The sequence below is a fragment of the Acinetobacter sp. TAC-1 genome, assembly GCF_029025845.1.
GTDB lineage: Bacteria > Pseudomonadota > Gammaproteobacteria > Pseudomonadales > Moraxellaceae > Acinetobacter > Acinetobacter guillouiae.
Genome location: NZ_CP118892.1, coordinates 1,095,756 through 1,153,426 on the forward strand (window position 1 = coordinate 1,095,756; position 57,671 = coordinate 1,153,426).

Below are 57,671 nucleotides of genomic sequence, written 5' to 3' on the forward strand. Positions count from 1 at the left end.
TCGGGTGTTAAATACCCAGCTATTTGATTTTAACGAAGCGGCACAAGCTCCGGGTTGGTTAAAGGAATTAAGAGGTGAGCATACGTCTGAAACAGAGCAATATGGAATCAATAATTTTGTTTATCGAGCGCGCAGACCTTTTCACCCAAAACGGTTTTTTGATTTTATCAACTCCGAATGGAAAGGCGTAATCCGTTCCAAAGGCTTTTTTTGGTTAGCCTCAAATCCCGAGTTTGCTGGATCTTGGTCTCAAGCAGGGGCGATGGCACGCCATGGTGTTGCTGGATATTGGTGGGCAGCAGTGCCAGACGAACATTGGCCTACGGATCAACAAAGTCGAGATGCAATTCAACAAAGCTGGGATGCTCAAACAGGTGATGCACAACAAGAAATCGTGTTGATTGGGATGCAGATGGATCAATCTGAACTTATTCGTCAATTTGATGATTGTTTATTAAACGATGATGAAATGGCGTTAGGCGCAGAAAAATGGCAAGAGTTTGAAAATCCTTTTAGTGGGTGGACTGATTCTATCATTAGCCATTAATTCATTATGATCCATTCAATTCAGCCAAAGCATTGCCGAGAATACTTGCAAGCATGAGCGTTTTTAATTATACGCTCATGCTTGGCTTTATATTTTATTAAAATTTCGCTCTTAAGGTGAAAGTCACATTACGTGGTTCCCCCCAATAAACACCATTATAGAAACCTACATTTAAATAGTATTTTTCATCAAATAAGTTATTGATATTCACACTTGCAGTCAGTTCATCACTTAACTTATAACTGGCAAAAGCATTGGCCAATACATAGGCCTTTTGTGTGACTACACCATCGTTATAGGCATTTGCAGGAGCTCGCCCCCATTTTTGTGAGATTTCACTTTGCCAATTCAATCCACCACCGAAAGTTAGTTTTTCTGAACCTGTCCAGAGGTTCGCTGGAAGGGTATAACTACTAAATAACTTTAACTGATTTTGTGGAGTAATTGTTAAAGCATTAGAAATTGCAGAACTCACGCTATTTACATAGGTATAGCCGAAGCTAAGATTCCAATTTTCCTGTAACTTTCCAATGGCTTCTAACTCAATACCATTGACTTTAAGTCCTTTGCCTGATGACATATAAGCGGTTTCCATACCATTGACTTTGGGAATAGTGCCGTTTTGTACGTCATCGGGATATTCTGCATCTACAACGGCAAGATCTTTGACACTTGACCAAAATAAAGCAGCACTGGTCAATAACTTACCATCTAATAGATCTGCTTTAATTCCTAGCTCAGTGGTGCTTCCCATTTCAGGATCTAAATAGTCACCGTAACGATCTTGTTTGGATGAAGGGTTAAACACATTGGTATAGCTGGTATAAGCGGTATAGGTATCATTGATGTCATACAAAATTCCTGCATAAGGAATCAGTTGGTCAAAACTACGTGGTTTTGTAGGGAGAGTATTGCGATTCCACTCATCGACTTTATAATCATATGAGCTATAACGTGCACCTAAAATAAGTTTAAGTGGATCTGCCAAATTTAACCGCAAAGTCGAATATAAACCATATAGTTCAGTTGTTGTTTTCTTTCCAGCCCCATTCTTTTCATAAGTGGGCTTTGGAATATTACCTGTCCAATTATGATAATCTGGTATGACTGCTGGATAATTAATACTTGGAGTCACATCTAATTCAGTACTTTCACCTTTAAAACCACTATAGCCAATAATTAAATCATGTTGGCGATTTAACAATTGAAATGGCCCTGTTGCATAAAGATCTAAATTGAGTTTTTTATTTTCAGCATAAGGGCTGACCATACTCCATAGACTTAAGCCTTTACCTGTGTTTGGGTCTGGAAAGCCACTACCACCATAAGCCACGATCCAACTATTATCCGAGGAACTGTGGGCAATCGCTGCTTTAACCAGCCAGTCATTGGTAAAAGTATGTTCAATATCGGCAAAAACGGTTTTATCGGTATTAGCAATTGAACTCCAGTCCGCAGATAAACTAAAGTTTCGCGAAAAATTTGCTTTGCTTCCATCAGCATTGAAATATGGCACTGTACCCCACGTTGAGCCTTTAGGATCGTTGTCTTGATATTGAAATCCGACTGAGGCTGTTGTTGTTGGGGTTAAATCTGCACTGATAATCCCCATTGCGGCTGTGGACTTGAGCTTATAACGATCCATATAGGATTCTTTATCGGTATACGCTGCCATGAATCGACTTCGAACACTGCCATCTTGAGTTAGTGGAATGGATACATCTGCTTCAACACGGGTATTGTCCCATGAGCCATAAGTTGAGCTGACATTGCCCTTAAACTCTTTTTCAGGACGCTTACGTACCATATTGATGGTTGCAGAAGGGCTGCCTGTTGAACCAGTTAAGCCAGAAGCACCTTTGATCACTTCAACTCGGTCAAAGAAAAAACTATCAAAGCGGGGAGCATTGTCTCCTACAGGCATACCATCAATTTGCCTATTGGTAATTTGAAAACCACGGGAATAGTAGTTAGAACGTTCACTGTCATTTTTAGTCGCGGTAACGCCTGGTGTTGCGGCAAGAACATCATCCAGAATGGTCAGCCCGCGTTGTTCAATTTGTTCACGGGTGACGACGCTTACAGATTGTGGTGTTTCTTTTAAAGATAATTTTAATTTTGATGAGCTTCTTGAAGATTTTGCTTTAAAACTTCCGCTTCCCTCAGTTTTTTCATCCTGAGCATCTGCTTTAACTGTAATGGTTGGGAGTACTGAAGTATTCGCTTCATTACTTTTTTGCTCTTGTGCAAAAGCACTATGGGAAATAGCACTGCAAATAAGAATTGATTTTATTGCAATGTTTAATGCCGTTTGTTTACGTAGATTGTCCATAAGAATAGGAATTAGTAAATAAGAATCGTTATTATTATCAATAAGAATACAAAAAGATACAAATAGAACATAATTTTTAAACTTTTTATTGGTGATATAAATACAAGATATAGTTGGTTTTTTAATTTAAATATGTGATTTTTAAGTGTAAGTTATGAAGTGGTGGGTGTCATTTTTGAGTGTAGATTTACACTAATAAATTGCGAAATAATAAGCTTATATCTTTTTCCATTGTCGGTTTTCTTCTGAAAAATTAACCAGAAAAGAAATACCTGATTCATCACCAACAAGATATGAGGATGGATTCACCATCAGTACCTTTAATAAAGTCCCAGTTTCAATAGTAATTGGTTCTAAATTATCTTTATTTAAGGTAACGGGTTGGAGTAATTCAATGATTTCCACTTTGATACTAACCTATTGTTTGAACATAAAATTCTATAAATAATTATTACATAGCGCGATGAGCTTTGCTGAGATACAGCGTTAAAAAACGCAACATTGATGGGGCTTTATGTAGCCTAAACATTTTTAAAGTTTCACTGTTGTATAAGGCTAAGTTTTCTCTCAGCGGAAAACTTAGCTTAGACAGTTTTAAATTTTATAAAGTAATCGTTGCACCAAGCGCTTTAACAAATTGGGCTAACCAAGCAGGATGTGCTGGCCATGCAGGTGCTGTTACCAGGTGTCCATCTGTGACTGCTTCAGTGACTGCAATATCTGCATATTGCCCACCTGCAAGTTTAACTTCTGCGGCACATGCAGGATAAGCGGAACATAAGCGTCCTTTTAATACATCGGCTGCGGCAAGCAGTTGCGCACCATGGCAAACAGCGGCAATTGGTTTTTTAATCGCATCAAATTCACGAACAATTTCAATTATTCGGTCATTCATACGTAAATATTCAGGTGCACGGCCACCCGGAATCACTAATCCAACGTAGTTTTCGCTGTTGACTTGGTTAAAGTCATAGTTAATTGCAAAGTTGTGACCACGCTTTTCGCTATAGGTTTGCTCACCTTCAAAATCATGAATCGCCGTTGCAATTGTATCGCCAGCTTTTTTATCAGGGCAGACTGCATGAACACTATAGCCCAATCCAGTGAGGAACTGAAAAGGAACCATGGTTTCATAATCTTCAACATAATCACCCACTAACATTAGAATTTGTTTAGACATTTTTACACCTTTTGTTTAAATTTTATGATTTATTTCATGTAAAATAGCATGCTCTAGTTGCAGTTTTAAGTTGAATTTATACGGCTTTAGTCTTAATTTAACAGACTTAACTGTAATAAAAATTGTATTCAGTGATGAATGAGAAAAATATGAAAAAGTATCTATTGGGTTTAGTGATTGCGGCGGCTACCATGAGCAGCCATGCTGCGGTAGAAGAAACAGTGTATAGAGGAATGGGCGAGGCATCTGCACAGTTTCCAAGCTTTAAAAAGATGCAAAAGCAGGGGCTCATCAATAAAAAACCGGATATTTCAAGAAATGACTATAATGATGTATATAAATTAAAAAAACCGCTTCAATTTATGGGGCAAACGGTTGCACTGCTATCAGACGAATATATGACACAGTATGCTGGATGTTGTGTCAGCGAGGGCTGGGGAGCGGTTTTAGCTAAAAAGAGTGATATGAAACTCTTGACTCAATTTGTCAAAACCAACCAGTGTTCATTAAGCAAAGTAGAAGCAGATGCCAGTAATTATTATGGTTTTAAACTAAAAGCATTACCAACAGCAGAATATTATGAGCTTTCTTGCCGTGAACGTGATTTAGAAAATCAGTAGTAAAATAGATAAATTAAGCTCTATAGAGCAGTCGCGATTTAAATCTCTTATGCATTATAAATTTTCTCCCTCTTTGCTTTGTGTGATACATGGCTTAGAGGGAGGGAGATGTCTTGACTGAATTTTTATGAATGAACCTGCGTAGGTGGTCTTGATCAATATCTACAGAATTAAAGCACCTGTACCAGCACCAATCACCATTAACCAAACTGGATGAACATTCTTAAACAGACTTAGACAAATGGTGATGGCGACGATTGCGATCAGTAAAATATTTTGAGCAGAGGCTTGGGCAATAATCCAAGCACTGACTAAAACCAAACCGACTGTAATAGGTTTTAACGCCTTTTCAAATTTCGCCCGAAGTGGATGACTTTTAAAATTATTCCAAAATTTAAGTGCATAAATGGTGATGATTGAAGACGGACCAAACTTTGCAAAAGACGTCACGATCAATCCCATAGGCCCTGCGACATGCCATCCCACCAAGGGAACAATCATCATGTTTGGACCTGGTGCAGCTTGTGCCATTGCAAACATAGAGCTGAATTGCTCAGCAGTCATCCATTGGTGAATCACAACCACCTGATGTTGCATTTCAGGTAAGATGGCATTCCCGCCACCAAAGGCCAATAAAGACAGTTGAGTAAACACTAAAGTCAGTGCGATGAGAACATACATCTTATTTTACTCCTGAGTCACTTTAGTTTGATTAAATGCTAAAACTGCCATATTCACGGTAATTAAAATCAACAGCGTCAGTGCCAAGGGCAATTTAATCAACAGCATAAAAATAATGGTCAAGATAATGGTGAAATAGGTCAGCTTACTTTTCATAATTGGTTTTAACATCTTAAAACCTGTCGAAAACAGTAGACCCGCAGCAGCGGCAGCTAAACCTTGAATCATGTGTTGCACCATTGGGATATCTTGAAAGCTGCTATATAGCTGGTACAACGAGATAACAATAATGGTCGGGGCCAGCATAAGACCAAATACCGCACTAATCGCACCTTTTACTCCAGCAAAGTCATAACCAATCGCCACTGCCATATTTACAATATTTCCACCGGGTAAGATTTGGCAGACACCCAACAAGTCGGTAAATTTTTCAGATGTTAACCATTTCTGATCTTCTACAATTAAACGATGTGCGAGAGGGAGTACCCCACCAAATCCCATGAGGCCAAGTTTCATAAAGCCTAAAAATAATGCTTTGCAATTCGGTGTGGTCATGGATTGTTCCATTGGGATTGCTTCAGTATTCATTTAGACCTCTTCAATTTGCTGTGATGTACTTGGCTTGAATGTGATTATCTGCTTGTTGAGTCATAAAGAAAAATGCTATTTTTGCTGTTATTCATACCTAAAAAGTATGCTTTAAACGTGAATTAGCACGATAAAAATGAAAAGATCGATATTGAGGCGAAAAGATGATTGATATTCATAAGCTTAATGCGTTTGTGGCTGTGGTTGAGGAAAGTAATATTTCTCGGGCAGCGGTACGTCTGAATATGCAGCAACCGCCTTTAACACGAATTATCAAAAACTTAGAAGATGAATTAGACACAGATTTATTGAAGCGTTTACCGCGTGGCGTAGAAGCAACTGAAGCGGGTAAGGCCTTATACCAAGAGGCACTTACCATACTTGCGCATGCACAAGCTATTCCCAAACGTGTGCAAAATATTTCTAAAGGTTTGGAAGGGCAAATCAATATTGGTTTTACCAACTCAGTCGGCTTACATTCCTTTTTGCCTGCTTTACTGCGTAATTTTCGTGAAGTATTTTCAGCGGTGTCTATTCATTTGGAAGAAGATGGCAGTAGCTCATTGATTGATTCGATTATCAATGAAAAGAACGATATCGTTTTTTTGCGTAAGCCTGCGCCGATTGGTTTGGGACTCACCAGTTTGCATGTACTTGATGAGCCTTTAATTGTGGCACTGCCCAATAATCACCCCTTAGCTGAACATCCAGATGCCATCCAATTACTTGATTTAGAGCCTTATGATTTTGTACTGTATCGCCGTTTAGCAGGACAAGACTTGTTTGATAATATTTTGGCCAGCTGTTATCAGGCTGGATTTAGTCCAAAGATTGTTCAAGAAGCCCCACGTTTAACGTCGAGTTTAAATTTGATTGCAGCAGGGATTGGTTTGTCGATTGTTCCAGAGGCCATTCGAGATTTTTGGAACAAGCAAATTATTTACAAAGCGCTTAAAGCGGATACGCCGTGTATTGCACCAATTTATGCAGTCTATAAGCAGGATGCAGAAAATATCCGTTTAAAACATATTTTAAATTTGCTCGTTTAATTTATAGGTTGACTTGCTAAAGCTCCAACTAAATAAGTGGATTTATATATTTTGAATGTTTGAGCTATTTTGGAATAATTTATGCTTTGAAACTCTATCTTTAAAACAAAATCAGTGAATCATTGCATTTTTGCTACACATAAAGTCTGAGCTCAAGATTACTATTATTGTTTTAAATTCAAACCTTAGAAATAGAATTGAGGATATCGCTTTGAAACTTGGATTTGTAAAAAGTGTTTTAGCATCTGCAATCATGTTGTCATCTGCACCAGTATGGGCTGAAACAACAGGGCAAATCACTCAAACCACTTCAGCTATTGTGAAAGATCAAAAAAAATCGGGGATTGATCATCAATATTTTGATCAAAATGTAAAAGGAAATGATGATTTTTATCAACATGTAAATGGAGGATGGCTGAAAAATACCGAAATTCCTGCGGATAAATCACGTTGGGGAACTTTTGATATTTTGCATGAAGAATCATTAAAACAATTGCATGATATTGTCGATGAGCTTTCAAAACAGCAATTGGTGGAAGGAAGTTCAGAGCAAAAAGTGGCAAGTCTATATGCCAATTTTATGGATGAAAAAAGTATTGAAGCATTGGGTATTCAGCCGATTCAAGCGGAAATTACCAATGTTGATGCATTGAAAAGTAAAAAAGATATTGCGCAATTGGCCGCACATTTTTCACGTATTGGTGTAACCAGCCCTTTTGATGTGGGTATTGACCAAGACATGAAAAACTCAACTGAAATGGTGGCAATGCTTGGGCAAAGTGGTTTAGGGTTACCTGATCGTGATTATTATTTAAAAAATGATGCCAAATTTAAGAAAATCCGTTCGCAATATTTAAAGTATATTGAAAAAACTTTAAGCCTAGCTGGAGACAAGCAAGCCGCCCAGCATGCGCAAGGGATTTTAAAATTAGAAACGCAAATCGCCAAGATACAATGGAGTAATGTTCAAAACCGTGATGTAACAAAACTCTATAATATTTATAAAACGCAAGACTTAGCCAAACTTAGTCCAAAAATTGATTGGCAAACTTATCTAGAAAAACAAGAATTGTCCGATAAGATTAAAACCATACAAGTCATTCAACCAAGTTACTTCAAAGGGTTAAGCCCAATTGTTGACAATACCTCACTAGAGGTTTGGAAAGCTTATTTTAAATTTCATTTAGTCAGTGATTTTTCATCATTGCTTAGTCAAGCTTTCGTAGACAATAGCTTTGATTTTTATAGCAAACAGCTCAGAGAAATTAAGGAGCAGAAACCACGTTGGAAGCGTGGTGTGCAATTGGTTGAGGGAACTTTAGGTGAAAGTTTGGGCCAGATTTATGTGAAAAAGTATTTTTCTGCTGAGAAAAAACAACGCATGGAAGTCTTGGTGCAAAACTTAATGAAAGCTTATTCTCAAAGCATAGACAAACTGGATTGGATGAGCCCAACCACGAAAGTTCAGGCGCAGAAAAAGTTAGCAAGTTTTGCGGTGAAAATTGGCTATCCAAACAAATGGCGTGATTATTCAGCTTTAGAAATCAAAAATAATGACTTGATTGGTAATGTGATCCGTTCACGTGAATTTGAACATCAATATGCCTTGAATAAATTGGGCAAGCCTGTTGATCGTGATGAATGGGGCATGACACCGCAAACCATCAATGCTTATTACAATGCTTCATTAAATGAAATTGTCTTTCCAGCAGCCATTTTACAACCTCCATTCTTTGATATGGATGCCGATGATGCAGTGAACTATGGTGCGATTGGGGCAATTATCGGACATGAGATCAGTCATGGCTTTGATGACCAAGGCAGTCAGTTTGATGAATTGGGCAATATGAAAAATTGGTGGACGGCAGAAGACCATCGAAAATTTAAAGAAAAAACCAATACATTGGTTGCTCAATATAACGCTTATGAGCCAATCAAAGGTTATCATGTCAATGGTGAGTTAACCTTAGGTGAAAATATTGCTGATAACTCTGGATTGGCGATTGCTTATAAAGCTTATCAACTGTCTTTAAATGGCAAGGCTGCGCCAGTGTTGGATAATTTAACAGGTGAACAACGCTTTTATATTGGTTGGGCACAAGCATGGCGTTCTAAAATTACTGATGCAATGCAAGTTGAATTCTTAAAAAGAGATCCGCATTCACCTGATAAGGTTCGTGGCAATGCCACCTTGCTAAATCAAGCGCCATTTTATGATGCTTTTCACATTCAGCAGGGCGATAAAATGTATTTACCTGCCAATAAACGCGTGACCATTTGGTAATAATCTGACCTAAAAGCCTGCCAAGCCGTATCAAGATTTGGCAGGCTTTTTTATATTTTTTTCACATGTTGTATAAAAAATGGCATTGGAATAGATGTCTAGATAGAGCTTTTTAAGTTTTAACTTAATTGATTATCTCTAATCATTTTTTATGTGATTTTCTTATCACTTTATTTCGATAAATAGTCAATAAATTCAATGTAATAAGTTTGTTGTTTTGGGCATTTTAAGATATTTTTATGCATAAATATAATTGAGAAATGTCCGGTGAATTTAAAAACATTCTTATTGTTGGGTGGGGTCGCTTTTGTATTGCAGGGTTGTACAACCATAAATACATCAACATCAGATGCTTTTAAACAATATGCTTCTGCTCAAGAGCTCATTGATAAGCACAATATTAATGAAAATAATAGTGCATCTAAAGAATATGTTTATGATTGGGGATCAAAACAAAGCGATCAGCAGGTGCAGTCTTTAACACCGAAAAGTTACTTAAGCCGTTATTGTAGCGCCAAAGGTGGTCATTTTTCTCAAGTGCAAAAAAGCACAATGAGTTCGGTTAAGGATATTTGGGCAAAAAAATTATTAAATACTTATAGCAGTGTTAAACAGGGGATCGGTGCATACCAATGTACTGAAAGTAATGGTCAGCAATGGTATGTATCCATCGAACCTTTATCTGAACGTAAACTCGACCAAACTGGAACCCGAGTTGTAAATTTGCAAACGAAAGTTTTATCTTTGGATGAGCTTAATAAATTCTATAACAACAAAAGCAATATGGCGGCAGTTGCCCAAGAAAAGAAATCTAAAAATAGTCATTCAAAAAGCAGTGATGTAAAAAGCACTGATATAAAAACAAACAATTCAAAAAATGCTGCTATCAACAGCGTAGCAAAAACTGCCCCTGTTAAAGTCATGGAAGAAAAAAAGCCAGTCGCCGCAGTTGCAGAGGAAGTGAAAGAAAAGCTTCAGCCTGAAAAAACAATAACGACACCGCAGTCACAACAGATGCAATTATATATTTCTGCGCGTAAAGAGTTAGGACGTGGACAAAATCAGATCAATGCCTGTAACAATGCTGAACGTGCTTATAATTATGGGCGCTTGCATGGAACAAGTGGAATTAATGTCTATGCTGAATCAGGTGTATTGGTAGCAAGATGTTTAACCAATGTGCCAAGTTATAGTCAGCGCTTTTCTAATCCGCAAGATCGAGCCAAACGAATTTTGCAGAATTTGGCGGGTAATCAAAATCATGCAGTTGCTAAACATATGCTAAAGCAGATTAAGTAATGGAATAAGGTGTTTCACCTCAACGAAGTGAAACACCCGAATAAATGAAAAGCGTTATTCATCATTCAACGAACATTCAAAACTACTCGGATTTTCTTTACAACGAACTTTTTTGAGGAAATTCATCATTTGTGGATCATAATTACCTGATTTAGTCAGTGCAATACGAGATTCACGCATCATTTTGATATAGTTCAGTTGTTCATTGGCAGGGATATTCATCCAATATTTTGCAGGAATTTCTTTTTCATATTTGGCTACGATGCTAAATGTTCTACCCAATTGGCTTGCGACCCAAGTTCGAGATTTTTGTCCAAAGCCTTGAGGGAATTTGTCTTTGCGAATAATAAAATTGGCCGAAATTTGAGTCAGTGGGAATTTTACGATGCCGCCTTTTTCTCCTAAGCCCTTATAGAGCTCAAAGGGTTTAAATGCAACAACCGGTGCAGGAAGGATATCAATTTCATGATTGTTAAATTTAGCGCCTGCACTGGTGACATCAACAGAAACAGCTTGTGCACCCACTTGTTGAACCAATTTTGGTTGCGCTTCGTCATAACGGAACACTCCAATTTTTTTACCAGCAGCTTTGGCTAATGTGTTGATATTTTTGTCATTTACAAATAGATATGCTGGTCCAATTGTACCTAATCCTGCAATTTCATAAGGGCCATTGATCATCTTTTCCGCTGCTCGGGGTAAAGATAATAATTTATAGGCTGAAATGGCTGTTTTCATATCCGTTAATGCACCGATCGCATCTAAGGAGCCAATATATTTATTAAATTGGCGACCACGTAAACCACTGATAATGGCACCATCACATTTACCCACTTTTAAGTCTTCTGCAGCGAGCCTTTCGTCAGTAACGGCTCTTAAATCTATATCAGCACCCCAATTTTTTGCTTCAAGTGCATAATCTTTAGCTAGGGCATATGCATCACCTGCTTTACCAACCGGATCAAAAACACATACAACTTGCTTTGCAAAAGCAGGCATCGAAAGTGCGAATAAAGTAGTTATTGTGAGAGTTTGAACCATTTTCATATATATTTCCCTATAAACAGTTATGGCATATCTTATTAAAACGTATGTGCTATTGATGAACTAATGACCATGAGGATTGTTTTTTATGTCAGAAAATCCAACAAATGTAGGTTTTTTGGGTGTGGATTATCTATTGAGATTTGAGATGCTTTCTATTTTTAAATACAACATAAATATTGAATCCAGTTTAGTACAGCAAATAAGCCACTATTTTATAGCAAATTTATCTAGTCAAAAATTCGAGCAATTAAGTGAAATATTGCTTTAACTATATTGAGAATAGATCGAATAATTAGTTGACCAATTATTTCTGCAATAAATTCTTTGAGAAAATTCCATATTTTTTTAAGAATATAGGCGACCCATTGAATTAAAGCTATGATCTTTCTACAAATGAAATTGAATATTGCCATGAAAGGATTGCGTTTATTCGACTGCCACCATTTTTGTAGTTTTGTCAGGTTAAGGCGAAGTACGTTTTCGTAGAAAATAAGCGCATAGAGCCAAATACAGAATAAAATACCTAAGCAGGAAAGCGTAATTTGTAGAATTGTCATTGAACGTTGTTTTTAATTTTGAATATAAAGTTTGGACCTATTCTAAACTGTATTTTTAATTATGTTAAGGCGCGATGATTTCACTCTTTTAGGTGAGGATTGTCATCTGCCTCTATCGGATGATTATGGAAAGTTCAGTTTTTCCATTTATCTAGTATTTGATTTTATCTTGTTGTAATGAGAAGTAATTCAAGTTACAGAGTCATAACAGGCGAATAGGTAGCGCTTGTGATACAAAGGATTTAATTTCGAATTGGACTTTGTTTATGTCACGCCAAATTTTCTCCTCAATGCATTCTAAATTTTCCCATATGGGTCGTTCTGTATTTATGGCGACGGCATTAATGGGAACAGCACAATTTGCTGTCGCAGGGCCAACTGTTGATCAACTTAGCGATTGTTTGGTAAAAGCAACTACAGCAACAGATAAAACTACAGTATTGCAGTGGACCTTTGCTGCACTATCTACGCACCCCGATCTAAAAGCATTGAGTAATGTCAGTGATGCGCAAAGAACACAACTCGATCAAAAGTTTGCTCAGGTTTTACAACGGGTGATTGTAGAGCAGTGTGCCGCACAGACCAAAGCAGTGATTGCAGCTGAAGGTGTGCAAGCAGTAGGTGACAGTTTCCAAGAGTTAGGTCGTACGACAGGTGAAGATATTATTAAAAACCCTGAAGTGAAAAAACAGTTACAGGGTGTATTGCGATATGTCGACTTAAATAAATTGGTGATGACTTTTTTAACCCCTGATATTTGGAATAAGTTGGGTGTGATTCGTCCATAAATCACTTTACCTTTACGGAGCAAGACTTCTTCTCTGTTTAAAGGAGTGGGAATCTTCATGATTCAATTGAAGTCATTATAGAAATCTCAAAGCAGCTCCTCCTCTTACTATTGAAAGGGTTTGGGGAGTGGAATGAATGCATCAAGAAAGCTTGTTTAAAGTGGCATTGTTAAAATTAGATTGAGTTTTGGTCTGTAAAAAATTGGTGATTGAGGGTATTTAAAAGATCGGGTTTTTTCAGTGATTGCATGTTATCTTGATGATTTGATTCAAAGAAAGCTTTAGGTCAATTTAATGAATTTTGAAAAACTCTTTTTATATAAACAATGGTCAGATCAGCGCTTATTTAAAGCCGTAGATCAAATTGATCAAGTGCAATATTTAGAAGATTATAATTTTGCCAAGCAACAATTCAATCATATGATCATTGTCGAAGAGTTATTTAGATCTCGGCTAGAAAACAAAAAAGCGTTGCACACCCAAACCAATACAGAATTTTTACCCTCCTTAGATGAACTCAAGGATCGAATTGATAAATCACATTTATGGTTTATTGAATTTGTACAAAATATTGAATCGAATCAACTTGCTGAAATTATTCATTTTCAATTTATAGATAAAAAAACGGGCAGTCTTTCAATAGAAGAGATCCTCTTTCATATCATCAATCATGGAACATACCATAGAGGCAATATCGCGCATGCTTTACATCATGCTCAGGTGGTTCATCCTGCTGATACATATACGGTCTTTATTCATCAGTATGAACCTGAGCGTAGAGTGGGATAAATCATTATCATGATATATGTAAGATGTTGAATTAAAAAATTTAAGTGAATAGATAAATAAACATGGACAAGAAAGCAGTCAAAATTTTACTTAAAACTATTAAAAGCTCGCAGGATCAAAATTTAGAGCGCTGGTTTTATTGGGATACATACATGCAATTCATTACTGAAGATGAGTTTGAATATGCAAAAAGCCATTCCGTTATGTTTGAACAAGAAAAAATAAGTCACAATGAAATCTGTCGAAGAATAAAAACAGCAGTTAATCAAATTGAAAAGCAATCTGTGGTGGATGCATTTATTTACAGTCTAAGTACAAGACGATTGGAGTATCGATCTTTTTTATCAAGTTACTGTATTGGTAAAAGTTTGATTGAACATGACTTTGTTTCCAGTCCAGAACCAAACTCAAATATATGTGCAGTTTGTGGGCTATATACGTATGAGTTTGAAAGACTCATTGAGTTTAATACACTCAATTTCTTTAAATACAAACATGGAAGCTGTACAGACAATTTGATTTCTGTTTTATTTGATTTGGAACAATTTCTTAAATTTCCTGTCGTTGAACCAAGCGATGAAGATTACAACATTCTCAATGAACTCAAAACGATAATAGAAACAGCTCAACCCAATGACAGAATAGTTCAACTTAAAAAAAGTATTTCTAAAGCACTCAAGTCCAATGACGATGAGCGTTTGGGGCTTTTAGAGATTTTTGGAGTGATTGGTATTTTGCATGATGATAAGCATTTTGGCTATGCAGATAAATATGTGACTTATCCAGAAAGGGTACATCGCCCAATTAGAAATGATGATGTGAACTATCCAACACGATGGTGGCAAGGCCAGTTTGGCGTTGATCGTGAGAAATGGGATTATTGGTTTAATAATAAATGATCAGTATCGCTCCTCATCTCGTAAACGGAGGGAGAACATTCATTGTTGGATGAATAGCATGATTAAGATCATATGAAGCTCCCTCTGGGAGAGGGTTGGGGTGAGAGAACCTTCTCACAAAAAATGACATCGAAAAGAAATAATCTATTTGGATATCTGGGAGAGATTTTAAAAACTCAGGGTATATATTTTATGAACTATAAGATTGCTATTGAATAGTATCATTCTGCCCATACATATACGGTCTTTATTCATCAGTATGAACCTGAGCGTAGAGCGCTTTGATAGTTTAAAAATAACAGATGATTTTTGTTTTCTGATATTAGAAATAAGTTAGGTATTGTGAAATCAATCGTTGTCTAATTTGGTTAAAATTTAATTGTTAAAAATTAACCAATACGTATAATTAATTAAATGATACGTATGAGGTGAAATCTTATGCAAGCGAAATTGACCTTGTCTATAAATAAAAAAGTGATTGAACGGGCGAAACTTTATGCTCAGGAACATGAGCAGAGTGTTTCGAGTTTGGTTGAAGCTTATTTAGATCGTATTTCAGCACACACTGAAATTTCGAGTGATGTTCAAGCGCCTATTACTGGAAGTTTGACGGGGATGTTTGCCATTCAAGACCAAGGGCAAGATTATAAGGCATTGCTTTCTGAAGCTCGTATGGAAAAACATAAATGACCGAGCGAATATTTATTGATTCTGATGTAATTTTGGATGTGGCTTTAGCCCGCCAGCCTTTTGTTGAGGCAAGTCAAACTGTTGTAGCACTGTGTGAGAAAGGGCATTTTACAGGGTGTATTTCTTCGAACAGTGTTGCCAATATTTATTATATTTTGCGTAAGTTGGGCTGTGATGAGAAAGCGCGTCTTTTTATTCAACAACTTTTAAAATTCTTGGTGATTATCCCTGTTGATCATGTTGGGATTTCTCAAGCGCTGGTGTCTAAGTTTTCTGATTTTGAAGATGCAATTCAATATTTTTCTGCGTTGAGTTTTGGTTGTAGCAAAATCGTGACGAGAAATATTCAGGATTATAAATTTGCTGAAATAAGTGTTGTTTTACCGAGTGCTTTTATCGGCTGAGGGTATTTTGCCAGATAAAAAAATGAGAAAAATAATAGATTTAAATGTATGCCAAATTTTAAAAACTCAACATATAAATCCTTTAAACAAAGAAAACCCGCTCTAAAACGGATTTTCTTTTAAAATAAAATCAGCTTAACCAATCAATATTTTTTTAATGCTTTGGCTTAAAGTAAGGTTGGCTTAATTTAATGAGCAGGCTTTACCCTGATACTCATAGCGATTTAGCTCATAACTTTTACCATCCCAACGATACACCGCAAAACATAAACCTGGACCTCCATTTTCAATATCAGGCCAACCATCTTTGCCTGTGCTTTTTAGAAAGGTCGGTATACCCGCGTTTTCAAAAATAGTTTTCCATTTCCCATTTTTTTGTTGTGCAATAAGGTGGTATCCCACACCTGTATTGCCATAACACATACTGCTGTAGTCTGAAATAACAGCATCATTTAGACCATCTTTATTTAAATCCCGATATACAGTAATTTCACCTGTTTCGCATTTTCCTTCCCAACCATGCTTTGTTTTTGCAAAACCTGCTGCTTTAAAAATCAAGCTGGCTTCTTTTGACGGAACATTAACTTTCGTTTCTGCAAAAGTTGTAGTTGTGAAAAGGACAAGTGTTGAGAGAGTTAGAATAGATATTTTCATTTTGACCTTGAATTTTGCGCGGTAGATTAATGTTTTTAAAGTAATAACAGCAAAGATTTCTTTTGAAAGTGTAACTGTTTCTGGAAAATAAAAAAGTAATAGTGAAGATAAAATGCCTCTTTGCCTCTTTGCCTCTTTGACTCGTTATGCTTCTTATCTCGTAAAAAGTATGAGATTAATAATATGATTAAAATCAGATGACGCTCCCTCTCCCTCCGGGAGAGGGCTGGGGTGAGGGCGCTTTCCCAGATAAAAAATTTTGAAAGAAAATAATAGATTTGAATATAACCAAATTTTTAAAAAGCTAAACATACCAACGCTTTAAACAAAGAAAACCCGCTCTAATGCGGGTTTTCTTTTAAAATTAAATCAGCTTAACCAATCAATTTCTTCATCAATTCATTGACTTGAGCAGGGTTGGCTTTACCACGAGAGGCCTTCATTACTTGACCAACTAGACCGTTGAATGCTTTCTCTTTACCAGATTTATACTCTTCAACCATCTTCTCATTGGCAGCAAGCACTTCTTTGATGATGGCTTCAATGGCACCTGTATCAGTTTCCTGTTTCAAGCCTTTTTCAGCAATGATGTCATCTGCAGTTTTGCCTTCTTCCCACATAAAGCCAAACACTTGCTTAGCAATCTTACCGCTAATCGTGTTGTCAACAATACGTGCGATCATCCCGCCCAGTTGTTCTGCTGAAACAGGAGAGTCTTGAAGTTCAAGGCTGGCTTTATTTAAAGCACCTGAGAATTCACCCATCACCCAGTTTGCAGCCACTTTACCTTGAGCCGTGCCGCCAGAAGCCGTAACAACCGCTTCATAGAAATCAGCCAATTCACGAGATAGAGTCAGTACATGTGCATCATATTCAGTTACAGCAAAGTCAGCGATAAAACGCGCACGACGTGCTTTAGGTAACTCTGGAAGTGCAGCACGAGCAGCTTCAATTTGCTCATTTGCAATGATCACTGGAAGCAAGTCAGGGTCAGGGAAGTAACGGTAATCGTTGGCCTCTTCCTTAGAACGCATTGAACGTGTTTCCATTTTGTTCGGATCGAACAAACGGGTTTCTTGATCAATACGACCGCCATCTTCCAAGATGTCCATTTGACGTTGAATTTCAACATTGATGGCTTGTTCGATAAAACGGAATGAGTTGAGGTTTTTTAACTCACAACGGGTACCAAATGGTTGCCCCGGACGACGTAACGATACGTTACAGTCAGCACGGAATGAACCTTCAGCCATGTTACCGTCAGAAATCCCTAACCAACGCACCAAAGTGTGAATCGATTTGATATAAGCAACAGCTTCTTCAACTGAACGCATATCAGGTTCAGACACGATTTCAAGTAAAGGGGTGCCAGCGCGGTTTAAGTCGATGCCAGACATGCCTTCGAATTGATCGTGAATCGATTTACCTGCATCTTCTTCCAAATGCGCACGAGTCACGCCTATACGCTTCACTGTGCCATCTTCAAGCTGGATATCGATATGACCTAGCCCAACGATAGGATTGTCCATCTGGCTGATCTGGTAGCCTTTTGGCGAGTCTGGGTAAAAGTAGTTCTTACGCGCAAATACAGAGGCTTGGTCGATATAGGCATCAATCCCCAAACCAAAACGAATTGCAAGATCAACCACTTCTTGGTTTAGCACAGGAAGTACACCCGGCATTGCTAAATCAACAAGGCTGGCTTGAGTATTCGGGTCTTGACCAAATTCAGTTGATGAACCTGAAAAGATTTTAGACTGAGTTGCAAGTTGAGTGTGAATCTCAATACCAATAACGACTTCCCAACCGTCAATTAGCTTTGACACGGATGGTGCTAACTTTTGAGCTTCAGTCATTATGCATTCTCCTCAGCAATAGCCGCACGTTTAGTATGCCAATCTGTATTTTGTTGATATTGATGCACAATTGAAAGCAATTGTGATTCTGACCAATAGTTACCAATTAACTGTAAACCTACTGGGAGATTATTCGTATCAAAACCAACAGGTGCGTTAATGGCTGGTAAGCCCGCCAAGTTCACCGCAAGTGTATAGATATCGCCTAAATACATTTCGGTTGGACTCAAGTTCGCACCGATTTTGTATGCTGTCGTAGGTGCAGATGGTGCTGCAATCACATCGACATTCTCAAAAGCTTTTAAGAAATCTTGTTGGATTAAACGACGAACTTTTTGTGCTTTCACGTAGTAAGCATCGTAATAACCAGCAGAAAGCGCATAAGTTCCAATCAAGATACGACGTTGTACTTCTGCACCAAACGCTTCTGAACGAGAGCGTTTATAGAGATCTAAAATATCCGTTGGGTTTTCACAACGGTAGCCATAGCGAACACCGTCATAACGTGACAAGTTAGAAGACGCTTCCGCAGGCGCGATCAAATAATAAGTTGGTACATAGGCTTCAGTCATGTTGAGGTCAATCTCAACCAATATCGCGCCCATGTCTTGTAATTTTTTCAAAGATTCTTCAACACGTGCCTTAACTTCTGCATCGAGACCTTGAACATTGAAGTATTGTTTTGGAATACCAATACGTAAACCTTTCACTGCTGTTGCATTTAAGTTTGCAACATAGTCATCTACTTCTTTGTTGATTGACGTTGAATCTTTGAGATCATGTCCAGCAATGGTGTTCATCAAAAAAGCACAGTCTTCAGCAGAACGTGCCATTGGTCCACCTTGATCCAGTGATGATGCAAATGCAATCATCCCGAAACGAGAGACACGGCCATAGGTCGGTTTAAGACCGGTTAAGCCACAGAAAGAAGCAGGCTGGCGAATTGAACCACCTGTGTCGGTACCTGTTGCAAGCGGGGCAAGATCAGCTGCAACAACAGCCGCAGAACCACCAGAAGAGCCACCAGGAACATGTTCTAAGTTCCATGGGTTTTTAGTCGCGCCGTAGAATGAGCTCTCAGAGGTTGAACCCATTGCGAATTCATCCATGTTCACTTTACCTAAAGTCACTAGGCCAGCTGCTTTGGCTTTCGCCACCACAGTTGCATCATAAGGTGAAATGAAGTTGTCCAGCATTTTTGAACCCGCAGTGGTTTTAATCCCTTGGGTACAGAAAATATCTTTATGCGCCAGTGGAACACCAGTCAATATGCCAGCAGTTCCAGATTTTAGTAAGTTGTCAGCAGCATCAGCTTGAGCCAATGCTTGTTCGGGAGTGACCGTTACATACGATTTGACACGATCATCAATTTTCGCAATACGGTCCAAATAATGCTGAGTCAATTCACGAGATGAAAATTGGGCAGATTTTAAGCCTTCTGTCATTTCACGAATCGATAAACGGTGTAAATCAGTCATGAGTACAATTCTTTACGATTAATTTTTTAAAATAAGTTCATTTGATCAAATATTATTCAATCACTCTCGGAACGAGGTACAAACCATCCTGAGTTGCAGGAGCAATGGCTTGATATTCTTCACGATGGTTCGCTTCAGTCACGACATCTGGACGAAGTGGTTGCGGATTATCAAATGGGCTCTTAAGTGGCTCAACACCATCGGTATTGATCGCTTTTAAGGTCTCCATCATCCCTAAGATTTTATTTAAACTTTGAGCATATTCAGCAGATTGCGTATCATTCAGCGACAATCGAGCAAGATTGGCGATTTGTGATACAGTTTGTGCATTTAATTCTGCAGAATGCTGAACATCTGAACTTGACATGATGTCTCACCTAATCAGTTTTAAAAAAATTCAAAATATCGTGCGTTATAATAAGCGATTGACTTGTTCAAATCATCACATTTAGTTAAAGTTGCCATCTTGCGTCCATATAAAGTTTAAACTGAGAACGACCCGTGATTCTAAAACGACTAATTGGCTTGTTTTCGCCAGATCTCGCCATTGATTTAGGTACTGCAAATACACTTATTTATGCACCAGGAAGGGGCATTATATTAAACGAACCGACAGTTGTGGCGATTCGTCACAGTGGTTCGCAGAAAATTGTTGCAGCTGTGGGTTTAGATGCTAAGCAAATGCTTGGTCGTACCCCAGCCAATATTTCTGCAATCCGTCCGATGAAAGATGGTGTTATTGCAGATTTCGAAGTTACTGAAACCATGTTAAATCAATTTATTGGTAAAGTGCATGAAAAACGTTTATTTCCACCTGCACCTCGTGTAGTGGTATGCGTACCATGTAAATCAACATTGGTAGAACGCCGTGCGATTCGTGAAGCTGTGTTTAACGCAGGTGCACGTGATGTACGTTTGATTGAAGAGCCTATGGCTGCTGCGATTGGGGCGGGTATGCCTGTTGAGCAAGCGTGTGGTTCTATGGTCGTAGATGTGGGTGGTGGTACAACTGAAATTGCCATCATTTCCTTACAAGGTTGTGTGTACGCAGATTCTTTACGTATTGGCGGTGATGTTTTTGATGAACAAATTATTAACTATGTACGTAAAGCACATGGTTGTGTAATTGGTGAAACAACAGCTGAAACTATCAAAAAAGAAGTGGGTATGGCTGTTGCTGACGGCACAACTTTAGAAATTGAAGTTCGTGGTCGTAACCTTGCTGAAGGTGTACCGCGTGCTATTACGGTAACTTCAGATGAAATTACCCAAGCGATTTCTGATCCATTACAAAGTATTGTTTCTGCTGTGAAATCAGCACTTGAGCAAACTCCACCTGAGTTATCTTCTGATATCGCAGAGCGTGGTATTGTGTTGACAGGTGGTGGTGCATTACTGCGTAACCTCGATAAGTTGCTTGCCCAAGAAACAGGTTTACCTGTTGTTGTAGCAGAAGATCCTTTAACTTGTGTAACGCGTGGTGGCGGTAAAGTCTTAGAATTCTTTGACAATCCAAACCATGATATGCTTTTTGTAGGCTAAACTATACTCGATTAAGTTTAAGGATGAGGCGGTGCAACCGAATCTCTTTTCAAGACAACCGCCATCTTTTCGCTCGTTCATCATTGCGGTCATCACTTGTTTGGTAGTGCTGTTTTTTAACTGGCGCATGCCACAAGTGATTCAACCTGCAAGAGATGTCTTGTATGCGGCATATAATCCAATTTATGCCTTAGCAAGCTATCCTGTATTGTCGAAAGAATGGCTAAATCAACAAACTAAATCTGAGGCTCAGTTACGTCGTGAAAATACTGCGATGCAAGCTGAATTGCTTCAGGCTCAAGTACGTCTGCAAAAACTCTCTGAACTTTCTGCTGAAAATACCCGTTTACGTGGTTTGCTCGATACACCATTGATTATCGATGGGCGTATGGAAATTGCAGAAGTGATTGGAACCGATGCTGACCCATTGCGCCATATCATTATCATTAACCGTGGTGAAGCTAATCATTTAAAAGTCGGGCAAACCGTTTTAGATGATAAAGGTATCATGGGGCAAATCATCAACGTCTATCCACATAGTAGCCGTGTCATGTTGCTTTCCGATAAAGAACATTCTTTATCTGTACGTTTAGAAAGCTCAGGTATGCGCGCCATCGTGACGGGAACTGGTGATTTAGGACATTTGAAAATGGAATATGTTCCAACAAGTGCCAATATCAAAGTGGGTGATAAAGTTTATAGTTCAGGTTTGGGGCAACATTTCCCAGCAGGCTATTTGGTCGGTTCTGTATCTAAAGTTATGCGTCATAACACGGGTGAGTTTGCGCAAATTGATGTGGTTCCCGCTGCACAATTAGCAGGTGGTCATCATGTTGTGGTACTTTTCTCTGATTCTTTAGCGATGGAGCAGCCAAATGTTGATCGCTAAGAAATTACCTTCTGAAAAGCAACGTAAAGATCCATTATGGATTATTGTTGTCTCAATTATTATTGGTTCAATTTTAGTGGTTTATCCGATGTCCTATGCATTAGCAGGATGGCGGCCACTGTATATGTTTTTAATCATGCTATTTTGGGTGCTGTGTCAGCCTACATGGTGTGGAATTTGGTTTGCATTTACCATGGGGCTATTTACTGACTTATTGTTAGATGCACCTTTGGGGATGAATGCATTGAGCTATGTGTTGATTGCATTTTTAACTCGCTATTTTATTCGAGAAAGACGTGTACTGACATTTAGTAATCTTTGGATTATTAGTATGTTTGCAATTCTTGCGCATTTGGTCTTTACCTTTATGGCACAAGTGATGGCAGGTACGCATTTTTCGATTACCCGTCATTGGCAAACATTGGTTTCGAGTATTTTTTGCTGGCCAGTTCTTTATTATTTATTAAGAAGATGGCGCATTTAATTCTGGCCTCAGGCTCACCAAGGCGTAAAGAGCTGCTTTTACAAGTGGGCTTGGATTTTAGCATCCACAGCCCAGATATTGATGAATCTGTCTTGGAACATGAACAGATTGAGCAGTATGTACAACGTTTGGCTGAAAGCAAAGCCAAAGTGGTATTGGCGTTGCATCCACAAAGCACTGTTATTGCAGCAGATACAAGCTTGGTTTTTGCCAATCAAATTATTGGGAAACCAACATCTAAGCAGCATGCTTTTGAAATATGGACATTATTGTCAGGTCAAAAACATGAAGTGTTGACAGGTGTTTGTGTTGCAAATGCACATCAATTATTGAGTGTCGTGGTTCGCACGGAAGTTGAGTTCCAACAATTCAGTCTGAATGATATGGAAGAATATTGGGCTACAGGTGAACCTTTGGGGAAAGCTGGCGCATATGCAATTCAAGGCATTGCGGCAAAGTATGTGACAGGTATAAAGGGTAGTTATAGCAATGTGGTTGGGCTACCGTTGCATGAAACCATACAGTTACTTGATCGTATAGATCAGCGCAGTTGAGGCACTAAATTAACTGCTGAAAAGAATTTTTATAATGTTTTGAGTTTAGTTATGTCTGACGAGTTATTGATTAACGTCACACCTATGGAATGTCGTGTGGCGCTAATTCAAAATGGTACGGTCAACGAACTGTTTGTTGAACGAACTGTTAAACGCGGGTTAGTCGGGAATATTTATAAAGGAAAAGTTGTCCGTGTACTTCCAGGGATGCAAGCAGCCTTTGTCGATATCGGGTTATCTCGTACTGCATTCTTACACATCAATGATATGATTTGGCCGCGTAATCAACCTACGCCAAATGTCTTTGAGTTATTACAACCTGGTCAAATTCTGACGGTTCAAGTGATGAAAGACATGTTGGGCACCAAAGGTGCGCGACTCAGTACCGATCTTTCTATCCCATCTCGTTATCTTGTCTTGATGCCATATGGCAGTCATATTGGTGTATCGCAACGGATTGAGTCTGAAGAAGAACGTGACCGTTTACGCTCGATGATTGAAAGAATTCAAAGCGAGCATAAGTTGCCGGGTTCAGTGATTGTACGTACAGCCGCTGAAGGAATTGAAGAGGCTTCAATTGCTCAAGATATGGCATATTTAGCCAAGCTTTGGGAATTTATTCAGAAAAAACAAAAAATTATTGCAGTTCCTTCGTTGATTTTTGAAGAGCTTCCTTTACCACAACGTGTTATTCGTGATTTAGCCAATGATGATACGGCAACGATTTATGTCGATTCACGAGAAATATATGCCAAGTTGCAAGAGTTCGTTTGTGAATTTGTACCGAGTATGGAAAGCCGCTTGCAGCATTATCCTGGTGAGCGTCCACTTTTTGATTTGTACAATGTCGAAGAAGATATCCAAAAAGCATTACAAACCCGTGTAGCTTTGAAGTCAGGTGGTTATCTGATGATCGACCAGACTGAAGCGATGACCACAATTGATATCAATACAGGTTCGTATGTCGGTGGCCGTACGCTAGAAGACACTGTGTTTAAAACCAATATGGAAGCGACACAGGTGATTGCGCGCCAATTACGCTTACGTAATTTGGGTGGCATTATCATTATTGACTTCATTGATATGCAGGAAGCTGTACATCGTGAAGAGGTCATGAACCAGTTTGATAAAATGCTGGAACGTGACCATGCAAAAACCAAGATTACCCAAGTCTCTGAACTTGGCTTAGTTGAAATGACACGTAAACGTACGCGTGAATCATTAGAGCATTTGTTGTGTGAATCATGTCCGACCTGTCAAGGGCGCGGATTTGTGAAAACAGCAGAGACAGTATGTTACGAAATTTTTCGAGAAATCTTAAGATATACCCGTGCTTATGAGTCTAAGAGTGGCTTTACTGTTATCGGTCATCCATCGGTGATTGATCGCCTATTAACTGCGGAAGCCCCAGCTGTCGCGGATTTAGAGCATTTTATTAATCGCGTGATTAAATTCCAAGTCGAAAATTTATACACGCAAGAGCAATACGATATCATTTTGAGTTGAAATTGTAACAGGATGTCGTTAAACAGTTGTTACATCTGAAATTTTACTTTTTCAACTGATTTCACAATACTAGATTACAAAGGTAGCCAAAGACTTTCTCCCTTTCACAGTCTTAGCAAGTGAGGTCATAAAATGAGTGTAAGTGAACAATTAATCAGTCGTAGTATCAAGCATGTGTTGGAAAGCCAGCCTAAAAATACATGTGTTATGTTAGATGACAATGGTCAAGAAGTGAAAATCACCAAAGACATGGTGGTTAATGTCTGTCATCAACTGTTAAATAAGTGTCGTAATGTTAAAGATTAAGGGGCATATATTAGCCCCTTAATTTTTGAATCAATTTATGTTTTTATCTCTCAAGCAACACTAAAATCAATTATAAAATCCTATACTAACTTTCGTGCTGCAACAGATTCCTTCGCTACATCTTGAGTATCCATTTTTGTCTTGGCTTGAGCGTTTGGCTTTTTATCGGCGAGTTCTAGTGCATTTTTCTCTGCAATAATTTGCTCAAACTTTTGGATTTCATTTTCCAAATGCGTGAGAAGATTCTGCAATTTAGGTAGAGATTTACGGCAACCCGTTAAACCGACTTCTAATTTATCTAAATAACTGGTCATGGTGATATTGAGTGCCTGACCATCCAAAACAATAGAAACAGGGTAGAGAGCATCTAATTTAGCGCCATTCCAATACAAAGGTTCACGTGGTCCAGGTACATTGGAAATGATTACGTTAAACGCCTGACGTTTTGGCATAAGTCCTGATGCAATATTCACACCTGCCGCACCAAAAACGAAAGCACTATAATTTAAGATTTGATCAGAGCTCATACGTTTAAAACGATTTTTTGCATTTTGTACACTGCGTTTAATGATGTCTAAACGCTCTAAAGGACTTTCTTTATGTGTACCTAAATTTGCCAAAATCATGGTGATACGATTACTCATATCTGAGTCATCATCACGTAATGAGGCAGGAACCATCGCAATCAGCGGTTTTTTCGGTAAAGCTTCTTGTGTGATTAAATAATCACGTAATGCACCTGCACACACCGCAAGTACCACATCATTAATCGTAACACCAAGGGCTTTGGAAATATCTCTAAAACGATCAAGTTCAAAAGACTGAGCAGCGAAACGACGTGATGAACTTACTCGTTGGTTAAATAAACTACTCGGGGCTTGAAAGCTTGAAACATAATCGGGGTTTTTCCCCATTTCTTTAAATACAGTTTGGAACAGCTCTTGAGTCACTTTAGGTGCTGCTTCAACTTGCCCTTTTAAGGCAGAGAATATTTTTTTAGCTTTATCCAGTTTGGTTTCTTTTAAACGTTTTGCTCGTTTACCTTCGACACACCAAGGCGGAATAATGGTTTTGGAGTCAGCATCTTTTGAAAATGATTTTTCCACCAGACGCATACCAGCCACACCATCAATCATGGCATGATGGATTTTAAAATACATAGCAAAGCGATTGCCTTCAATCCCTTCAATAATATGACAGGTCCAAAGCGGCTTTGCTCGGTCAATCAACGAACTGTGTTCTTGTGAAATATAAACCAATAATTCACGGATACGTCCCGGATGAGGTAATGCGATATGACGGAAATGATGGTCGATATCAAACTCTTCGTCTTCATCCCAAAACATGCCACTTAAGCGGTTGTTAAAGGGTGGAACAGGAATAGATTTTGAATTACGAATATCTGCAACAAGATCTTGAATGAAGGTAGAAGGCGCATGTTCTGGTATTTCAAATAAGAATAACCCACCAACATGCATGGGTTGTTGACGTTTTTCTAAATTTAAAAAAATAAAATCAATAGGGTGTAATGGGCGCATAGTCTTGGATTGCCTCACTGCAATTTCTACAACAACTCTTTTATGAGCTGGTGAATTGTTAGAATTATAGAACCGTGTAACTTGGGTCTGTTGATCATTCGTCCATGTTTACAACGATGTGATGTTGGAAAACATCAGGTACATCGTTACATTTTGTGTTGCCAACAATGCAGCGCTTTGTTGGCATTCTGGGTATAGCTAAAATTTCTCAGTTTGAGTGATGAAACCTGAAAATAGTCTCACTATTTTTTCATGCCTTTGCCTACTCAACTTTAGCCTATAACACAAGCTATAGATGAAATATCAACAAACCTTAGTATAAAACTTTTCTAAGCGTAAAATCCAAGCATTTCGATGAACGTTAAGTTAATAAAAATTCATGAGTTTTAATGAGTTTTCCTGATATTACTTTTTTAAATTGCCTGCGTGTAAGCCACATTCTTTATGTGTTGCTTCTTCCCACCACCATCGACCTTCGCGTTCATGTTGATTTGGCAATACTGGACGGGTACATGGTTCGCAGCCAATTGAGATAAAGCCTTTTTCATGTAATGGATTATAAGGAATCTCCATCATACGAATATAGTTCCATACATCCGCACTTGACCAATTGGCTAATGGGTTGTATTTAATCAGTTGTTTGCCTTCACCAGAAAAACCGCTATCCGCTTGAATGACGGGGATTTCCGTACGTGTGCCTGGACTTTGATCTTTGCGTTGTCCTGTAATCCAACCATCTAAAGTGGCTAATTTTTTACGTAGTGGCTGAACTTTTCGGATACCACAGCATTCTTTATGGTCATCTTGATAGAAGCTAAATAAACCTTTTTCATTGACCAACTGTTGAACGGCATCGGCTTCTGGAAAGCAAATCTCAATTTTAATCCCATAGTGCTTACGTACGGTTTCAAGAAATTGATAGGTTTCAGGGTGTAAACGCCCTGTATCTAAACTAAAAACACGAAATGGTTTACCTAAATTGTGTGCCATATCGATAAGAACAACATCTTCTGCGCCAGAAAATGAAATTGCAATTTCACCTTGCTGAGAAAGCGCAAGTTCTAAAATTTCAGAAGGTGATTTGTCGGCATACTCAGTCGCAAGTGCGTCCACAAGATCTATGGTTGGAATGGCGGTCATATCTGCTCCTGGCAGTTAGCTTGAAGCTACAATTTTCGTAAACATGTTCAAAAGATATTTGAATTTAAGCATTTTGGCAAAAATTAGCGCAATTCAACTTATGTGAATTGCTGCTTTTGACGATCCAGATATTTTAAAGTAAATGAAATATGCTACTTAGCAGATTAATTAAAATGCTTATGAATAAAACAGATTTGTAAATATTGACAAGTCTTATGTATAACCAAATGAAATGGGTTTGCTGTAAAAACTTTCAGCATTCTTTTTAAACTTTAGTGCTATGATAAGCCCAAAATTTTTAACTGACATTTGGGAGAACCCATGGAAATCGTATGTCTTGATCTTGAGGGTGTATTGGTACCAGAAATCTGGATCAATTTTGCTAAAAAAACAGGAATCAAAGAATTAGAAGCAACAACTCGTGATATCCCTGACTACGATGTGTTGATGACTCAACGCTTAAATATTCTTAAACAGCATGGTCTAGGCTTAAATGACATTCAAGCTGTGATTGCAGACATGGGGCCATTTCCGGGTGCAAAAGAGTTTGTAGAATGGTTACGTACCCATTTTCAGTTGATTATTCTTTCAGATACATTTTATGAGTTTGCACATCCGTTGATGCAACAGTTAGGTTGGCCAACAATTTTCTGTCATAAATTAGAAACTGATGAAAATGGTATGATCACTGCGTATAAATTGCGCCAACCTGATCAAAAACGTGAAGCTGTAAAAGCCTTACATGGTCTAAATTACCGTGTAATCGCAGCAGGCGATTCGTATAACGATACAACCATGTTGGGTGAAGCTGATCATGGTTTCTTATTTGACGCGCCTGAAAATGTGATTCGTGAATTTCCACAGTTCCCGCCAATTCATGGTTATGACGCACTGAAAGAAGCAATTCGTAAAGCATCTATTCGTGATATTCCAGCTTAATCTAAGATTTAAACCCAAAGGCGCTCAATGCGCCTTTTGTTTTGCTTTGATTTTTAACACGCTTTAATGAATGTTCTGTTTATTTTTAAACGCAAAAACAAACGCCAAGCTGGCTAATAAGATAATCATACAAATATAGACATCTGCAGTAAAAATTAAACCTACTTTATTGACAAAGTATCCAGCAATAATCGCAGGTATACTAAAGGCCAAATAGCTTTCAACAAAAAATGCGGCCATTAAACCTGCACGTTGTTCAGGTAAAGCTAAGGGCATAACAGCACGAATTGCACCCATAAAACCTGTACCAAAGCCAACCCCTGTTACTACAGCACCAATAAACAATAAGATTGGTTGCACCAGATGAATGCCAAGCAAAATAACACTTGAGCCCGAGACAATTGTAATCGCAGCAGTGATTAAAATTTTAAATGTGTGTGCATTGCGCAAAGTTAAAATCCCAACAGCCCCTGAAACTGATAGAGTAATAAACATCATGCCATTCAACCATGCCGATTGCACATGGAAAGCTTGAGCCAGCAATGAAGGCATTAACGAGAGGAAGAACCCACTAACCATCCATAACGAGATATTAATTGGACTTACAATTAAGAGTGCTTTTCGGGTTTGTACTGGAACAGTCAGTTGCGGTTTTAATGATGCCAAAGCACCCACACGTTTAGTTGCGGTTTCAGGGCTAAAAATGGCGATAAATGTGGTAGATACAAAAAGAAAGATGAGTATTTCAAAAATAAGTGTCAATGGAACAGTCGAAAACTCTAAAACAATACAGGTCATCAGCATACCCGCAGCCATACCAAGCATTGGAGAAATACTATTAATTAAAGAACCCTGTGTTTTACTCAGATCAAGCAAAGCTGCTCCAAACGTAGATGCGGCTAAAGCCGTGGCAATACCTTGCAAACCTCGTGCGATAAACAGCATTTCGATATTGGATGCAAACAAGAAAAAGCCCATGGACAGAATTTCTAAAATCAAAGCCACAAAAATAACCGGCTTACGTCCAATATAATCAGACAATGATCCTGCCACCAATAAGGTTAATAGCAATGCAAATGCATAGGTGGCAAAAATAAGCGTTAATAAAACAGGAGAAAAATGGAAGTGTTGTTGATACAAGCGATATAACGGTGTTGGTGCGCTTGAGGCTGCCAAAAAGGCCATTAGGGTAAAAGTATGTGTGTACAGTGCAGCATTATGGCTTAATTTATAGGAAGTCACTTGACGATTAAAATTAGGGTTGCGCATAATCAACATGTACATAAAAGCTATTAATTAGCTTTTATACCGTATTTTGGATTAAACACAAAGGTTTAGCTAAGATGATTTTTGATTAAAGCTGTTCTTCAAGCATTAACCCATTGATAGATTTTCATTTATAGATTTGTAGTGATTTACTGATGACGAAAGTGATTACAGGTTTGCGTCCCGGTGGGCGCAGTGCACGAATACAAGCTGCAGTTCATAATGCTGTGCAAACATTACAGCACAATGTTGCTGTGGCAGATTTGACGATTCCGATGATTGCTGAATATGCAGGAGTCACCCCCTCTACGATCTATCGACGTTGGGGAGATTTATCTCAACTGCTTGCGGATGTTGCCTTTAATATTTTACATCCAGACAATGTGCCTGCGGATCTTGGGAGTTTTAAACAAGACTTATATGCATGGATGGAGCAATATTTTGAGGAATATGCCTCACCCGTTGGGCGTACAATCTTAAGCGATATTGTGGCGGAAAATGATTCGCCGACCTCTGGTAAGTGTTATGACTTTTTGATTCAACAGTTAGACATTATTCAGCAACGTGCCCAGCAAAGAAATGAAACAAGCATCGACAATCAACTGATTATTGAAATTGTGATTGCACCCATGTTGCATCGGATTCTATTTACCGAACAAGAATCGAGTTTGGACTATATTCACCACTTATTAGCGCGTTTGTTTAATTTTGCGGATGTCTTAAAAAACACGACATCCGATTTTGAGTCGTAAACAGGTGCAATCATTTCGGCTTTGAGAAAAACTTAAAGCGCGCCTCGAATCAACGGATAGACATTATCGAGTAGAATTTTCTGTGCAGTTGCATTGGGATGGATCAAGTCTTTTTGCATCAAACTTTTATTGCCTGCAATTCCATTCATAAAAAACGGATGCATTTTTACTTTGTATTGTTGGCTTAGGGTTTGGTAATTTTTCTCAAAAGCTTGGCTATAAGCTGCACCATAATTTGGTGGAATTTTCATTCCCAATAAAATGACCGTGGCTTGGCTTTTTTGGCTTTGTTGAATTAATTGCGCAAGATTTTTTTGAATCATTTGTGGCGGTTGACCGCGTAGACCATCATTGCCACCCAACTCAATCACCACAATATCAGGTTTATGGCTTTGTAATAGTTTTGGAAAACGCGCCAAGGCACCACTGGTGGTTTCACCACTTACACTGGCATTGACCACATTATGTTGTTTGGGAAATTGTTGGTTTAAACGTTGCTGTAGCAAGAAAACCCAGCCTTGTTGAGGGCTAATACCATAACCCGCACTTAAGCTATCACCTAAAATCATGATCGTTTTTGCAAAACTACTAACGGGCAACAGACAGATTATGCTAAAAAATAAACAATGAATTAGATTTTTCATCATTTTCAAATTTAACAATTTTTTGATTTGCATATAAGGTACTTTATGATGTCTAAGGTTCAGGATGATTCAACTTCTCCCATCATGCCACAAGTGATAATTTCTGCACAGCAACTTACACAAAAGATAGAATTACCTCATCAAACGCTTACAATTTTTGAAAATCTAAATCTTAATATTTATACAGGTGAACAGGTCGCGATTACTGGACGTTCTGGTTCAGGAAAATCAACTTTATTGGGCATCCTTGCTACTCTCGATCAAGCCAGTGCAGGTCAACTCAGTGTTTGTGGTGAAGCGATTGAGCATTTAAACGAAGAACAACGTGCGTTGATTCGGCTTCAATATATTGGTTTTGTATTTCAATCTTTCCAGTTGCTCCCACATCTCTCTGCCTTAGAAAATGTGATGTTACCATTACGTTTACAGAAGAATTTTAACTATGCACACGCAGAACAAAAATCCTTAAGCTTATTGGCCAAAGTCGGTTTAGAACGACAAAGCCAGCAAACCCCGAAAGTATTGTCTGGTGGGGAGCAACAACGGGTTGCCATTGCACGAGCTTTAATTTCTGACCCCAAAATTATTTTTGCCGACGAACCTACAGGCAATTTAGATGAACATACTGCATTTGAAATTGAACAACTCTTGTTTGATTTAAATAAAGAGCTCGGTACAACTTTAGTGCTTGTCACTCACGATTCGCAATTGGCCGCACAATGCCAACGTCATTATGAATTAAAAGATGGTCAATTGATTGAACATGTGCAGACTCCTCAATCGAATGAGGTGGTGTAATGTTGACCTTGTTTAAACCCTTATTTAGGCAAAGTTTTGCCAGTTCAGGCATATATCTGCTGATTATTGCATTAAGTTTAGCCATTAGTGCGACCACCGCATTAAAGTTTAGTAATGATCAAGTCAAACAGGCAGTGACCTTACAAGCTGCCAAAATGCAAGCTGCAGATTTACAGCTTAGTGATACAGATCCGATTGACCAACAATGGATCAAACAGGCTAATGATTTAAAATTAAAACAGTCCCATGTCACCATTTTTGGTTCAATGGCCTCTACGCAGGATCAGTTTGTTATGGTCAATGTGAAAGCCATTGACACAGCATTTCCCTTACGTGGTGAATTAAGGATTGCGCCAAAACAAGCCTTACAAAGTGGTGGGGTTTGGTTAAGCAAACGCGCACAAGAATTATTAAAATTAAACCTAGGCGATAGCGTTCAAATTGCCAATGGTCAGTTTAAAGTTACTGGTATCATTGAACATGATTCAAATCAAGAATTAGGCTTTTCTGCCTTTTCGCCAACCGTGATTATCTCTCAAGCAGATGTTGCAAAAACGGGTGCAATTCAAGTTGGAAGTCGAATTGAATATCGTTTGTTGATGGCAGGGGATGCGGAGTCGATTGCAACATATCAGCAATTTTTTAAGACTTTTAAAGCGCAAGAAAAGCAAAATGTGAATCCAAAGATTGCACAAAATTCGGATGCAGATTCAGCTTTAAGTGCATCAAGTGCCAATACATTGACTGAAAATCAGCCAGCAACACACTCACAAACAGATCAATCCATACAAGATCAACAAAATGCGGATAATGAATTAGATGCACAAAGTAATTTAAGACTACGTAATGCAGATGAGGGCAATTCACGCTTACTTAAACCAATTGAAAACCTCGATACTTTCTTACAATTGGCCAATATTCTGACGATTCTTTTATGTGGTTTAGCCATCGCTTTAACCAGTCAGCGTTATGTACAGCAGAACCAAGATCATATTGCGCTGATGCGTTGCATGGGTGCAACGAAACGGCAGATTTTTCAAACCTATCTCGGGTTGCTGAGCGTTGTTATTTTAATCGCCATTGTCATTGGCAGTATTTTAGGACTGATTTTAGGTTATTCATTATTGCAATTGATGTTGCAGATGATTCCGAACCTAGAGTTGCAATTTTCAATGTTGCAGATGCTGGTTGGTCCTTTACCTATTGCAATTTTTACCAGTGCAATTGTATTGATTGGATTTATTTTACCGAGCTTGTGGCAACTGTTAAATACACCGCCTATTCGGGTGATACGCCAACAAGAAAAGTCGGCACGTTCAATGTTGTGGATGATGGCTACAGGTTTAGTGAGCTTAATTATTTTTAGTTTGGTCTTGACCGAAAATCTGATACTTACTGCGTTGGTGATGGGTGCAGTCATTGTGTTAACAGGTTTGTTATATGCAGTGGTTTGGATGATTTTAAAGACTTTAAAATCAATGAAAAATAGGCTCTCAGCCTATATCCGAACCCCTTCGCAAACCGCTTTACAAATTACCGCTTTGGCATTGGGTTTAAGTCTGATCACGGTACTTGCTGTATTGAGAACTGATTTATTAGAGCGTTGGCAGCAACAATTGCCTGAGGGGACGCCTAACCAGTTTATTTATGGTCTACCACCATTTGAACTGGAGGCTTTTAAACAACAATTGGCACAGCAACACTGGAAAAGCACACCGTTATATCCCAATGTAAAAGGGCGCTTATTGGCAAAAAATGGTCAAGCTTTTCCTGCCCAATTGGTGAAAACCAATAATTCTTTACGTCGTGAGTTAAATCTCACCCAAGCAGATCATTATCCACAAGACAATATCATTGTTGCTGGAGAGGCTCAATTGACTCAAATTGGGCAGGTGTCTGTAGAGGCCAAACTGGCTGAAGAATTGGGTATTAAAATTGGTGATCGTTTAACCTTTAGTTTGCCTGAAGGAAATTTGAACGCGCAAGTTGTGAATTTGCGTACAGTGGAATGGCAAAGCTTTAGCCCAAATTTTTTCTTTATTTTTACCCCAAAGACGTTAGATGAAAACGCAGGTAGCTATTTAGGGAGCTTTTATGTGCCGCCGAGTGAAAAAATTAAGATGGTTAATCTGATTCAGCAATTTTCCAATACGGTCTTTATTGACGTCACTTTAATTTTTGATGAAATTAAAAACTTGGTTTCTGTGTTGGTTAAAATCATTACGGTTTTGGCAGTATTGGTGAGTTTATCTGGCTTTTTGGTACTGATTGCCTGTATCAATTTGCTGATGGATGAGCGTAAAAAAGAAGTGGCATTGTTACGTTCTTTTGGTAGTTCAAAGCGTCAGTTAAAAAATATGATGAGTTTTGAAATCGGTTTTATTGGATTATTGGCGGGAATCGTTTCCTGTTTCTTTGCGGAGGTGATTAGTGCCGTTGCCAGTTATCGTATGGAAATGGTGATGCAATTACATTGGGAAATTTGGTTGATTTTACCAATTTCGATGGCAGTGTTGTGTGCATTGATTGGGCGTTACCGATTGAGCTATTTATCTGAAATTCCACCATTGCAAAGTCTACGAGAGTTGAATTAAACCGCTTTGTTTAAGTGGTTTTATCTGGCTGTTTAATTTCAGTTGAGTCTTTAAAAGACTGCCCAGTGAAGACAGTAAATTAAAAAATGGCGACCTATAGGCCGCCATTTTTTATGCTTCTTGAATTGAGTGTACTCTGCAATGTTTTATTACGGCATAGACAAGCTATTTTAGAGATTAAAAGTTTAATTGCTCACGCATTTGTGCAATGGCTTGTTGCCAAAGTGGGCTAAGTGGTCCAACGAGATGCTGGCAATAGAGATAAACGCCATAGGTTGCTGCAATCCCTAAAATCACAATGATAATATTGGCAGCTTTACCCATTTTGGCACGTTGTGTTGCATACCAAGCCAAAGCCATAATCGCACCCATTAACATCCCACCGATATGGGCAGCATTGTTAATTCCAGAGGCTAAAAAGCCAAAAGCTAAGTTGATCGCAAGTACGGTTAAAAGTGATCTTTTATCTAAAATGAATCTTTGATTCGGGGTAGGTGGGAACAACGACAGGAGTGTCAGTGCACCACCAAGTCCCATTACAGCACCCGATGCACCTGCAGATACATGAGGAAAGAGTTTTTGATCAAAATTTTGCAGCAGTTCGTAGCTATTTCGAATATCCAAATAACCACTTAATAAACTTCCCATGAGTCCAGCAAGGATATAAAGTCCAAGGAAATAAAACTTTCCTAAAGTTTTTTCAGCAACATCACCAAAAATATACAGTGCCCACATATTCATCATTAGATGCAGGATACCAAAGTGAAAAAACATACTGCTGAATAAGCGATATGGTTCCTCTAAGAAGGTTAAAGGTGCATAATCAGCACCCCAACGCAACGCGTCCAACGTTGTCGGGTCAGTAATGTTGACACCTGATAAGACTTGGATGGCAAATAAACCGACATTGATGGCAATCAGCAATAAGGTTATTTTACCAATAGAATTGGGTTGGCTATAAGTTGAAAGATCTTGATATTTAGACATGCTATTGCTTAGCTTTTTATAGATAGATTCAGCTTAACATGAAACGTCAGAATTTTCGGAGTAAGCGGCTGACATGAAAGCTTTTATTGTTCGTGCTTTGTTAATTGTGGTCAGTATTTTGATCATGATTCAGCTATGGATTTTCTCAAGTTTAATTTATTGGCGTACTCATGATGTAGAAACCACCATGTTTATGCGTTGGACATATTTGTCTGATTTTGAGCCGATTCAACATCAATGGCGCGACTATGACAAGATCAGTGATAACTTTAAACATGCAATTGTCGCAGCCGAAGATGCCAAATTTCTCGATCATCATGGTTTCGACTGGGATGGTATTGAAAATGCACTACAACGTAATCTTAAAAAAGACAAAGTAGTCGCCGGTGGTTCAACGATCTCTCAACAATTGGCTAAAAATTTATTCTTCTATAATCGTCGCTCATTTATTCGCAAAGGTCAGGAAGCGATTGCCACCACCATGATGGAGCGGATGTGGACGAAACAGCGCATTTTAGAAGTCTATATGAACTCTGTTGAATTTGGAGATCATATCTATGGTGTTGAAGCTGCATCACAACATTACTTTTCTAAGAGCGCGGCAAGTTTAAGTCGTGAGCAGGCCGCATTTTTAGCAGTGATTTTAACCAATCCGAAGTATTATCAAAAAAATCGTGATGATTCTAAGCTTCAATACCGTAAGCGTTTGGTTTTGAAGTATATGCGTTATACCCGTATTCCAGATTGACGCTAAATAAATGAATTTAAAAAAGCACAAATTGATGTGCTTTTTTTATGAAGCGATGCTTTTTTTATGAAATTGTCACAAATTTGAAGCATACTAGAATTAAGACATTTTTTTTGATGCAGGTTTATTGCATGAATACCGCAGTGACGACAACAACGCCTACAGAATATTCTTATAATGAACGATATATAAATCGTGAGCTTTCAATTTTAGATTTCCATTTACGTGTTTTAGAGCAAGCTGTTGATCCTTTACATCCCTTGCTTGAACGTATGAATTTCTTATTGATCTTTTCTCGTAATATGGATGAATTTTTTGAAATCCGTGTTGCAGGAATGATGGAGCAATTAACTTTAGGGAATGAAAGTCGTTCACCAGATGGCTTGACGCCAAAACAAGTTTTAGACCAAATCTCTAAAACTGCACATGAAGCGATTGAGCGTCAGTACCGTATCCTCAATGAGGAAATTTTTCCTAAGTTACGTGAAGAAGACATTTGCTTTTTACGTCGTGGCGAGTTAACGCCTGCACAATCTGTGTGGATTAAAAAATATTTCCAAGAACAAGTTGCACCAGTGCTTACTCCGATTAGCCTTGATCCTGCACATCCATTCCCACGATTGGTCAATAAAAGCTTAAACTTTATTGTGACTCTAGAAGGGAAAGACGCATTTGGTCGACAAATTGATTTAGCAGTTGTACCAGCACCACGTTCGCTTCCGCGTGTAGTGCGTTTACCTGATGAGCTTACAGGCGGCAAAGAACATTTTGTGATGTTGTCTGCGATTATTCATGAGCATGTATCGGATTTGTTCCCAGGGATGACAGCTACAGGTTGTTATCAGTTCCGTGTTACACGTAATGCAGATTTGGCACTGAATGAAGATGTAGAAGACTTAGCCAAAGCATTGAAAGGTGAGTTGAGTTCACGTCGTTTTGGTCGAGCAGTACGTTTAGAAGTGACAGAAAACTGTCCAAAACATATTTATGAATATTTGCTTGAAGAATTTGATCTAGAACAAGAACAACTTTATAAAGTGGATGGGCCGGTAAATCTGGCACGCCTTGTGTCAAATTTTAAACGTCCACATATGCGTTATGACTCGCATGTGCCTGCGATTCCAAAAGTATTGAAAAAGTCTGAAAATATTTTTTCAGCAATGCAAAAACAAGACATTCTTTTACATCATCCATTTGAATCATTTGCACCAGTTATTAACTTGTTGCGTGAAGCTGCACGTGATCCCCAAGTGCTAGCGATCAAACAAACCTTATATCGTAGTGGTGCTGACTCTGAAATTGTTCAGGTACTTGCAGAAGCGGCACGTAATGGTAAAGAAGTCACCGCTGTGATTGAGTTACGGGCGCGTTTTGATGAAGAATCGAATATCGCCGTTGCCAATGTATTACAAGAAGCAGGCGCTGTTGTGGTTTATGGCATCGTGGGCTATAAAACCCATGCCAAAATGATCTTGGTGGTACGCCGTGAGAATAATAAGTTAGTACGCTATGTGCATTTGGGTACGGGTAACTACCATGCAACGAATGCACGTATCTATACCGATTATGGACTGCTCACTACAGATAAAGAGCTTTGCGAAGATGTACACCGTATTTTCCAAGAATTGACCGGTATGGGGAAAATGGCGAAGTTGAAAAAACTGTTACATGCGCCGTTTACGCTACATGCTCAGTTAATTGCTTTTATTGATGATGAAATTGCCAATGCCAAAGCGGGCAAGCCTGCACAAATTATTGTTAAAGTTAACGCGTTAACTGAAGTTCAATTGATCAATAAATTATATGAAGCTTCGCAAGCAGGGGTACAAATTGATCTGATTATTCGTTCAATTTGCTGTTTACGTCCTGGGTTGCCAAACCTGTCTGAAAATATTCGAGTACGTTCAATTGTTGGGCGTTTCTTAGAACATACCCGTGTTTATTATTTCGGAAATAATGGCAATCCACGTATTTACTGTTCAAGTGCAGACTGGATGGATCGTAATTTATTTAATCGTGTAGAAGTGTGCTTCCCGATTGAAGATCCAGCATTAAAAAAACGTATTTACCAGCAAGGTTTAGTCAACTACTTAAAAGACAATATCCGCGCTTGGCTGTTGCAAGGCGATGGGACTTGGACTCGTGTGCAACCTAAAGAAGGCGAGGCAATTTACAATGCACAACAAACTTTGCTTGAGCACTTTGTAAATGGTTAAGCCAAGATAATTTGATTGTCTTAAGCCCGATTAAAATTAATCGGGCTTTTTTGTATCAATCAATCGGATTTTAATGAAATTGAATGACTTGGTTGCTATAGATTTAAGTTTTTAAATCAGAAACTAACGCTTCTAATAAAGCATTGACGTTCTTAAATACTAGGATGACTTAAGCTGTTGTGGTTTTAAACTTGATAAAATTGCAGGTAATGCAATTAAATAAATCATCGCGACAACCAACCATATAGCGCCAGTCCATCGTGTTTGGAAATGAAAGTAAAGTGTAGAGAATAACAATGGGGCAATAATCGAGGCCATACTAATGGTTGAGGCGATAACACCTTGAAACTGTCCTTGCTGTGCAGCTGGGATTTTTTGTGAAACAACAGCTTGTAGTGCAGGAGTGCCGATACTTCCTAGGGCAAAGATCGGCATGATTGCAAAAATGATCCAAGCGTGTTGGGTAAAAGCCATGATGATTAATGCCATACATATACATGCCAGACCGATCAGCACGGTATTTCTTTCACCAAAATATCGGACGGCATGTTGCGGTATAAATGACTGAACCAGTACTTGGCATAAACCAAAAGTGCCTAAAGAAAGACCAACCCAAAATGTATTCCATTTAAAGGTATCGTGTCCCCAAAGTGCCCAGCAGACACCATAAGCTTCACCGCAGGCCCTAAACAGAAAAAATATCAGCAAAATCGGTAATATACCTTTTTGAGCAAGGATAAAACCAAAACTTTTCAAGGGATTTATTTTTAAACTCGAACGTTGCGAAATAGAAGCTTGAGGGGGGACTAGGAGTGGATTGTTGCTTCGGGATTCAGGGAGTAGCCCGAATGCGATAAGCAAGTTAACGCTTGTTAAAATTGCCGCAACGAAAAAAGGTAGCCGTAACCAATACCCGCCCAATAATCCACCGAGTATAGGACCGATAATAAATCCAATACCAAACATGGCACTCATTAAACCGAAGTATTTTGCTCGATTTTCTTCTGACGTGGTATCAACGATATAGGCTGAAGCCACGGGCATATTGGCACTACTTATTCCAGCAATGATCCGTCCAATGAACAGCAAGATAAGAGAGGGTGAGCAAGCAAGAAACAAATAGTTGATTGCAGAACCCGCAAGGGAAATCAGCAGAACAGGTCTTCGACCGATACGGTCACTCAAAGCACCTAAGATCGGGGAGAAAATAAATTGCATAAGCGCATACAGGCTTAGGAAAACCCCCATTAACAAGGCAACATTATGCTGATGGCTCAGGTCTTTCAGTAGTGAGGGAAGCAGAGGGAATACGATGCCAATGCCAATTGCATCTAAGACAATCGTTGAAAAAATAATATATAAAGGTCGGTTCATACGCGTCCTATCGAAAATTCAGGCACAGAAAACTGTGGAAACCTGTTAACGATGCTTGAAAGATTCAAGCCCTGTGGAACGCTGACCAATGCGAAGAATTGGATATGTGTCGACGAGATGGATGCATGCTTTTAAAAAACAAGCTGAGGATAGGTCGATTTTTCGCGATTTTTATCGTAACAATACATACAAAAATAAGCGATTATTTTTGCATTGGTCAAATATTATCATGCTTGATCCAGTAAAAACAAGATCGTTTTAATTTTGCTTATGCTGATGTGATCTATAGGCTTTTTAGATATTCAATAAAAAAGGAGTCAATCATGACTCCTTTTTAGTATTGGAAAATTAACGTAAATTTGGCGTGATTTTTTGAAGAATTTGTACCAACACATCAAATTCACTTTGTAGTGGTGTACTTTTACGTGTAACTAAAGCCAAAGTGCGTGATGGTGCATTCTCAATAGGTTTAACCACAATCTGATCATTGTTTTTCAGCATATGTGCATGAATTGCAATCTCAGGAAGCAGTGTATAGCCTAAGTTTGAACTGACCATTTCCACTAAAGTTGGCAATGAGCTTGCTTTTAAACGGTGATCATTTTTACGCTCACCGATTGGGCAAACACTTAAGGTATGATCACGTAGGCAATGACCTTCTTCAAGGAGCATAAGATGAGAAAGATCTAAATCATCTAAGCTTCTTGCATTCATCGCATTTTGATCTGCTTTATTGCAGACTAAGAATAAATCTTCTTTCGCAATTTCAGCAACTTTCAAACCACGTGTGTCGAATGGTAAAGCCAGCATGATCACATCTAGATTGCCATGCTCAAGTTTTTCAACAATTTTTTCACTTTGTGCTTCATGCAGATGCAACTGAATTTTTGGAAGTTGTTTATGCACTTCTTCCAAAAGCTGCGACAAAATGAAAGGGGCGATGGTTGGAATAATCCCTAAATGCAAATCACCAGTTAACGGTTCACTCATTTCTCGACTTAACCGCATCAAGTCCTGAGCATCGGCGAGTAGAACACGGGCTCGGGCAACAACTTGCTCACCTAGAGGAGTTAAACGTACGTTTTGGCGATCACGTTCTACGAGTACGCCACCCAATAAACGTTCTAACTCCATGATTCCACCAGATAAAGTAGATTGAGTTACAAACGAACGGCGCGCTGCTTCAGTGAAGTGCAGCGTCTCAGACAATGTCACTAAATATGACAACTGTCTTAGGGATGGTAATGCAGCCATAGTGTCCTAATGCTTATGATTTAAAATGATGTGCAAATAACCCGCTAAGTTGAGGAACAAAATGCGGTGGGATATCATGCCCCATTCCCTCAATTAATTCAAATTTAGCGCCTGAAATTGCTTTAGCAACAGCCTTACCATGACTTGGAGGTAGTAACCGATCTTTAGAGCCATGTAACACTAAAGTTGGCTTTTTGATCTGCTTATCCAATTTAAGTAAGGAACCTGTACATAATATTGCTAAAAACTGTTGAAGTACACCCGCTGGATGATAACTACGACGATATAATTTACGTGCAGTTTGAATTGCTTCAACTTGGTTGATATAACCAGGTGAACCAATCATATGAAAAACCTTCAAGGAATGATTCACAATTCCTTCTTCATCACGTGATTCAGGTTTACCAATGAGACTAAAGAGTTGTTTTGGAAATGGTGGAGGTAGCAAAGGTTGATTATTACTGGTAAAGAGTAAGCCGACTTTATCAATTTTCTCAGGATATTTTGCAGCTAAAATTTGAGAAATCATACCACCCATTGAAGCACCCAAAATATGTGGTTTTTCAATACCTAAACGATCAATCAATAATGCAACATCATCCGCCATATCAAATAAGTTATAAGGCGCGCCGTCATTCGGTAAGCCCAAAGCAAAGCGACCCATCAGCTTATAAGAGTTTAAACGTGGACCTTGGTGGCGAATTTTTGAAGATAAGCCAATATCACGATTATCAAAGCGGATCACATGAAAGCCTTGATCAATCAGTGATTTACAAAAAAAATCAGGCCAAAATAACATTTGCGCACCCAAACCCATAATCAACAGAATGGTCGGGTGTTGTGGATTTCCACCAGTTTCAACATGAAGCTGAATACCATTACCTAAATCGACTTTGGTTTCATTCATGAACGATGCATAAGGTGAAACTTGAAATTGAAGTGCGCTATTCATTGTTATTTTCCTAAGCAAGGATATTCTTTGATTAAAAAATATCCTTACTATTAAAACCTTAAACCGATGCAGGAATCAAGTCTGGAACCAGTTTTGTTAATGTTAAACGCTGTTTTCCAGCAGTTGCACCTAACAATACAAAACCACGTAAGGTACCTTCAGCATCTGTTGCTTTAGATAACATCCCATCTTCAAACTCTTCATTCTCCCATGTAACATCTACATCAATTGGAGCAGGAAGTACAGTCAAAGGTGCTGCTGGGGTTTTCACCGCGACTGGCATTGCAGGGTAGTGTACAGTGGTGGTTTGTCCACTCAAGGTTTTGGCTAATGCACGCGCTTGTTGCATGATTGGCATGACAAATGGCAAGAGTGTTCCATTCACTTCGGCACAGTCACCGATGGCAAAAATATCTGCTTGACTGGTTTCGAGCAAGGTATTGGTAATCACACCACGACTGGTGTTGATTTCTGTAGCTTTGGCCAAGGCAATATTAGGTTGTAAGCCAATTGCAGAAAGCACAACATCCGCGACCAAGGACTGACCACTGGCCAATGAAACGATATAACCACGCTCAGACTTAGAGACTTTTTCTACAGTGGTGCCCAAGGCAAATTTGATTCCTGATTGTTCAAGATTGTCTTTAAACGCTTGTGCAACATGATTAGGCAGTAAACGCCCTAACGGCTGTGGTGCTAAGTCGATCACCGTAACCTGATGCCCAGTATTTTGTAAGTCATTGGCAAATTCACAACCAATTAAGCCTGCACCTAAAATCACCACACGCTTGTTACCACATTCACCCGTGCTGCAATTGTCTAAAGTTTCACGGAATGCGCGATAGTCAATCAGTGAGTTAACCACATGAATATCATCACTCCCATCACCAGCAATCGCTAATCGAATCGGATTTGCGCCCACGGCGAGAATAAGTTTTGAGTAGCCTTGAGTTGAAGATTGTCCATCTTTTTCAAGGGTTAATTCATGTTTCTCTGCATCAATACTTTTAACCCATGTTTCTTTTTCAATCCGCATGTTCAGTTGGCTACTCATCTTTTCAGCATCGCCTAAACCAATTTGTTCAGGCGCTTTTTTTCCAACCAATGCGTTAGATAGGGTAGGTTTTGCATAATTCACCGCATCATCTGCGCAAATCATCACCAATTCCTGTTCGGTGTTTAACTTACGAAATTCTCTTGCAAGGGTATAACCCGCCATGCCAGAACCTATGATGATGATCGGTTGCATATCTTTCTCCATACCTGTTTCAAATTTAGAGGTGAATTGAATAATTTTGTATTGTTGAAAATAAATGTAAAAAAGACCATGTAAACATGGTCTTTACGCAATATCTTAGATTTCTACCATTTCAAAGTCTGCTTTAGAAACACCGCAGTCTGGGCATGTCCAGTCATCAGGAATGTCTTCCCACTTGGTACCTGCTGCGATGCCATCTTGTGGCCAACCTTCTGCTTCGTCATAAATCCAACCACAAACGATGCATTGATATTTCTTCATCTGATTCTCCGATATCTGACAGATGCATTGTTTTTTCTGTCAGTAAAATTCCTTCTGCTGCTTGACTCAAATAATATGCAAATAAAATGTGTACATATTCCTCTAAATTCTTACGCAGTTCTGTATCTAAAGTAAAGTAAATATCGGAGTTTATCTAACTAATCTTAAAGCTGAATGGCAGCTCAGGACAAAAGCGATGTTTATTATGCCAACTTTGTCAGACAATTTTAATTACAACACTGTCATAACAAGGGATGAGCACTGATATAAAAGTTTAAAAATATTTGAATTTAGACAAAGGTCTAGATGAATATTTTAGCCAAAAATATTAAGCTAGAATTAGCTCATTCTATAGCCATTATTTTGTGTGAAAATGGACTTAATAAATTCAACAACTTAGCGTGACTTTAATATTGAACAGGTAGCGGGTTGCTGTCAATTTTGGCTAATAAACGTTAAAATTCACGTATTATTTATCTTTTTTTTAAATCTCCCCCCATGATGAACATGTCTACTGCTTTGTGGTCAAGTATCCGTACTGTCCAAAACTTCCCAAAACCAGGTATTTGTTTTTATGATTTAACCCCATTGTTTATGAACAATCTTGTGGCGTTAACCGATGCCTTGATTGCAAGTATTCCTTTAGAGCAATTGGATGCCGTGGATAGTTTTGTTGCAGTTGAGGCACGAGGTTTTGTTTTAGCCAGCTTATTGGCACAACGTACCGGCAAAGGCTTATTGTTGGTTCGTAAAGCAGGGAAGTTACCACCTCCAGTGATTGGTGTGGGCTATAGCTTAGAATATGGTTTAGATCGCTTGGAAATGTCAGCGGATATCGCAGCACAAAAAGTGATTATTGTAGATGATGTATTGGCTACAGGTGGTACTTTAAAAGCAGTCCATCAATTGATGCATAAATGCCAACATACGGTATTGGGTGCAAGTATTTTTCTTGATCTGCCTGATTTACATCAAGATCTTGGTTTAAAGATTTGGTCAGTGCTTGATGAGCATTCCAAGCCAGTTGAAAAAGCGGTTGCTTAAAGACAATAACAAGTTAAGTTTTCGGGCTACCTGCTTGTGATTAAATACTTAAATCATTTGTTTGTCTGTCTTCTCGTAAAAAAAGCCTTGTAAATACAAGGCTTTTTTAGTTGGAGAGCAGCGAACTGTACTTTGAATATTTTATTTCAAGCAATAAAGGTTTGTTCCATATATTCAATTAAATGATTTAGGTTTTCAGGTTGGACTAAACGATGGTGTCCACCTTCAACAGCTTCAATTTGCATATATGACTCTAGTTGCTCAAGTACTTTATACATATCTAAAACCTCATCACCCAGTTCCAGATAAGCAATTTGTGGAATGTCATGGTCTAAATCATGTTCATCAATCGCTGCATAGTCTTCACGGAAATCTGGATTTAAGCTCGGATTGGCGAGGATTGCAGGAATTCGATGTTGCTGTGACATTTTTAATGCCCAATATCCACCTAAACTATGACCTACCAGTAAATCGGGTTTAATCTTTTCGATAATATCGTGATAAAAACACTCAACCGTTTTGTAGTTAAGATTACGATAATCCACGTTAATACAATATTTTTTTTCAGCATTTATGGCATGGAATTTTGTCGATTCTTTAGATGAATCTAGTCCATGTAAAAATAAAATTTTAGAATGAATACTCTTCATTGTTATCGTTTTCATATGGTCTTTCTTTATTGAGCAAAGGTAGAAATTAAACAAAGCTAGAAAAAGTTATCAATGGATTTAAAATTTTCCATTTAACTATTTTTATATTCAAATATTCTACTTAGCTGCACTTTTTTAAAAACTTAGATTTTGGTCTAAGAGTGTTGTGTAACAGATCAATATGCTTGTTATTTATTGTTTAACATATTGAATGTTTAGGTTTAAATTTTTTAGGTGATGGATTTTTATTAACAAAAATTAATCATTCTGGGTTTTTATTGTACTAAGCTATAGATTGGATCAATAAAATAAGAGAAAGAAATGATGATTTTAAGCTATGACATTGTCATTCAAGCGAATGCACAAACAGTATGGAATATCCTGTGGGATACCCATACTTATTCCAAATGGACCCAACCGTTTTCGGAAACTTCGCGAATGCAGTCTGACTGGAAAATTGGCGGGGAAACCTTATTTCAGGATGCCAGTGGTAATGGTATGGTCGCCACCATTGTAGAGTTAGAGCAATTTAAAAAAGTGGTATTTAAACATTTGGGTGTTTTGAAAAATGGTGTTTTAGATTCAACAAGTGAAGATGTTCAAAGTTGGAGTGGCTCTTTAGAAAAATATTTCTTAAATGAACAGAGTGCAACAACCACATTATCTGCTGAAATAGAAACCTCTGAGGAATATAAGAACATGATGGATCGTGCTTTCCAGCAAGGGTTTGCCATAGTCAAATCATTGGCTGAACAAAACCATTGAGAAACTTAGCACTTTCATTATTGTTTAATGGCATTGAATAATCAGGGGTTGTTCAATAGAAAATGATTTTGCCACACCATTTTCATTACGTGGTTGGAAGCGAATTTTTTCTAGTAAAGGTTGCAGTATCGACTTCATTTGTTCGTGAATTAAAGGGGTGTAACGGATATTTAGGATTTGCCCTTGTGCATCTACCAAAAATTTTGCTGAGAGCGAGATATTACCTTGTTGATCAAATTTAATTTTATTCTGAGATGGTGTCTTACTTTGATCACAAAAGGGTTCTAAAGCACTTTGTACTTGTGAAAAGTTGGGTTTTATGGCGTATTGGATGCGGGTTGGAAATTTAATAAACAGAATGTATTTCCCATAATAATATTTTATTTTTGCGATGTTTTGTTCATCAACATTGAGGGTTTTATTTTTAAAATCATTACTGACTTGTGGTAATTGATCCAGAGTGAGTTTTTTTGCCAGTTCTAAAGCCCTTAAATTGAGTGCTTTTTGAGTGGGGTGTGGATTCATTAATTTGACTTGGCTTTGCAAACTGGTTCGATTTGGAACGATTTCTAATTGCCAAATATAATCTTGATTATTGAGATTGGTGCTTTCAATTTTTATAGGAAGATCTTTTTGAGTATTGCTCATAACAACGATTTGCTCGGCATCAACCACAGTTGAAAACCACAAAACATTGAAAAGAATGATACTTTGGGCGAATCCTTGCCAGTATTTATTCATGATTTTTAATTTTTACATGGTTCGTAGAGTTATATTCATACGCATTATGTTGTAAATCTGCTATGCTATGCAACTTCCGTTTTTTAATATAATCGAGGCAGAGATGACGCAACATAACGCTCAATCGACTTCTGAACAACACATTTCCGAAAACGATTTAATTGCACAGCGTCATGCCAAGTTAAAGCAAATTCAAGATCACGCCAAGGAAACCGGTGTTAGCCCATGGCCAAACACATTTAAGCGTGAGCATTATGCGCAAGATCTACAAGAACAATTTGCAGATCAATCTAAAGAACAAATTGAAGCAGGCGAGCAAGTTCATGTATCTGTAGCGGGTCGTGTGATGTTGAACCGTGGTTCATTCATCGTGATTCAAGACATGACCGGCCGTATTCAATTGTATGTGCCACGTAAAGAGCTTGCACCTGAAGTTCTAGAAACTGTGAAAAGTCTAGATCTTGGCGATATTATTGCTGTTCAAGGTTATATCGGTCGTTCTGGCAAAGGTGATTTATATGTTCATATTGAACATTTTGAATTATTGACGAAATCGCTTCGTCCACTTCCAGACAAGTTCCATGGTTTGAATGACACAGAAGTAAAATACCGTAAACGTTATTTAGACTTAATTGTGAATGAAGAAACACGTAAAACTTTTGAAATTCGTGCAAAAGTTGTGTCAGGTATTCGCAACTATCTCATCAATGAACGTTTTATGGAAGTTGAAACTCCGATGATGCATGTGATTCCAGGTGGTGCGTCAGCGCGTCCATTTGAAACACACCATAATGCATTAGATATGCCATTATTCTTGCGTATTGCACCTGAGCTTTACTTAAAACGTTTGGTTGTTGGTGGTTTTGAACGTGTATTTGAAATTAACCGTAATTTCCGTAATGAAGGTGTTTCAACGCGTCATAACCCAGAATTTACCATGATTGAATTCTATCAAGCTTATGCTGATTACAAAGATCTCATGGCTTTGACAGAAGGTATGCTTGAAAAATTAGCAATCGACATCTTGGGTTCAACAGATGTTCCTTATGGTGAAGAAGTGTATAGCTTCAAAGGTCCATTTAAGAAAATCTCGATGTTTGATGCGATTCTTGAGCATAATCCAAATTTCACTGCTGAAAATGTTTCGGATCGTGAATTCTTGGCAACATTTATTCGTGAAGAGTTAAAAGAGCAAGTTAAGCCAGGTTTTGGTTTAGGTCGACTACAAACCATCGTATTTGAAGAAACTGTTGAAACTCAATTACGTCAGCCGACATTTATTACTGAATATCCTGCGGAAACTTCGCCGTTAGCACGCCGAAATGATGATAATCCACATATCACTGACCGTTTCGAATTCTTTATCGGTGGTCGTGAGTTGGCAAATGGTTTCTCGGAATTAAATGATCCAATTGACCAAGCTGAACGCTTCCAAGCGCAAGTTGCTGAAAAAGATGCGGGCGATGATGAAGCAATGCATTTCGATGCTGACTTTATTGAAGCATTAGAATACGGTTTACCTCCTACAGCAGGTGAAGGTATTGGTATCGATCGTTTGGTGATGTTATTTGCCAATGCAGCAAGTATCCGCGATGTGATCTTATTCCCACATATGCGTCATAAAAATTAATTTATGATGTTATAAAAGATGTTGTAAAAAAAGCCACTGAATTCAGTGGCTTTTTTTGCTTAGACAATCAGCACATTTTAGAAATGAAATACGCCTAAACCATTTTTGATTTCATCTAAAGTATCTTGAGTGATGATACGGCATTTTTCCGTACCAGTTTTTAAGATATCCATGATGTAATCTGGATCTTTGGCAAGTTCCATACGACGCTCACGGATTGGTGTAATCAACTCTTTTAACACACCTTCAAGACGTTTTTTCACAGTACCATCGCCTAAACCACCACGACGATAATGCGCTTTAAGTTCTTCAACTTCTTCTTTATTTGGATCAAAAGCATCTAAATAAGTAAAGACAATATTTCCTTCAACCTGACCTGGATCTTCAATACGCAGATGGTTTGGATCGGTATACATTGCATTGACTGCTTTTTTGATGTCTTTATCTGTTGCATCTAACACGATGGTATTGCCCAATGATTTCGACATTTTGGCTTTACCATCAAAGCCAGGTAAACGGCTCATATTGGATAAAAGCGCTTTACACTCAGGTAAAACTTCTTGTCCAATTTGACGGTTTAAACGACGAACAATTTCATTGGTCTGTTCGATCATTGGAATTTGGTCTTCACCAACTGGCACGACAGTGGCTTTAAATGCAGTAATATCGGCAGCTTGTGCAACAGGGTAGCAAAGAAAACCTGCTGGAATATCACGCTCAAAACCCCGTAATTGAATTTCAGCTTTGATGGTTGGGTTACGTTCTAAACGAGAAACCGTCACAAAGTTTAAATACAACATGGTGAGTTCATTCAACGCGGGTAAGCAAGATTGAACACAGATTGTGGTTTTTGTTGGGTCAATGCCGACTGCTAAATAGTCTGTTGCTACTTCAAGAATATTACGACGAACTTTTTCAAAGTTATCCGCATTATCTGTTAAAGCTTGAGCATCTGCGAGAAGGAGGTGTTGATGATGAGAATCTTGTAAGCCTACTCGTGAGCGCAAAGAACCTACAAAATGTCCCAAATGTAGTTGTCCAGTAGGACGGTCGCCTGTCAAAATCACAGGACGATTATCTTGATTCGTCATTATCGCTTCCAAAGTCTTTGTATAGACAGTCGTGTTTTATGAATGGGCACTATTGTACGAGATAATTTATTTTAATGTCAGCGAAAAATGGTGTAGAACCAATTTTTATCAATAAATGTGAAAATCTACAAAATTTTATATAGAAAAATGAATTTTCACTTTAAAATGACAGGATAACTAAAATTTTGGATAAAAAATGGCAAGTAGTCTATTAATATTATTAGATGATATCGCAGCAGTGCTCGATGATGTTGCCGTCATGAGTAAAATGGCGGCTAAAAAAACTGCGGGTGTTTTAGGTGATGATTTAGCACTGAACGCACAACAAGTGAGTGGTGTAAGAGCAGAGCGTGAGCTTCCTGTGGTATGGGGTGTCGCGAAAGGCTCCTTTATCAATAAATTAATTTTAGTGCCTTTGGCTTTGCTGATCAGTGTGGTTGCACCGTGGTTGATTAATCCATTGTTAATGATTGGTGGTTTGTTTCTTTGCTATGAAGGCGTTGAAAAAGTTCTACATAGTTTGCAGCATAAAAAAGCCAAAACAGGTGAGGCTGCACAAGAAGAATTACAACAAATCGAAACTGATTTAGCCACATTTGAAAAAGATAAAATTAAAGGTGCGATACGCACAGACTTTATTCTTTCTGCTGAAATTGTGGTGATTTCTTTAGGCACTGTTGCGACGGCAGCATTTGGTACCAAAGTGATGGTGCTATCTGTCATCGCAATTTTAATGACGGTCGGTGTTTATGGCTTTGTCGCCATGATTGTAAAGATTGATGATTTAGGTTTGTACTTAACTCAACAAGCATCAAATGTTAAACAAAGCATTGGCCGTGGTTTACTGGTATTTGCACCAAAGTTAATGAAAACCTTAACGATTGTCGGAACCATCGCAATGTTCCTTGTCGGTGGGGGGATCATCACCCATGCGGTATCAACTTTGCATCATTGGTCAGAAGAAGCCGTTGATCATATTCAACATATTCCAACTGTTGGTAGTGTTATTGGTGCATTAACGCCAACGTTAATCAATTTACTGATTGGTATCGTCGCAGGTTTAGCCGTGGTATTGGTTGTTGGACTTATTCAAAAAGTTCGTGGTCAATCCACAACAGCCTAAATGCAAAGCACATCCTAAACGATAGCCAATTTAAAATAAAAAGGACCGATCTATGCGTTGGAAAGGACGTAGAGAAAGTGATAATGTCGAAGATCGCCGTGGCGGTGGTGGCGTAAAAGCAGGTGGGATTAGTATCCTAGGCTTAATCGTCGCTTTTGTTGCATGGAAATTCTTTGGTGTTGACCCACAGCAAGCCTATCAAGCGACCAAACAGGTGACTTCGGCTGGAGCAAGTCAAAATTCTGCACCCACCAATTTAACCCCTGAACAGCAGGAAACGGCATCTTTTGTTAAAACCGTTTTGGCAGATACCGAAGATACTTGGAAACCGATTTTCCAACAACAAGGTGTACAGTACGTTTCACCTAAACTGGTAATGTTTAGTGGTGCGATACAATCAGGCTGTGGTACGGCTCAATCTGCGATGGGGCCATTTTATTGCCCAGCAGATCAAAAAGTGTATATCGATACCCAGTTCTTTAAAGATATGCGCCAACAGATGGGCATCTCTGGAGAAAAAAATCAATCCGAGCTTTCAGCTAAAGATGAAGCGGGTGATTTTGCACAAGCCTATGTAATTGCGCATGAAGTTGGGCACCATGTCCAAAACTTATTGGGAATATCGTCTCAGGTTCAACAAGCACGCCAGCGTGCCAGTGAAACTCAGGGCAATCAACTTTCAGTACGTTTAGAATTACAAGCGGATTGTTTGGCTGGGGTTTGGGCCAATCGTACACAACAACGCACCCAGTTCTTAGAACAGGGTGATATTGAAGAGGCGATGGATGCTGCTGAAAAAATTGGTGATGACTACTTGCAGAAAAAAGCACGTGGTTATGCGGTACCAGACAGCTTTACGCATGGCACCAGTCAGCAACGTATGCAATGGTTTAACATTGGTATGAATTCGGGTGATATCAATGCGTGTGATACCTTTAAATAGATAGCTAGGGATTGTTGGGTTAAAGAAGAGAACATCATGTTCTCTTTTTTTCTCAATCAATTTTTTTTAAGCGCTTTTTATGTTAAAAAATATAACCAGTAATCATCATATTTCAGTTTTTTTTGTACAATTATCTAGATTGTTAAATGGTCTCTTATTTTATATTTTATAAAAAAATGATTGAGTGTTTGATGTGCATTTAAATTAAAAATCTAAAACAGGTTTCGGATGGGTAACTATTTCTTTCTTCAGGTCTTTACAGTCATTTTTGCGCTTTCTATCGCGACTACAATTTTTAATAAGCGAATATTAGGTTTCCCTCAAGCCATTGGTGTTCCCATTGTTTCTGCAATTTTTGTCTTTATTTTGCAATGGGGTGCCAGCTTACTCAATGGCAATCAATTTATCTCGATTAACATCCATAATATTGAAGAAGCTGTACGGCATGTCGATTTTTATGATTTTTTAGTCAATGGTGTCATTTGCTTCATTTTGACCTCTTCAGCACTTAAATTTAAGGTTTCAGATTTAAAAGTTTATTGGAAGCCGATCAGTATCTTGGCAACAATTGCCTTACTGCTCTGTGCTGTATTTTTTGCAGGATTGGTGTTTGGTTTCCAATTCTTGATTGGCAATCCCGTTCCAATTTTAGTTTTGTTGTTACTGGGTTCTGCCTTAGGTGCGACAGACCCGATTGGGATCAAAGGTGTCCTCAGTTCAGTACGTGCGCCGCATCATCTGATTGTTAAGTTGGAAGGTGAGTCCTTATTTAATGACGCAATGTGTATCGCCGTTTTCATGACTTTATTAAATGTTCTTGAAGGAGAGCATTTTAGTTTAGCTGCAACACTACAAACTTTCTTATATGAAATTGTGGTTGCGGTGATTATTGGTTGGGCTTTTGGTCTGGGAATCTTGCGTTTATTACGTGGTAAACATGAGATGGAGTCCTTGATTCTTACCACTGCATTATTGGCATGTGGTTCTTATCTGGTTGCATTATTTGCCCATGCATCCGCTCCGATTGCCTGTGTGATCGGTGGTTTAATTGTCGGTAATAAATGGAAAGAAATTTTACAGGATCGTGAAATTCGTGAGGTCAATCATTTTTGGCATACAGTAGAAGGGATTATTAACTCTTTTCTCTTTACCTTGATTGGTCTAGAAATCTTTATTTTAGATTTAAGCACAAGTCTGATTCTTGGTGGTATTTTTGCTTTCTTTGCCTTGCATCTCTCTCGTTTTGCCGCAAATTATTTAGCTTTTGCATTTTTCCCATCATTCCGCAAAAAAAGCTATAACGGTAGTCTGGCTATTCTTTCTTGGGGAGGGGTTCGTGGGGGGATTTCACTTGCACTGATTCTTGCTGTGGCAAACGTCCCTGAGTTACGTGACTACAGTAGTATTCTAATTGGTTATACCTTTATCAGCGTATTACTTTCAGGTGTCGTCTGTGGTTTGGGTTTACCTGCAGTCATGAATGCCTTTTATTACAATCCAAATGAAGAAACCCAAGGTTTCAAAGGTTGGTATCAGCGCATGTGCAATAAAATGAACCGTAAAGGCATCAAATATATTGTGGGTGAAGATAACGAAGGGCATGAAACCATCACCATTTATAACCCAGAAGCCTTGGTTGACAAGAAAGCTGCAGATGGTGTGGCCTCTGTACATCATCCTGAAAAAGCGCAGGAAATGAAGCGATTGGAAAATCCTGGTAACTTCTAAATGCAGTGCATTCAGTCAAATGAATAGTTAAGGTATAAAATTAAGAAGCTAAAACTTCAATATTCTTAGGCGTTTGTCGCAATAAAAAAGCCAGTAACAATACTGGCTTTTTTATTGGAGCTGTTATTTTGCGTTTTTGCCTAAGAAATCGAGGTAAGGTTTCACCAAAAGTTGCTCTTGTTCTAAAATCGGTAAATGCCCGACTCCTTTGAGAATGATTGGCTCTTGTGCATTTTTCAATAAGCCTTTGAGTTCAGCCGCAGCTTCAACATTGATAATTTGGTCTTTATCTCCCCATGCAATCAATACCGGCTGGTCAATAGAACGTGCTGCAATGGCAAAAGAATCTGGGGTAAATAATTTAGACATGACAATCAGTTGCTCAACCAATTTGGTGGTGTTTGCCGATTGGCTAATCATCAATTTCTCTTGAGCATCTTTTAATTCTTTAGGAATGAAAGGCGGTAGACTGGTGGCAATTTTCATTAAACGATCAAAATCGCCAGGTTTGCTGACAATCATATTACGTAAAGTTGTCGGATCTTTTAAATAAGGAGTATTGGCAGATTTAAATACACCTGCACTATCAATTAAAAATAAAGATTTGGTATCAACAGGGTATTGTGCTGCGTAAAGTAAGGAAATCGAACCACCCATCGAGTGACCAGCGACATTTAAGCCATTGTCTACTTTAATGGCTTCAGCAAAACGACGTAATTTTTCAGTGAGATTGGGCAATGAATAATCAAAATCGTTAGGGACTTTACTGTCACCTTGACCAGGAAGATCAGGAATAATCACATGGTAATAAGGCGTTAAGTAACGTGCTACACGATTCCAGTTGTCACGACTTCCAGCTAGGCCATGAACAAGCATAATGGTTGGTTTGCCAGCTGGTCCGCCTTCACTATAGGCCCAATCAATATCACCGACTTTTACACGTTTGGTTTCCATACCCGCCCATGCACGTTCTTGTTGAAGCACACTTTGAATGTCAATCGCTGGAGCAGCATAGCTTGTGGTCGATAAGCCTATTGTTACCACAGAACCCATTGCCAATGCCGTCGATAAAATCAGTTTGTTGAAGATTCCTTTCATCTTTGAATACTCTTGTTGTTGTATTTGAGGTACGATTTAAGATTAGATTATGTACAGTCAAATTACATTTGCCTAAAATGTTGAAAGCCTATTTTCAAAGTCAATTTAACCCCGTTTGCCAAGATGCTTATGAATATTATTTTTTATTACTTGATTGATCTAAAAAATGTCAAATCATGAACTCGTTCAGATGATTTTAAATGTCATCATACAAATTCCCCAAGGTAAAGTTGCCAGTTATGGTCAAGTTGCCAAATATGCAGGCTTACCCAAACATGCACGGTTGGTTGGGCGTGTATTAGGACAGTTACCTGAAGATCATGATATCCCTTGGTATCGCGTGGTTAATTCACAAGGGCGAATCAGCTTAAAAAAGCTGGATGAAAAGGGAATGTGTATTCAGACTGCAAAGTTATTGGCTGAGGATGTTGTGGTTATTGATGGCAAAATAAATCTAAAAAAATATCAATGGGCACCTTAGTTCCTCACTATAAAGATAGTGAGGAATCTTTAAAACAAATGGTGAAAATTATTTAATTACTAAAACAGGGATTTGTAATTCAGTTAATAAGCTTTGCGCTACGCTACCCATAATGATTTTTTTCAGTCCGGTACGACCATGTGAACTGAGGATGACCAAATCAATTTTTAAATCCTGCACAGCTTGATTTAAGGTATGTGCAATATTTTCACCTTCGAGTAAACGTGTTTCAACATGCACACCTTCTGCAGCAAATTGATCTTTTGCTACATTGATATTGGATTGAATAAATTCACGAGCACGCTCAATCAGCATATTGCTTTGACCATGCGCCAAATATTCTGATGCAATATAAGGGTCTAAAGTCATCACCTGTACAACCGTGATTTTACTGTTAAATGCTTTGGCAAATTCAACCGCATGTTTCACAACAGATAATGAAGTTTCTGAACCATCAACAGGAACGAGGATATTTTGATAAGCCATGTCTATTTTCCTTATTTTACCGAAAAGCTGAGTTGAATATTTATTACAATTCTAAGTCTATAAAGTCATCATAACGTGAATATGAGATGAATAAAACCGAGTAAATGTGTAGGGATAATTCATATAAATATCATAAATTTAATTAAAAGCATTGGCATCAAGTTACATCGTTTTTTTGCTTGCAAATGCAGCTGAATAAAAAGATAAATCAATCAATAAAATAAAGATCGAGATGCAATCAAGCATGATCAAAATAAAGCTTTAAATTGTTTAAACAAAAGCCATACACAATTGAGAAAATAAAGAGGCTGAATGAAACAATTGGCAAATTGTAAATCCAGTTCTTCCTTTAAAATGTTTTAAATATACATACTGAAAATAATAGGACATTACAATTTAAACCATGGATTAAAAGGAAAAGACAATGGAATATCAAACAATTATAGTCGAAGAAAAAAATGCAGTTGGATATTTGAGCTTAAATCGGCCTGAACAATTCAATAGCTTTACACCGCAAATGTGCCTTGAAATTGTAGAGGTCTTAACACAATGGAAAGATGATACCGAAATCCGCATTATTGTGATTGCTGCGATTGGAAAAGCATTTTGCGCAGGTCAGGCGATAAACCCAGATTTATTTGATGGCGGTGCTATAGACTTGGGTTTGGTCTTGGAAAAAAACTTTAATCCCTTATTAGCGCTCATCAATACACTACCAAAAGTGATCATCTGTGCTGTAAATGGCGTTGCAGCTGGTGCGGGAGCGAGCTTAGTATTGTTATGTGATATCGTGATTGCAGCAAGGTCTGCAAGCTTTTCACAAATCTTTAGTAAAATTGGCTTAATTCCAGACTGTGGTGCAACTTGGTTATTGCCGCGTATGATCGGCTTTGCCAAGGCCAAAGCATTGATGCTGACTGCCGAAAAAATCAGTGCAGATGAAGCTGAACGATTGGGAATGATTTATAAAGTGGTAGAAGATGATCAGTTACAGATTGAGGTTGTTCGCTTAGCTGAGCATTTGGCAAGCCAAGCCAGTCTGAGTTTTGCCTTGATTAAACAAGCGATGCGGGTCAGCATGCAAAATGATTTTACCAGCCAAGTTAAAGTTGAGCAGGATTTGCAAAGACAGGCAGGGCAGTCAGCAGATTTTTTAGAAGGTGTTCGCGCTTTTTTAATGAAAGATAAGCCAAATTTTAAAGGACGATAAATAACGATGTTTATCCATAAGATGCAATCGATCAAGACATTAAAATGGATGATGTACGCTGGACTCTTGTTTTTCTCACAGCAGGCAATTGCGGATCAAATCAAAGCAATTCCATGGGTTAAAATGAATACTGAAACAGCTCAAGTCACGCACATTTGCCAAGCATTAAAAATAAGCTGTACTAACAATGCAGAAGTCTGGAAAAAGAAAACCATTAAAGATAATCACTTATATTTAATAGACAAAACACCTCAATTAATTGAATTCGTAAAAGAAAATAATCAGTATGTCATGCTGAATTCTTGGAATTTCAAGCATTATCAACACCATAGTAAAAGTCCTATGGATGAAGTGTTAAGTAGTGATGGTATTCGTATTTATCCAGCATTTTATCCTTTAAATCGTCAAAAGTTCGCCATTGCTGTGGTAAAGCGCTGGAGCGTGAGTTATTCAGGCGGTGGGCGATTGGAAGAGATTGCAGACTTTGTCATGTTAGAGCCGAATGGTGTATATAAACTGGCTCTGGCTGATACACCTTTTCATTCTTATGAGCGGATTCGAGCGTGTTTTTCTCAAGAGGAATATGAAAACTCAACAGATTGCCATGATGAAAGTAGTTCAAATTTATCTATTGAGTTTAAGAACATTGGGAAAACGTATTATCAATGGATATTGAATTATAACGATTTAAGTTGGGAAGCGTTTTAACCTGAAACATCAAAGCTAGTAGAAAAGTCTCATAATAATGTAATGCTATTTGCGCGAGAATAGTATGCTCGAGGTTATTAGAATAAGAAATAAAAATTACACATAACATAATTTGATTATGTATTGCATAAATTTAAGCTTTCTTGTAGGATAAATTTAGAGTTAAGCGTCAGTGTAAATGCAGCTTAAGGTTAGCGCTTTACATGGACTAAATTATGGAAAGGAAGAG

General features: G+C 38.3%; 57 protein-coding genes (1 of these 57 only partly in view). 32 read left to right on the forward strand and 25 right to left on the reverse strand.

Features of this window, described 5'->3' with window-relative positions; genetic code table 11:
* Nucleotides 1–547: the final stretch of a zinc metallochaperone GTPase ZigA gene (gene zigA / locus PYV58_RS05025; RefSeq protein ID WP_034610878.1), read on the forward strand. The gene continues 680 nt to the left of window position 1, outside the view; the window shows 547 of its 1,227 coding nt (coding positions 681–1,227); its start codon lies beyond the left edge, outside the window; the stop codon is at nucleotides 545–547.
* Nucleotides 548–644: 97 nt separating this feature from the next.
* Here the strand turns inward: zigA and PYV58_RS05030 are convergent, their stop codons facing one another.
* From PYV58_RS05030 to PYV58_RS05040, 3 genes are all read right to left on the reverse strand, one after another.
* Complete coding sequence (locus PYV58_RS05030; RefSeq protein WP_275059714.1) at nucleotides 645–2,879, reverse strand: TonB-dependent siderophore receptor; 2,235 nt, start codon at nucleotides 2,877–2,879, stop codon at nucleotides 645–647.
* Between the two features lie 216 nt (nucleotides 2,880–3,095).
* Nucleotides 3,096–3,284 (reverse strand): hypothetical protein, encoded by a 189-nt coding sequence (locus PYV58_RS05035; RefSeq protein ID WP_004823360.1) that lies wholly within the window; start codon nucleotides 3,282–3,284, stop codon nucleotides 3,096–3,098.
* 196 nt (nucleotides 3,285–3,480) lie between these two features.
* Nucleotides 3,481–4,059, reverse strand: coding sequence for a DJ-1/PfpI family protein (locus PYV58_RS05040; protein ID WP_034610731.1), 579 nt, complete (start codon nucleotides 4,057–4,059; stop codon nucleotides 3,481–3,483).
* 149 nt (nucleotides 4,060–4,208) lie between these two features.
* Between PYV58_RS05040 and PYV58_RS05045 the strand changes: the two genes are divergently transcribed.
* Complete coding sequence (locus tag PYV58_RS05045; protein WP_034610733.1) at nucleotides 4,209–4,679, forward strand: hypothetical protein; 471 nt, start codon at nucleotides 4,209–4,211, stop codon at nucleotides 4,677–4,679.
* Between the two features lie 162 nt (nucleotides 4,680–4,841).
* Here the strand turns inward: PYV58_RS05045 and PYV58_RS05050 are convergent, their stop codons facing one another.
* Complete coding sequence (locus tag PYV58_RS05050; RefSeq protein WP_004823357.1) at nucleotides 4,842–5,360, reverse strand: chromate transporter; 519 nt, start codon at nucleotides 5,358–5,360, stop codon at nucleotides 4,842–4,844.
* A gap of 6 nt (nucleotides 5,361–5,366) precedes the next feature.
* Nucleotides 5,367–5,948 (reverse strand): chromate transporter, encoded by a 582-nt coding sequence (locus PYV58_RS05055; protein ID WP_034610738.1) that lies wholly within the window; start codon nucleotides 5,946–5,948, stop codon nucleotides 5,367–5,369.
* A 164-nt stretch (nucleotides 5,949–6,112) separates the two neighbouring features.
* Here PYV58_RS05055 and PYV58_RS05060 point away from each other — a divergent pair, with 164 nt between their 5' ends.
* The 3 genes from PYV58_RS05060 (at nucleotide 6,113) to PYV58_RS05070 (ending at nucleotide 10,580) form a co-directional block, all read left to right on the forward strand.
* On the forward strand, nucleotides 6,113–6,997 hold the full coding sequence (locus tag PYV58_RS05060; protein ID WP_004717443.1) for a LysR family transcriptional regulator: 885 nt from the start codon (nucleotides 6,113–6,115) through the stop codon (nucleotides 6,995–6,997).
* 211 nt (nucleotides 6,998–7,208) lie between these two features.
* A complete protein-coding gene (locus tag PYV58_RS05065) occupies nucleotides 7,209–9,281 on the forward strand; it encodes a M13 family metallopeptidase (protein WP_034610740.1) in 2,073 nt (690 codons plus the stop codon).
* A gap of 267 nt (nucleotides 9,282–9,548) precedes the next feature.
* Complete coding sequence (locus PYV58_RS05070) at nucleotides 9,549–10,580, forward strand: hypothetical protein (RefSeq protein WP_034610743.1); 1,032 nt, start codon at nucleotides 9,549–9,551, stop codon at nucleotides 10,578–10,580.
* 54 nt (nucleotides 10,581–10,634) lie between these two features.
* Here PYV58_RS05070 and PYV58_RS05075 read toward each other — a convergent pair whose 3' ends face one another.
* Nucleotides 10,635–11,627 carry a putative solute-binding protein gene (locus PYV58_RS05075; RefSeq protein ID WP_034610746.1) on the reverse strand — a complete coding sequence of 331 codons (993 nt, stop codon included), beginning with the start codon at nucleotides 11,625–11,627 and terminating at the stop codon, nucleotides 10,635–10,637.
* A gap of 85 nt (nucleotides 11,628–11,712) precedes the next feature.
* Here PYV58_RS05075 and PYV58_RS05080 point away from each other — a divergent pair, with 85 nt between their 5' ends.
* The 6 genes from PYV58_RS05080 (at nucleotide 11,713) to PYV58_RS05105 (ending at nucleotide 15,754) form a co-directional block, all read left to right on the forward strand.
* A complete protein-coding gene (locus PYV58_RS05080) occupies nucleotides 11,713–11,895 on the forward strand; it encodes a hypothetical protein (RefSeq protein WP_155768669.1) in 183 nt (60 codons plus the stop codon).
* Between the two features lie 555 nt (nucleotides 11,896–12,450).
* A complete protein-coding gene (locus PYV58_RS05085) occupies nucleotides 12,451–12,972 on the forward strand; it encodes a hypothetical protein (protein ID WP_004717436.1) in 522 nt (173 codons plus the stop codon).
* Between the two features lie 294 nt (nucleotides 12,973–13,266).
* Nucleotides 13,267–13,761, forward strand: coding sequence for a DinB family protein (locus PYV58_RS05090; RefSeq protein WP_034610752.1), 495 nt, complete (start codon nucleotides 13,267–13,269; stop codon nucleotides 13,759–13,761).
* Between the two features lie 62 nt (nucleotides 13,762–13,823).
* A complete protein-coding gene (locus tag PYV58_RS05095) occupies nucleotides 13,824–14,660 on the forward strand; it encodes a hypothetical protein (protein WP_034610755.1) in 837 nt (278 codons plus the stop codon).
* A 438-nt stretch (nucleotides 14,661–15,098) separates the two neighbouring features.
* Nucleotides 15,099–15,350 (forward strand): DUF6364 family protein, encoded by a 252-nt coding sequence (locus tag PYV58_RS05100; protein WP_034610758.1) that lies wholly within the window; start codon nucleotides 15,099–15,101, stop codon nucleotides 15,348–15,350.
* Entirely contained in the window at nucleotides 15,347–15,754 is a 408-nt protein-coding gene (locus tag PYV58_RS05105) for a PIN domain-containing protein (protein ID WP_034610761.1), read from the forward strand. Before PYV58_RS05100 ends, PYV58_RS05105 begins: the two co-directional genes overlap by 4 nt.
* A 183-nt stretch (nucleotides 15,755–15,937) precedes the next feature.
* Here the strand turns inward: PYV58_RS05105 and PYV58_RS05110 are convergent, their stop codons facing one another.
* From PYV58_RS05110 to gatC, 4 genes are all read right to left on the reverse strand, one after another.
* The gene (locus PYV58_RS05110; RefSeq protein WP_034610763.1) at nucleotides 15,938–16,408 is read right to left on the reverse strand and encodes a hypothetical protein; all 471 of its coding nucleotides are present in this window, start codon (nucleotides 16,406–16,408) and stop codon (nucleotides 15,938–15,940) included.
* A 374-nt stretch (nucleotides 16,409–16,782) separates the two neighbouring features.
* On the reverse strand, nucleotides 16,783–18,264 hold the full coding sequence (gene gatB / locus PYV58_RS05115; protein WP_034610766.1) for an Asp-tRNA(Asn)/Glu-tRNA(Gln) amidotransferase subunit GatB: 1,482 nt from the start codon (nucleotides 18,262–18,264) through the stop codon (nucleotides 16,783–16,785).
* Entirely contained in the window at nucleotides 18,264–19,742 is a 1,479-nt protein-coding gene (gene gatA, locus PYV58_RS05120; RefSeq protein WP_034610768.1) for an Asp-tRNA(Asn)/Glu-tRNA(Gln) amidotransferase subunit GatA, read from the reverse strand. Before gatA ends, gatB begins: the two co-directional genes overlap by 1 nt.
* Before the next feature lie 52 nt (nucleotides 19,743–19,794).
* The gene (gene gatC, locus PYV58_RS05125; protein ID WP_004717422.1) at nucleotides 19,795–20,109 is read right to left on the reverse strand and encodes an Asp-tRNA(Asn)/Glu-tRNA(Gln) amidotransferase subunit GatC; all 315 of its coding nucleotides are present in this window, start codon (nucleotides 20,107–20,109) and stop codon (nucleotides 19,795–19,797) included.
* A 134-nt stretch (nucleotides 20,110–20,243) separates the two neighbouring features.
* Here gatC and PYV58_RS05130 point away from each other — a divergent pair, with 134 nt between their 5' ends.
* The 6 genes from PYV58_RS05130 (at nucleotide 20,244) to PYV58_RS05155 (ending at nucleotide 25,023) form a co-directional block, all read left to right on the forward strand.
* A complete protein-coding gene (locus PYV58_RS05130; protein WP_004717418.1) occupies nucleotides 20,244–21,284 on the forward strand; it encodes a rod shape-determining protein in 1,041 nt (346 codons plus the stop codon).
* Between the two features lie 31 nt (nucleotides 21,285–21,315).
* Nucleotides 21,316–22,173: a rod shape-determining protein MreC gene (gene mreC, locus PYV58_RS05135; protein WP_004717416.1), complete on the forward strand. Its 858-nt coding sequence runs from the start codon at nucleotides 21,316–21,318 to the stop codon at nucleotides 22,171–22,173.
* On the forward strand, nucleotides 22,160–22,657 hold the full coding sequence (mreD, locus tag PYV58_RS05140) for a rod shape-determining protein MreD (protein ID WP_004717415.1): 498 nt from the start codon (nucleotides 22,160–22,162) through the stop codon (nucleotides 22,655–22,657). The genes mreC and mreD overlap by 14 nt, the downstream gene beginning before the upstream one ends.
* Nucleotides 22,645–23,211: a Maf family nucleotide pyrophosphatase gene (locus tag PYV58_RS05145; RefSeq protein WP_034610773.1), complete on the forward strand. Its 567-nt coding sequence runs from the start codon at nucleotides 22,645–22,647 to the stop codon at nucleotides 23,209–23,211. The genes mreD and PYV58_RS05145 overlap by 13 nt, the downstream gene beginning before the upstream one ends.
* Nucleotides 23,212–23,262: 51 nt before the next feature.
* Complete coding sequence (gene rng, locus PYV58_RS05150; protein WP_034610776.1) at nucleotides 23,263–24,717, forward strand: ribonuclease G; 1,455 nt, start codon at nucleotides 23,263–23,265, stop codon at nucleotides 24,715–24,717.
* A gap of 132 nt (nucleotides 24,718–24,849) precedes the next feature.
* On the forward strand, nucleotides 24,850–25,023 hold the full coding sequence (locus tag PYV58_RS05155) for a PA1571 family protein (RefSeq protein WP_004717412.1): 174 nt from the start codon (nucleotides 24,850–24,852) through the stop codon (nucleotides 25,021–25,023).
* Nucleotides 25,024–25,103: 80 nt separating this feature from the next.
* Here PYV58_RS05155 and PYV58_RS05160 read toward each other — a convergent pair whose 3' ends face one another.
* Together PYV58_RS05160 and PYV58_RS05165 are read right to left on the reverse strand one after the other, a co-directional pair.
* Nucleotides 25,104–26,561, reverse strand: a complete 1,458-nt coding sequence (locus PYV58_RS05160; RefSeq protein ID WP_034610781.1) for a wax ester/triacylglycerol synthase family O-acyltransferase — start codon at nucleotides 26,559–26,561, stop codon at nucleotides 25,104–25,106.
* Between the two features lie 405 nt (nucleotides 26,562–26,966).
* A complete protein-coding gene (locus tag PYV58_RS05165) occupies nucleotides 26,967–27,701 on the reverse strand; it encodes a phosphoadenylyl-sulfate reductase (protein ID WP_004717410.1) in 735 nt (244 codons plus the stop codon).
* A gap of 321 nt (nucleotides 27,702–28,022) precedes the next feature.
* Between PYV58_RS05165 and thrH the strand changes: the two genes are divergently transcribed.
* On the forward strand, nucleotides 28,023–28,640 hold the full coding sequence (gene thrH, locus PYV58_RS05170; protein ID WP_004717409.1) for a bifunctional phosphoserine phosphatase/homoserine phosphotransferase ThrH: 618 nt from the start codon (nucleotides 28,023–28,025) through the stop codon (nucleotides 28,638–28,640).
* A gap of 63 nt (nucleotides 28,641–28,703) precedes the next feature.
* Here the strand turns inward: thrH and PYV58_RS05175 are convergent, their stop codons facing one another.
* Nucleotides 28,704–29,909 carry an MFS transporter gene (locus PYV58_RS05175; RefSeq protein ID WP_034610881.1) on the reverse strand — a complete coding sequence of 402 codons (1,206 nt, stop codon included), beginning with the start codon at nucleotides 29,907–29,909 and terminating at the stop codon, nucleotides 28,704–28,706.
* 152 nt (nucleotides 29,910–30,061) lie between these two features.
* Between PYV58_RS05175 and PYV58_RS05180 the strand changes: the two genes are divergently transcribed.
* Nucleotides 30,062–30,658 carry a TetR/AcrR family transcriptional regulator gene (locus PYV58_RS05180; protein WP_275059715.1) on the forward strand — a complete coding sequence of 199 codons (597 nt, stop codon included), beginning with the start codon at nucleotides 30,062–30,064 and terminating at the stop codon, nucleotides 30,656–30,658.
* A 32-nt stretch (nucleotides 30,659–30,690) separates the two neighbouring features.
* Here the strand turns inward: PYV58_RS05180 and PYV58_RS05185 are convergent, their stop codons facing one another.
* Entirely contained in the window at nucleotides 30,691–31,302 is a 612-nt protein-coding gene (locus PYV58_RS05185) for an arylesterase (protein ID WP_085942776.1), read from the reverse strand.
* Between the two features lie 48 nt (nucleotides 31,303–31,350).
* On the opposite strand from PYV58_RS05185, the gene PYV58_RS05190 reads away from it, so the two are divergent.
* Together PYV58_RS05190 and PYV58_RS05195 are read left to right on the forward strand one after the other, a co-directional pair.
* Entirely contained in the window at nucleotides 31,351–32,100 is a 750-nt protein-coding gene (locus PYV58_RS05190) for an ABC transporter ATP-binding protein (RefSeq protein WP_034610789.1), read from the forward strand.
* A complete protein-coding gene (locus PYV58_RS05195) occupies nucleotides 32,100–34,694 on the forward strand; it encodes an FtsX-like permease family protein (protein WP_034610791.1) in 2,595 nt (864 codons plus the stop codon). Before PYV58_RS05190 ends, PYV58_RS05195 begins: the two co-directional genes overlap by 1 nt.
* Before the next feature lie 177 nt (nucleotides 34,695–34,871).
* Here the strand turns inward: PYV58_RS05195 and PYV58_RS05200 are convergent, their stop codons facing one another.
* Nucleotides 34,872–35,681: a rhomboid family intramembrane serine protease gene (locus PYV58_RS05200; protein ID WP_034610792.1), complete on the reverse strand. Its 810-nt coding sequence runs from the start codon at nucleotides 35,679–35,681 to the stop codon at nucleotides 34,872–34,874.
* 73 nt (nucleotides 35,682–35,754) lie between these two features.
* Here PYV58_RS05200 and mtgA point away from each other — a divergent pair, with 73 nt between their 5' ends.
* Both mtgA and ppk1 read left to right on the forward strand, forming a co-directional pair.
* Complete coding sequence (mtgA, locus tag PYV58_RS05205; protein ID WP_004717400.1) at nucleotides 35,755–36,429, forward strand: monofunctional biosynthetic peptidoglycan transglycosylase; 675 nt, start codon at nucleotides 35,755–35,757, stop codon at nucleotides 36,427–36,429.
* Nucleotides 36,430–36,560: 131 nt separating this feature from the next.
* A complete protein-coding gene (gene ppk1 / locus PYV58_RS05210) occupies nucleotides 36,561–38,645 on the forward strand; it encodes a polyphosphate kinase 1 (RefSeq protein ID WP_004823258.1) in 2,085 nt (694 codons plus the stop codon).
* A 159-nt stretch (nucleotides 38,646–38,804) separates the two neighbouring features.
* Here ppk1 and PYV58_RS05215 read toward each other — a convergent pair whose 3' ends face one another.
* From PYV58_RS05215 to rubA, 5 genes are all read right to left on the reverse strand, one after another.
* A complete protein-coding gene (locus PYV58_RS05215; RefSeq protein WP_275059716.1) occupies nucleotides 38,805–40,019 on the reverse strand; it encodes a TCR/Tet family MFS transporter in 1,215 nt (404 codons plus the stop codon).
* Between the two features lie 348 nt (nucleotides 40,020–40,367).
* A complete protein-coding gene (gene oxyR / locus PYV58_RS05220) occupies nucleotides 40,368–41,273 on the reverse strand; it encodes a LysR family transcriptional regulator OxyR (protein WP_004717396.1) in 906 nt (301 codons plus the stop codon).
* Between the two features lie 13 nt (nucleotides 41,274–41,286).
* The gene (estB, locus tag PYV58_RS05225; RefSeq protein WP_004823254.1) at nucleotides 41,287–42,225 is read right to left on the reverse strand and encodes an esterase EstB; all 939 of its coding nucleotides are present in this window, start codon (nucleotides 42,223–42,225) and stop codon (nucleotides 41,287–41,289) included.
* Nucleotides 42,226–42,283: 58 nt separating this feature from the next.
* Nucleotides 42,284–43,474 carry an FAD-dependent oxidoreductase gene (locus PYV58_RS05230; RefSeq protein ID WP_034610804.1) on the reverse strand — a complete coding sequence of 397 codons (1,191 nt, stop codon included), beginning with the start codon at nucleotides 43,472–43,474 and terminating at the stop codon, nucleotides 42,284–42,286.
* Between the two features lie 105 nt (nucleotides 43,475–43,579).
* A complete protein-coding gene (gene rubA / locus PYV58_RS05235) occupies nucleotides 43,580–43,744 on the reverse strand; it encodes a rubredoxin RubA (protein WP_004678010.1) in 165 nt (54 codons plus the stop codon).
* Nucleotides 43,745–44,242: 498 nt separating this feature from the next.
* Between rubA and PYV58_RS05240 the strand changes: the two genes are divergently transcribed.
* Complete coding sequence (locus tag PYV58_RS05240) at nucleotides 44,243–44,788, forward strand: adenine phosphoribosyltransferase (RefSeq protein ID WP_034610808.1); 546 nt, start codon at nucleotides 44,243–44,245, stop codon at nucleotides 44,786–44,788.
* Between the two features lie 146 nt (nucleotides 44,789–44,934).
* Here PYV58_RS05240 and PYV58_RS05245 read toward each other — a convergent pair whose 3' ends face one another.
* Complete coding sequence (locus PYV58_RS05245) at nucleotides 44,935–45,438, reverse strand: YqiA/YcfP family alpha/beta fold hydrolase (RefSeq protein WP_004717385.1); 504 nt, start codon at nucleotides 45,436–45,438, stop codon at nucleotides 44,935–44,937.
* Nucleotides 45,439–45,759: 321 nt separating this feature from the next.
* Here PYV58_RS05245 and PYV58_RS05250 point away from each other — a divergent pair, with 321 nt between their 5' ends.
* Nucleotides 45,760–46,203 (forward strand): SRPBCC domain-containing protein, encoded by a 444-nt coding sequence (locus tag PYV58_RS05250; protein WP_034610810.1) that lies wholly within the window; start codon nucleotides 45,760–45,762, stop codon nucleotides 46,201–46,203.
* A gap of 24 nt (nucleotides 46,204–46,227) precedes the next feature.
* Here the strand turns inward: PYV58_RS05250 and PYV58_RS05255 are convergent, their stop codons facing one another.
* Nucleotides 46,228–46,944: a hypothetical protein gene (locus PYV58_RS05255; protein WP_034610812.1), complete on the reverse strand. Its 717-nt coding sequence runs from the start codon at nucleotides 46,942–46,944 to the stop codon at nucleotides 46,228–46,230.
* A 103-nt stretch (nucleotides 46,945–47,047) separates the two neighbouring features.
* Here PYV58_RS05255 and lysS point away from each other — a divergent pair, with 103 nt between their 5' ends.
* The gene (lysS, locus tag PYV58_RS05260) at nucleotides 47,048–48,574 is read left to right on the forward strand and encodes a lysine--tRNA ligase (protein ID WP_004717379.1); all 1,527 of its coding nucleotides are present in this window, start codon (nucleotides 47,048–47,050) and stop codon (nucleotides 48,572–48,574) included.
* 77 nt (nucleotides 48,575–48,651) lie between these two features.
* Here the strand turns inward: lysS and trpS are convergent, their stop codons facing one another.
* Nucleotides 48,652–49,665 carry a tryptophan--tRNA ligase gene (gene trpS / locus PYV58_RS05265; protein WP_004717376.1) on the reverse strand — a complete coding sequence of 338 codons (1,014 nt, stop codon included), beginning with the start codon at nucleotides 49,663–49,665 and terminating at the stop codon, nucleotides 48,652–48,654.
* Nucleotides 49,666–49,861: 196 nt separating this feature from the next.
* Here trpS and PYV58_RS05270 point away from each other — a divergent pair, with 196 nt between their 5' ends.
* The 3 genes from PYV58_RS05270 to PYV58_RS05280 all read left to right on the forward strand — a co-directional run bounded on the left by PYV58_RS05270 (nucleotide 49,862) and on the right by PYV58_RS05280 (nucleotide 53,459).
* Complete coding sequence (locus tag PYV58_RS05270) at nucleotides 49,862–50,788, forward strand: DUF808 domain-containing protein (RefSeq protein ID WP_034610816.1); 927 nt, start codon at nucleotides 49,862–49,864, stop codon at nucleotides 50,786–50,788.
* 52 nt (nucleotides 50,789–50,840) lie between these two features.
* The gene (locus PYV58_RS05275; protein WP_004823246.1) at nucleotides 50,841–51,731 is read left to right on the forward strand and encodes a neutral zinc metallopeptidase; all 891 of its coding nucleotides are present in this window, start codon (nucleotides 50,841–50,843) and stop codon (nucleotides 51,729–51,731) included.
* Between the two features lie 228 nt (nucleotides 51,732–51,959).
* Entirely contained in the window at nucleotides 51,960–53,459 is a 1,500-nt protein-coding gene (locus tag PYV58_RS05280; protein ID WP_004717371.1) for a cation:proton antiporter, read from the forward strand.
* A gap of 123 nt (nucleotides 53,460–53,582) precedes the next feature.
* Here the strand turns inward: PYV58_RS05280 and PYV58_RS05285 are convergent, their stop codons facing one another.
* Entirely contained in the window at nucleotides 53,583–54,557 is a 975-nt protein-coding gene (locus PYV58_RS05285) for an alpha/beta hydrolase (RefSeq protein ID WP_034610822.1), read from the reverse strand.
* Between the two features lie 166 nt (nucleotides 54,558–54,723).
* Here PYV58_RS05285 and PYV58_RS05290 point away from each other — a divergent pair, with 166 nt between their 5' ends.
* Nucleotides 54,724–55,038, forward strand: a complete 315-nt coding sequence (locus PYV58_RS05290; RefSeq protein WP_034610824.1) for an MGMT family protein — start codon at nucleotides 54,724–54,726, stop codon at nucleotides 55,036–55,038.
* Between the two features lie 48 nt (nucleotides 55,039–55,086).
* Here the strand turns inward: PYV58_RS05290 and PYV58_RS05295 are convergent, their stop codons facing one another.
* Nucleotides 55,087–55,524, reverse strand: coding sequence for a universal stress protein (locus PYV58_RS05295; RefSeq protein ID WP_004823242.1), 438 nt, complete (start codon nucleotides 55,522–55,524; stop codon nucleotides 55,087–55,089).
* Between the two features lie 424 nt (nucleotides 55,525–55,948).
* On the opposite strand from PYV58_RS05295, the gene PYV58_RS05300 reads away from it, so the two are divergent.
* Together PYV58_RS05300 and PYV58_RS05305 are read left to right on the forward strand one after the other, a co-directional pair.
* The gene (locus tag PYV58_RS05300) at nucleotides 55,949–56,734 is read left to right on the forward strand and encodes an enoyl-CoA hydratase-related protein (protein WP_034610826.1); all 786 of its coding nucleotides are present in this window, start codon (nucleotides 55,949–55,951) and stop codon (nucleotides 56,732–56,734) included.
* 6 nt (nucleotides 56,735–56,740) lie between these two features.
* Nucleotides 56,741–57,442: a hypothetical protein gene (locus tag PYV58_RS05305; protein ID WP_004823240.1), complete on the forward strand. Its 702-nt coding sequence runs from the start codon at nucleotides 56,741–56,743 to the stop codon at nucleotides 57,440–57,442.
* Nucleotides 57,443–57,671: the final 229 nt, after the last annotated feature.

Coding starts and splice junctions, on each gene's coding strand:
- PYV58_RS05030 (WP_275059714.1), bottom strand. CDS start 2,879: ATGGACAATCTACGTAAACAAACGGCATTAAACATTGCAATAAAATCA.
- PYV58_RS05040 (WP_034610731.1), bottom strand. CDS start 4,059: ATGTCTAAACAAATTCTAATGTTAGTGGGTGATTATGTTGAAGATTAT.
- PYV58_RS05045 (WP_034610733.1), top strand. CDS start 4,209: ATGAAAAAGTATCTATTGGGTTTAGTGATTGCGGCGGCTACCATGAGC.
- PYV58_RS05050 (WP_004823357.1), bottom strand. CDS start 5,360: ATGTATGTTCTCATCGCACTGACTTTAGTGTTTACTCAACTGTCTTTA.
- PYV58_RS05055 (WP_034610738.1), bottom strand. CDS start 5,948: ATGAATACTGAAGCAATCCCAATGGAACAATCCATGACCACACCGAAT.
- PYV58_RS05060 (WP_004717443.1), top strand. CDS start 6,113: ATGATTGATATTCATAAGCTTAATGCGTTTGTGGCTGTGGTTGAGGAA.
- PYV58_RS05075 (WP_034610746.1), bottom strand. CDS start 11,627: ATGAAAATGGTTCAAACTCTCACAATAACTACTTTATTCGCACTTTCG.
- PYV58_RS05080 (WP_155768669.1), top strand. CDS start 11,713: ATGTCAGAAAATCCAACAAATGTAGGTTTTTTGGGTGTGGATTATCTA.
- PYV58_RS05085 (WP_004717436.1), top strand. CDS start 12,451: ATGTCACGCCAAATTTTCTCCTCAATGCATTCTAAATTTTCCCATATG.
- PYV58_RS05090 (WP_034610752.1), top strand. CDS start 13,267: ATGAATTTTGAAAAACTCTTTTTATATAAACAATGGTCAGATCAGCGC.
- PYV58_RS05095 (WP_034610755.1), top strand. CDS start 13,824: ATGGACAAGAAAGCAGTCAAAATTTTACTTAAAACTATTAAAAGCTCG.
- PYV58_RS05100 (WP_034610758.1), top strand. CDS start 15,099: ATGCAAGCGAAATTGACCTTGTCTATAAATAAAAAAGTGATTGAACGG.
- PYV58_RS05105 (WP_034610761.1), top strand. CDS start 15,347: ATGACCGAGCGAATATTTATTGATTCTGATGTAATTTTGGATGTGGCT.
- PYV58_RS05110 (WP_034610763.1), bottom strand. CDS start 16,408: ATGAAAATATCTATTCTAACTCTCTCAACACTTGTCCTTTTCACAACT.
- gatB (WP_034610766.1), bottom strand. CDS start 18,264: ATGACTGAAGCTCAAAAGTTAGCACCATCCGTGTCAAAGCTAATTGAC.
- gatA (WP_034610768.1), bottom strand. CDS start 19,742: ATGACTGATTTACACCGTTTATCGATTCGTGAAATGACAGAAGGCTTA.
- gatC (WP_004717422.1), bottom strand. CDS start 20,109: ATGTCAAGTTCAGATGTTCAGCATTCTGCAGAATTAAATGCACAAACT.
- mreD (WP_004717415.1), top strand. CDS start 22,160: ATGTTGATCGCTAAGAAATTACCTTCTGAAAAGCAACGTAAAGATCCA.
- PYV58_RS05145 (WP_034610773.1), top strand. CDS start 22,645: ATGGCGCATTTAATTCTGGCCTCAGGCTCACCAAGGCGTAAAGAGCTG.
- rng (WP_034610776.1), top strand. CDS start 23,263: ATGTCTGACGAGTTATTGATTAACGTCACACCTATGGAATGTCGTGTG.
- PYV58_RS05155 (WP_004717412.1), top strand. CDS start 24,850: ATGAGTGTAAGTGAACAATTAATCAGTCGTAGTATCAAGCATGTGTTG.
- PYV58_RS05160 (WP_034610781.1), bottom strand. CDS start 26,561: ATGCGCCCATTACACCCTATTGATTTTATTTTTTTAAATTTAGAAAAA.
- PYV58_RS05165 (WP_004717410.1), bottom strand. CDS start 27,701: ATGACCGCCATTCCAACCATAGATCTTGTGGACGCACTTGCGACTGAG.
- thrH (WP_004717409.1), top strand. CDS start 28,023: ATGGAAATCGTATGTCTTGATCTTGAGGGTGTATTGGTACCAGAAATC.
- PYV58_RS05175 (WP_034610881.1), bottom strand. CDS start 29,909: ATGCGCAACCCTAATTTTAATCGTCAAGTGACTTCCTATAAATTAAGC.
- PYV58_RS05180 (WP_275059715.1), top strand. CDS start 30,062: ATGACGAAAGTGATTACAGGTTTGCGTCCCGGTGGGCGCAGTGCACGA.
- PYV58_RS05185 (WP_085942776.1), bottom strand. CDS start 31,302: ATGAAAAATCTAATTCATTGTTTATTTTTTAGCATAATCTGTCTGTTG.
- PYV58_RS05190 (WP_034610789.1), top strand. CDS start 31,351: ATGTCTAAGGTTCAGGATGATTCAACTTCTCCCATCATGCCACAAGTG.
- PYV58_RS05195 (WP_034610791.1), top strand. CDS start 32,100: ATGTTGACCTTGTTTAAACCCTTATTTAGGCAAAGTTTTGCCAGTTCA.
- PYV58_RS05200 (WP_034610792.1), bottom strand. CDS start 35,681: ATGTCTAAATATCAAGATCTTTCAACTTATAGCCAACCCAATTCTATT.
- mtgA (WP_004717400.1), top strand. CDS start 35,755: ATGAAAGCTTTTATTGTTCGTGCTTTGTTAATTGTGGTCAGTATTTTG.
- ppk1 (WP_004823258.1), top strand. CDS start 36,561: ATGAATACCGCAGTGACGACAACAACGCCTACAGAATATTCTTATAAT.
- PYV58_RS05215 (WP_275059716.1), bottom strand. CDS start 40,019: ATGAACCGACCTTTATATATTATTTTTTCAACGATTGTCTTAGATGCA.
- oxyR (WP_004717396.1), bottom strand. CDS start 41,273: ATGGCTGCATTACCATCCCTAAGACAGTTGTCATATTTAGTGACATTG.
- estB (WP_004823254.1), bottom strand. CDS start 42,225: ATGAATAGCGCACTTCAATTTCAAGTTTCACCTTATGCATCGTTCATG.
- PYV58_RS05230 (WP_034610804.1), bottom strand. CDS start 43,474: ATGCAACCGATCATCATCATAGGTTCTGGCATGGCGGGTTATACCCTT.
- rubA (WP_004678010.1), bottom strand. CDS start 43,744: ATGAAGAAATATCAATGCATCGTTTGTGGTTGGATTTATGACGAAGCA.
- PYV58_RS05240 (WP_034610808.1), top strand. CDS start 44,243: ATGATGAACATGTCTACTGCTTTGTGGTCAAGTATCCGTACTGTCCAA.
- PYV58_RS05245 (WP_004717385.1), bottom strand. CDS start 45,438: ATGAAGAGTATTCATTCTAAAATTTTATTTTTACATGGACTAGATTCA.
- PYV58_RS05250 (WP_034610810.1), top strand. CDS start 45,760: ATGATGATTTTAAGCTATGACATTGTCATTCAAGCGAATGCACAAACA.
- PYV58_RS05255 (WP_034610812.1), bottom strand. CDS start 46,944: ATGAATAAATACTGGCAAGGATTCGCCCAAAGTATCATTCTTTTCAAT.
- lysS (WP_004717379.1), top strand. CDS start 47,048: ATGACGCAACATAACGCTCAATCGACTTCTGAACAACACATTTCCGAA.
- trpS (WP_004717376.1), bottom strand. CDS start 49,665: ATGACGAATCAAGATAATCGTCCTGTGATTTTGACAGGCGACCGTCCT.
- PYV58_RS05270 (WP_034610816.1), top strand. CDS start 49,862: ATGGCAAGTAGTCTATTAATATTATTAGATGATATCGCAGCAGTGCTC.
- PYV58_RS05275 (WP_004823246.1), top strand. CDS start 50,841: ATGCGTTGGAAAGGACGTAGAGAAAGTGATAATGTCGAAGATCGCCGT.
- PYV58_RS05280 (WP_004717371.1), top strand. CDS start 51,960: ATGGGTAACTATTTCTTTCTTCAGGTCTTTACAGTCATTTTTGCGCTT.
- PYV58_RS05285 (WP_034610822.1), bottom strand. CDS start 54,557: ATGAAAGGAATCTTCAACAAACTGATTTTATCGACGGCATTGGCAATG.
- PYV58_RS05290 (WP_034610824.1), top strand. CDS start 54,724: ATGTCAAATCATGAACTCGTTCAGATGATTTTAAATGTCATCATACAA.
- PYV58_RS05295 (WP_004823242.1), bottom strand. CDS start 55,524: ATGGCTTATCAAAATATCCTCGTTCCTGTTGATGGTTCAGAAACTTCA.
- PYV58_RS05300 (WP_034610826.1), top strand. CDS start 55,949: ATGGAATATCAAACAATTATAGTCGAAGAAAAAAATGCAGTTGGATAT.
- PYV58_RS05305 (WP_004823240.1), top strand. CDS start 56,741: ATGTTTATCCATAAGATGCAATCGATCAAGACATTAAAATGGATGATG.